We start from the raw sequence: 54999 nt of genomic DNA, 5'->3' as shown, positions 1-54999 counted from the left end.
TTTTCATGTGGTCTATGAGCGCCCCGAGGAGGGTTTCACCTATCTGGCGCTGGGGGATGCCCAGCTGATGATCGACCAGATCGGCGCGACCCGGACATTCGTGACGGACAATGCCGCGCTCGAATTTCCGCTCGGCCGCGGCATGAACCTGCAACTTGCCGTCCCCTCCCTGCAACCCATTCTCTCCCGGCTGGAGCGATCCTCCATCGACCTCGTCATGCCGCTGGAGGAAAAATGGTACAGACGCGGCACGGTCGAAGTGGGCAACCGGCAATTCATCGTCGCCGATCCGGACGGTTATCTGATCCGCCCGTTCGAGAGCCTCGGCGAACGCCCCTTCCGGTTCGGTTAAGCCATGCTGCCTTTTCTTCCGCAGGCCGTGGTTTTCGACATGGACGGATTGCTGATCGAGAGCGAGAGGCTCTATCGCGATTCATTTCTGGCTGCCTCGGATGAAGGCGGCCATGGCATGAAGGTCGAGACCTATCAGAAGGTCTGCGGCAGCCCGTGGGACGTCATCACCGGCACCATCTTTGCCGACTATGGTGCGGATTTTCCCATCGACAGCTTCCGCGACGCCTGGCTCCGGCATCTTGGCATGATGATGGCGGAGGGCGTGGCGCTGAAGCCGGGCGTCATCGACATTCTCGATCTGCTCGACCGGCTCGATATCCGCCGCGCCATCGCCACCTCGTCGCGGCACGATTCGGTGACGCGCCATCTCGGGCCGCACGATCTTCTCAAACGTTTCGACACCATCGTCGCACGCGGCGACTATACCGAACCGAAACCCGCACCCATGCCCTATCTCACCGCAGCCCGACGGCTTTCGCTCGATCCGGGCCGCTGCCTTGCGCTGGAAGACTCGTACTCAGGCGTGCGCTCGGCGACATCGGCGGGCATGATGACGATCATGGTGCCGGACGTGGCGCCGCCGACCGAGGAAATGCGGGAGAAGTGCATTGCCGTTGCAAACGACCTGCATGCGGTGGCGGCCATGTTGGAAAAGCTGGAGTCTTCAGGGTTTTGACGGCGTAAAGCGCCACTTACGCTCGATCGCACCTTCAATATCGAGACCGTTATAATGGGCCAGCAACAGCACATGGCCGAGCAGATCGGCGGCTTCATCGGCCAGATCCCGCTTCATCTCCTCTTTGCTCCTGCCCTTAATGCGCCCCCGTCCTGTCAGCCGATTCCAGGCCTGTGTGACCTCGCCAACCTCTTCCTGAAGCTTCAGCATGTACCAGTCCGGGTCGCGGAATATTCCGTTTTCAGCGGCATATTTTTGCGAGGCCTCTTCAAACCGAGGCATCATGTCAGCAAACATTTGTTCATCCTTTGTTCATGCGCTACAACTCTAATCATGATTCTCTGACGGCGTCGACCCGTCAGGGCGTCACGCCGCCATGAACTGAAATTTCCGCGACATGTACATGCAAGCGGGATAGAGAAAAGCTATTCGAACAATGGTGCCATCGCCCATGTCCAACCTCGATTTTTTCTCGTCCCTCATCACCGCACATAGTCCGACGCTGCTCGCCATGTTTGCGGGCGCCGCCTTTCTCGCCGGCCTTGCCCGCGGCTTTTCCGGTTTCGGTGCGGCGCTCATCTTCATCCCGCTCGCAAGCGCCATCGTCGGGCCGCGTGTCGCCTCGGCAGTGCTGCTGGTGGTGGACGCCGTGCTGACGCTCGGCATGATACCGCCCGCATGGCGCATGGCGGACCGGCGCGAAGTCTTCATCATGGCGGCCGGCGCCTTTGTCGGCGTGCCGCTTGGAACCATGCTGCTTTCCAACGGCGATCCGCTGACGCTGCGCTGGATCATCTCCGCCGTCGTCGTGATGCTGCTGTTGTTTCTGCTTTCCGGCTGGCGTTACAGCGGCCGGCCGAAGACGCCGCTGACCCTCTTCACCGGGTTTCTGGCCGGGCTGTTTTCGGGTGCTGCGCAACTGGGCGGTCCACCGGTCGTCGCCTATTGGCTCGGCGGCGCGCTCAAAGGCGCCTTCGTGCGCGCCAATGTCATTTTATATTTCGCGATCTCGACCGTGATCTCCACCGGCAGCTATTTCGTCAGCGGCCTGTTCACCGCCGATGTCTTCGTCTTTTTCCTGCTCGCCCTGCCCTTTTACGGGGCCGGGCTTTATGCCGGCGCGCGACTGCACGGGCTTGCCGACGAGGCGGCGTTCCGGCGCATCTGCTATGGGCTGATCGCCATCTCCGCCGTCATCGGCCTGCCGCTGTTCGATTCGCTGCTGAAATAGGCAGGCCGAAAATGGCCTGCCCGACCGCCCTTAGGGATACATGCGGACCTTGGACCATGCACCGTCAGGCGTCTCGCGGCGGAATTCGATGCGGTCATGCAGGCGGAACTTGCGGTCGTGCCAGAATTCGATGCTGAGCGGCCGGATGCGGAAGCCGGACCAGTAGGACGGGCGCGGAATATCGCCGATGGCATATCTGGCGGTATATTCCGCCACGGCCTTTTCCAGTGCGAAACGGCCTTCGAGAGGACGTGACTGCTTGGAAGCCCAGGCGCCGATGCGGCTGCCGCGCGGGCGCGAGGCGTAATAGGCATCCGCCTCTTCGTCGCTCACGATCTCCACCTCGCCGCGCAGGCGCACCTGTCGCCGCAGGCTTTTCCAGTGGAAACACATGGCCGCTTTTTTCTGGCCGAGGATCTCCTGGCCCTTCTGGCTTTCGAAATTCGTGTAGAAAACAAAGCCGCGGTCGTCGACGCCTTTCAGCAGCACCATGCGCACATTCGGCAGGCCATTTTCGTCCACGGTGGCAAGCGCTACCGCATTCGGATCGTTGATTTCGGAAGCCGTCGCATCCTTCAGCCATTCGGCAAAAAGCGTGAACGGTTCATTTTCTTCCGTGAAGTCACTGGATGTTAACCCCGTTTCCGACATATTGACTAAAATGCTCCCGAGCTGATTTGGACCCCAGAGATGATCTCTGGTGAAAGATGGTGACCGTCATAGCAAAGTCGAACAGTCGAACAAAGAGCCTCCTTTCGTCGGTAGCGGAAGTTTCCGCCGTCGTGTCAATGCTTGTGGTGCTGAGCGGCTGCGTCAGCCTCGACCTGTTCGGCGGCGACAAGGTCGACCGCTCGCTTTCCACGGCCTCCATTCCCAACCAGCCGAACAATGCGCCGCAGACGGACGATGCGACGATCCGCAATGCGGTAACGTCGGCCGATCTCGCCAAGCTCGCCGACCAGCCGCTGCCCTGGGCCAATGCCGCCACCGGCAGCGCCGGCGTCGTCACCGCCATTCACGAAGACAAATCCAGCGGCTTCGTCTGCCGCGATTTCAGGACGACGCGACACTCCTTCGAGGGCGTTGCGAGCTATGCGGGACAGGCCTGCCTCTCGGAAACCGGCGAATGGCTGCTGACCCGCTTCGAGCAGAAATAATCTGTTTACCCTTAAATATGGAATAGAGCCGGCCCGGGTGCGGCGCGCTTCCTCCGTAAAGGAGTGATTAGCAACTTATTGCAACAGTCGACGTTGATTAAACCGAGGGCGTGCAGGCGAATGATCGCAGGCATCCCTTTTCGGAGGGGTTAGTTTCAGGATTGCGCCATGAAGGGCGGCAGCGCCTGAGCCAACGTAACTGGTGTTTCGCATGCGCGATCCATATTCGATCCTCGGCGTAAAACGTGACGCCCGCCACGAGGAAATCAAGGCCGCCTGGCGCACGAAGGCGAAAACCGTCCATCCGGACGCCAATCGCGACGATCCCGACGCCTCGGCGCGATTCGCCGAGATCGGGCAGGCCTATGATCTTCTCAAAGACCCGAAAAAGCGCGATCTCTACGATCAGGCCCGCAGGGCAGCCGAAAAGAAGCAGCGCGGCGAAACCATCATGCAGCAGCGGGAAGCCGCGCGCGAGGCTGCCGAGCGCGCCAAGGCCGCCGAAAAGCTGATGGAGGAACTGGCCCGCGCCGACGCCCGCAACCGGGCGCAGACCGGCCAGAAAACCGACGCCAAGGCGGAAACCGCCGAAGATATCGTCGAACGGATTTTTGGCGCGGAAGCACAAAACGATCCCAAGGTGCAGCAGGCGGCGGAAGCGGCAAAGGCTGCCGCGGGCCCCGCAAAAAGCGATATGCCGGGTGCCGGCGAGACCGCGCAGCCCGGCGCCGGCGATGACAGGACAGCGCCCGCATCGCTCGCCGCCAATCTTTTCAGCGCTCTGGTGCGCCGTTTCCGCACGCCGCAGCCGGCTGCCGAAAAAGCGCCGGACATCACTGCGGAGGCCACCGTCACGGTCGCCGATCTGCTGGAACACAAGTGGATTACCGTGTCGCTTGCCGACGAACGCGAGGTTCGTTTCCAGCTCGAAGCCGGCATGAGCGACGGACACGTGGTCCGGCTGAAGGGACAGGGGCTGAAGCTACCCAACATGGCGCGCGGCGACCTTGCCGTGACATTGCTGACCGCCCGTGACGACGCGTTTTCCCTTCGTGGCTTCGATATTCACACGACGCTGCCGATCTCGCTCAGCGATGCGGTTCTGGGGTGTGAAACGAAAGTCAGGACTCCGCTCGGTGAGGAAAACATCACCATTCCGGCCTGGTCCGGCTCCGACCGTGTGCTGAGGCTTACCGGCAAGGGGCTCGCCGACGGCAAGGGCGGACAGGGCGATCTCGTCATCGAATTGCGCATCGTTCTCTTGGAAAAGCCGGACGAAAAGGTGACCGACCTGATGCGGCACATGCGCGAAGGCCTTTATTTGTGAAAGTTTTGCGAATAGCCGGGACAACGCACCCTTTGTTACGCTCCCTAACAGTTGATGATCTTTGGCAATCTTGAACAGGATTGCAGCCTATGCCATAGGCAGGACCGATCAAAAGTACTAGGGAGCATAAAATGGCTCAGGCATCCGGCCTCATGGCTGGCAAACGCGGCCTCATCATGGGTGTCGCCAATAATCGTTCCATCGCTTGGGGCATCGCCAAGGCCTGTGCCGACGCGGGCGCGGAAGTTGCGCTGACCTGGCAGGGCGACGCGCTGAAGAAGCGTGTCGAGCCGCTGGCGCAGGAACTGGGCGCCTTCATGGCCGGTCACTGCGATGTGACCGATCTCGAGACGATCGATGCGGTTTTTGCCGGGCTGGAAAAGCACTGGGGCAAGATCGACTTCGTCGTGCACGCCATCGCCTTTTCCGACAAGGATGAGCTGACCGGCCGTTACCTCGATACCAGCCGCGACAATTTCAACCGCACCATGGACATTTCCGTCTTCTCGCTGGCCGCCGTTGCCAAGCGCGCCGAGCCGGTCATGAATGACGGCGGCTCGATCATCACGCTGACCTATTACGGCGCGGAAAAGGTCATGCCGAACTACAACGTCATGGGCGTGGCCAAGGCTGCTCTCGAGGCCAGCGTGCGTTATCTCGCCGTCGACCTCGGCAATCGCGGCATCCGCGTCAACGCCGTTTCCGCCGGCCCGATCAAGACGCTTGCAGCTTCCGGCATCGGCGACTTCCGCTATATTCTGAAGTGGAACGAATATAATGCGCCGCTGAAGCGCACCGTTTCCATCGAGGAAGTCGGCAAGTCGGCGCTTTACCTGCTGTCCGACCTTTCGACCGGCGTGACCGGCGAAATCCACCATGTCGATTCCGGTTACCACACCATCGGCATGAAGGCGGTGGATGCGCCTGACATTTCGGTGGTGAAGGACTAAGCCTGAAAAGTGTGAAGAACGGGGTATCGCCTTGCTCGTCTATGTGATCCGGCACGGACAAACGGACTGGAATGCGATACGCCGGCTTCAGGGCCAGAAAGACATTCCGCTCAACGATTTCGGCCGCCAGCAGGCGGTCGGTAACGGCAAACTGCTTGCGCAGCTGCTGGGAGAACAGGCCACGGATTTCGACTATGTGGCGAGCCCGCTCGGGCGCACGCGCGAGACCATGGAACTGATGCGCGGCGCGATGGGCCTCGATCCCAAGGCCTATCGTACCGACGATCGCCTGATCGAAGTTTCCTTCGGCGACTGGGAAGGGCAAACCCTGCCGGAGCTGAAAAAAGAGTTCCCGGACCGGGTGAAGGCGCGCAAGGCCAACAAATGGGATTTCATTCCCCCCGGCCAGGATGCCGAAAGCTATGAAATCCTCTCCTGGCGCATCGGCGCATGGCTTTCCTCCGTCGAGGTTCCGACGATATGCGTCTGCCATGGCGGCGTCATCCGCTCGATCTTCCGGCTGGTCTCCGGCATGGACAAGGACGAGGCGTCAAGGACGCAAATTCCGCAGGACCGGATTTTGAAGGTCGAGATCGACAGGAATAGTGCGGAGTGGATTTGGTGAGAGATCACGGGGCATAACCCTCTGCATCGTCCTACTCGAGCAGCCCGTATATTTGGCGCAAAGGCCGCCGCGTATTTCTTCTCCCCGTCGGGGAGAAGGTGGCCCGAAGGGTCGGATGAGGGGGCAACTATAGCTATAGACCGCACCCTTGCCCCCTCATCCCGCTGCCGCGGACTTCTCCCCGACGGGGAAGAAACAAGAGGCATCCGCTCGTTTCACAACGGAGGTTTTGGCGTGAGGGGCTGGTGCTTACTGCACGACCTGAAGATCGTCGACCACGCGTTTCCCATCCACTTCCGTGTAGAAAACCACGACCTTCACGCCCGCTTTCAGACCTTCGAAATTGAACTCTTCCGGCACGCGATAGGTCTTGCCGTCGTTGAGCGTAATGCTCAGCCCATTGGCATCGATCTTGCTGATCGTGCCTTCCACGTCGACGCTCTGGGCGTAGCCGTTGATGGGCATCAGGAGGTTGGCGGTGGCCAGAAGGGCGGCAATCATCATACGCATCGATCTAGCTTTCGTGGATTTGCGTGAAAACCTTACATGCATGAAGAATTGCCTTTCGAATGTGGCGGAAATTGCCCGCAACCATGACATTTTCGGCCCAATTGATGAACGGATTTGGGATCGTGTTCAAGCCGTTAGTGATTTTTACACCGCATTTCCCGGCAATATTGGAAAACTCCGGATTAACGTGGAAAACGACGGCGCTTTTACATTTTCGTCATTTCGAAAAACGTCTTCGGCCGGCGCGAATCGCCCCGTTGCCCTCTTCCCCGTGCCACGCCAGAAATGAGGGCGCGGACATGCGGGTCTCCAGTCAGGGCGCCGTGCCCTGCACTTATCCCGCCGCAGCGAAAGAAAGGCTTTTGCCTTGCCCGGATTTTCCACTAAGACAAATCCGCTTGTTTTAAACGGCGCTCCCCGCAGGCGCCCTGTTTTCCGGTTTTGAAAATATGTCGCATAACAGTTTCGGTCATCTTTTCCGCGTTACCACCTGGGGAGAAAGCCACGGGCCTGCACTCGGCTGCGTGGTGGATGGCTGCCCGCCCGGCATTCGCTTCACCCTTGCCGAGGTGCAGCACTGGATGGACAAACGCAAACCGGGCCAAAGCCGTTTCGTGACGCAGCGCCGCGAGGATGACATCGTCAAGGTTCTCTCCGGCGTGATGCTGGATGAGGACGGCGAGACGATGATAACCACCGGCACGCCGATTTCCATGCTGATCGAAAATACCGACCAGCGCTCCAAGGATTACGGCGAGATCGCCAAGCGCTTCCGCCCCGGCCATGCGGATTTCACCTATGACCTGAAATACGGCATTCGCGACTATCGCGGCGGCGGACGTTCTTCCGCGCGCGAGACGGCGGCGCGTGTCGCGGCCGGTGCGATTGCCCGCAAGGTGGTGCCGAGCCTCAATGTGCGCGGCGCGCTGGTGCAGATCGGCAAGCACAAAATCAACCGCGACAACTGGGATTGGGCTCAGGTCGACCAGAACCCGTTCTTCTGCCCGGATGCCGCCATGGTGCCAGTGTGGGAAGAGTATCTCGACGGCATCCGCAAGGCCGGCTCCTCCATCGGGGCCGTCGTCGAAGTGGTGGCGGAAGGGGTTCCGGCCGGCATCGGCGCGCCGATCTATGCCAAGCTCGATCAGGATATCGCCTCCAGCCTGATGTCGATCAACGCCGTCAAGGGCGTGGAGATCGGCGAAGGTTTCGCCTCGGCCGAGCTTTCCGGCGAGGAAAATGCCGATGAGATGCGCATGGGCAATGACGGCAAGCCGATCTTCCTCTCCAACCATGCCGGCGGCATTCTGGGCGGCATTGCGACCGGCGAGCCTGTCATCGCCCGCTTCGCCATCAAGCCCACCTCCTCCATTCTGACGGAGCGTCTTTCCATCGATACCGACGGCAACAATGTGGATGTGCGCACCAAGGGCCGCCACGACCCCTGCGTCGGCATCCGCGCCGTGCCTATCGGCGAAGCGATGATCGCCTGCACCGTTGCCGACCATTATCTGAGGGATCGCGGCCAGACCGGCCGTTTGAAGTGAGGGGATATCGCCATGGCCTATGACCAGAAACGCGTCGTGGACGCCATCCGCGCTTTCGAAGCCGGCGAAATCGTTGTCGTGACCGATGATGACGACCGTGAGAACGAAGGCGATCTGATCATTTCGGCGGTTCACTGCACGCCGGAGAAGATGGCGCTGATCGTGCGCCACACCTCCGGTATCGTCTGTGCGCCCATGCCGCGCGAGGAAGCCAAGCGGCTGAACCTCAACGCCATGGTGGCGGAAAATGACAGCGCGCATACCACGGCCTTCACCGTCAGCGTCGATTTCAAGCACGGCACCACGACAGGCATTTCCGCCGATGACCGCACGCTCACGGTGCGCAACCTTGCCAATCCCAATGTTGGTGCCTCCGATTTCACCCGGCCGGGCCACATCTTCCCGCTGATTTCCCGCGAGGGCGGCGTCTTGATGCGCTCCGGCCATACCGAAGCGGCGGTCGATCTCTGCCGGCTCGCCGGCCTGCCGCCCATCGGTGTCATCAGCGAGCTGGTGAATGACGACGGCACGGTGATGCGCGGCCCGCAGGTGCTGGATTTCGCCGAAAAACACGGCATGAAGCACGTTTCGGTCGCCGATCTCATCGCCTATCGCCAGCGCAAGGAAACGCTGGTGGAGATGGAGTCCTCCTTCACCATCGAGACGCCCTTCGGACCAGCCAAGGCGCAGACCTATTCCCTGCCCTGGGACCCGATGCAGCATATGGCGGTGATTTTCGGCGATATCCGCGACGGCATCGACATTCCCGTGCGCCTGCACCCCGAAAACGTGGCCGACGATGTGTTCGGCGACCGCCAGCCGGTGCGGCATTATATGCAGAAGATCGCCGAAGAAGGCCGCGGCGTCATCGTCTATCTGCGCGAAGGCTCCGTCGGCGTCGGCCAGGTGGCTGGACGTCGCAAGGCCCGTGATCCGGATGAGGCGCATGCGCAGGCCCGTTCGCGCGAAAACGAATGGCTGGAAATCGGCCTCGGCGCGCAAATCCTGAAAGACCTCGGCATCAGCTCCATCAAGCTGATGACCACGCGGGAGCGACATTATGTTGGCCTGGAAGGCTTCGGCATCAAGATTTCGGCGACGGATATCGGGTGATTTTGAGCGCTGTCTAGCTTTACCGCGCAATTGTGAGGCGAGCGGGTTCCGCTCGTTTCTTCTCCCCGACGGGGAGAAGTCCGCGGCAGCGGGATGAGGGGGCAAGCTCTCCGCATATCTCTGCCGTTGCCCCCTCATCCGACCCTTCGGGCCACCTTCTCCCCGGCGGGGAGAAGAAACAAGCGGCAATGCCGTGCTTCCTCAAGGACGATAACAACGGGGTGTGGGATGCGCCTTTCTCATGACACCCAGAGCCACGGACCTCATTTTTCCTCCCGCCAGCCCTCCAGATAATTCACGCTCTCCACCCCGGTAAACTTCGCCAGCCTCACCAGTTCCGCGTCGAGCTTCTCCAGCCGACCGGCCGAAGCACGCACACCGGGCTCCAGCCACAGGCGGCGCACATCCAGCGTGCCGCGCTTGCGATCCGCCTTCATATCGATGCGGCCGATCAGCCGGTCACCCTCCAGAAGCGGGAAGACATAATAGCCATATTGCCGTTTCGACTCGGGCACGAAGACCTCGATGCGGTAATAGAAGCCGAACAGCCGCTCCGTGCGGTTTCGGTCGCGCAGCAGCGGGTCGAAGGGGCTGAGAACACGGACGCGGGCGGAAGGTTCCGGCACGTCGGTCAGGTCGGCGGTGAAATCGGCAAAGGCAAAAGACGGGCGGGCATTGTCTCCATCGCTGGAAAGAAGCGAGACCTCGCAGAGTTCATCGCGATGGTTCTTGACCCAGTCCCTCGCCTCCTGCGGGGTGACGAGATCGAAAAAGGCGGCGATTTCGCCATGGGTGGCGAAACCCAGCCGCTTCAGCGCCTGACGGCAGGCCCAGTCAACGAATTCGGCGTGTTCTACTTCGGTTTCGTGATGCTCGCCGGGAATGACCCGTTCGGCGAGATCATAGACCTTCTGGAAATTGACGCGGCCGGCAATCGCGAGCTTGCCGGTGTGCCAGAGATATTCAAGTGCGGTCTTGGAAGGATGCCAGTTCCACCAGCCGCCGGACTGGTGCCCCTCCTCCTTCAGCTCCCGTGCCAGAACCGGGCCGGTGGCGGCGATGCGCTCCAGCGTTTCGCCGAAAGCCGCATCGAAACCCTCGCCGTGCCATTTGCGCCAGCGCTCCTGAATGATCGGCTCGCGGCGACGGAAACGGTGTTTCCAATAGGGATAAAATTCCGTCGGCAGGATGGAGGCGTCATGCGTCCAGTGCTCGAAAAGCGCCCGGTCCTTTTCCAAAAGCGTGGTCAGATGGCCGCGCCTGTAGGTCTGGTTGCGGGAGAAAATAATCTGGTGGTGGGCGCGCTCCACCGTGCCGATGCTGTCCACCTGCACAAAACCGATATCGGTGATGAGCTGCAGCAGGCCATCCTTGGAAAGCGCCTTGCCGGGCGGAGAGGAAAGCCCCTGCCGCGCCAGAAAAATCCGCCTTGCCGCTTCGTTTGAAACCTTGATCACCATGGAGGAGAAGGTATGACGGCTTTTTCGCGATTGCAATGTTCTTTTTTTGTTCCTTGTTTCACTTCTGTTGATGACGGGGTATAGAACCGGAAAAAGTACGCGAGGATGTAAGCTTGGAAATCCGTTTTACCGCCGCCGGCGTCGCTTTCGAGGGCCGGCAGGCCCTGCAGCCGCTGTCTGTGACATTGACGGAACGGCGCATCGGCGTGATCGGCCTCAATGGTTCCGGCAAGACCACCTTTGCGCGGCTGATCAACGGGCTGAACAAACCGAGCGAGGGCAAGGTTTCGGTGAACGGCCTCGACACCGTGAGCGACGCCAAGGCGGTCTTGCAGGCGGTCGGCTTCATCTTCCAGAATCCGCAGAACCAGATCATCCTGCCAATCGTGCGTGACGATGTCGCCTTCGGGCTGAAGCGGCTCGGCCTCGGCAAGGCCGAAACCGAAGCCCGGGTGAAAGCCGTTCTCGCCCGGCTCGACATACCTCACCTCGAAGAACGGCGCGCGCATGAGCTTTCCGGCGGCGAATTGCAGCTTGCAGCGCTGGCGGCGCTTCTGGTCACCGAACCGCAGCTCCTCATTCTCGATGAGCCGACAAACCAGCTCGATCTCAAAAACCGAGCCACCGTGGAAAAGACCATGGCGGCGCTGTCGCAGGCGCTGATCGTCATCACCCACGATCTGCCGCTGGTTGCGGGTTTCGACCGGGTGCTGGTTTTCCATGAAGGCGCGCTGGTCGCCGACGCCGCACCCGAGGAAGCGGTGGCGCGCTATCTGGAGGTGGCATCGCGATGAAATCGCTGCATGTGGAAGGCACCGGCTGGCTCTACCGCGTCTCGCCGCGCCTCAAACTGCTGACGCTCATGGGTTTCAGCATCGCATTGTTCCTCACCCGCGATCTGCTGGTTCTCGCAGGCGCGACGGTTCTGGCCGCCCTTATTCTGGGCGCTACGCGGCTGCCTTTCAACGATATCGGCCTGCGGCTGCGGCCGGTGATGCTGACCATCTTCCTCGTCGCCGCCTTCAGCTACCTCCTGCTTCCGGCCCATGATGCCAGTGTCAATCTTTTGCGGCTGACGGCGCTGGCGCTGCTTGCCACCGCCGTCACCATCACTGTCAGCATCTCGCAATTCATGGACGAGATCGCGCTTGCCGCCGCCCCTCTCGAGAAGTTGGGGCTGGTGAAGGCCGCCGATATCGGGCTCTCTGTCGGGCTCGTCGTGCGCTTCGTGCCTGAAATCGTCAACCGTTACCATGCGGTGCGCGATGCGCACCGGGCGCGCGGCGTGCCCGTGCGGATGGCCACCATCATCGTGCCGCTCGTCATTATGACGTTGAAGGATGCCGATGCCATTGCCGACGCCATTGACGCGCGCGGTTTCAGAGGCCAAAGCTGACGGCCAGATAACCATCCGGAGTTTCCGAGCCATGACGACCCGCGACCTTGTGCTGATTTCGCTGTTTTCCGCCATCATCATCGCACTCGGGCTTCTGCCGCCGATCACGCTCGGTTTCATTCCCGTGCCGATCACCGCGCAGTCGCTCGGCGTCATGCTGGCCGGTGTTGTGCTGGGCGCGAAGCGCGGTACGCTGGCTGTTCTCCTGACGATCCTGATTGCCGCCATCGGCCTGCCGGTGCTTTCGGGCGGACGCGGCGGCCTTTCCATCTTCACGACGCCGACCACGGGCTTCCTGATCGGCTGGATCGCGGCGGTTTTCGTCACCGGCACGCTCTCGGAAAAACTCGTCAATCGCGGCCAGTCCGCTCTCACACAGGGCATCGGCTTTTTCGTCGCCAGCCTGATTGGCGGCGTGGTCGTGCTTTATGCTTTCGGCATCACCTATCTGGCGCTGGTCGTCGGGCTTGGTTTCGAAAAGGCCTTCATGGGTTCGCTCGCCTTTATCCCGGGCGATGCGCTGAAGGCCGTGCTTGCCGCACTTGCCGGCCGCGCCGTGATGGTCGGTTATCCGCTTCTGCCGCAGCGCGCCTGAACGGACTTTCTTCGGGAGGAAAAGAATGGCGACGCGTTTATACGAACATCCGATCTTCCTGGAGCATATCACGCCTCCCGGCCACCCCGAGCGGCCGGACCGCCTGCGGTCGCTGAACATCGCACTCGAACACCCGAATTTCGAGCGGCTGGAACGCAAAGAAGCGCCGCAGGCGAATGAGGATGCGGTGCTGCTGGCGCATCCGGAGGAGCATCTGCTTGCCATTATGCGGCAGATTCCCGAAGAGGATGGCGAGATCAACCGCGTCGAGGCCGACACCTACGTCTCGCACAAAAGTCTGCAGGCGGCGCTGACCGGCATCGGTGCGGCCATGGCGGCAGTGGATGACGTGTTTACCGGCGCTGCCGACAATGTCTTCGTCGCGGCCCGCCCGCCCGGCCACCATGCGGAAACCGCAAAGGCCATGGGCTTCTGTCTTTTCAACAATGTGGCGATTGCCGCCCGCCATGCGCAGAATGCGCACGGCGCGGAGCGCGTCGCCATCATCGACTGGGACGTGCATCACGGCAACGGCACGCAGGATATCTTCTGGAACGACACCTCCGTGCTGTTCTGTTCCACCCACCAGATGCCGCTTTACCCGTGGAGCGGCGACAAAAACGAAACCGGCGTGAAGAACAACATCGTCAACGCGCCGCTTTCGCCCAACACCGGCAGCGAATATTTCCGCGAGGCCTTCAAATCCCGCGTATTGCCGGCGATTGCCGATTTTTCGCCCGATCTCATCCTCATCTCCGCCGGTTTCGACGCGCATCACCGCGATCCGCTGGCGCAGATCAACCTGGTGGGCGAGGATTTCGACTGGGCAACGGGCCGGCTTCTGGAAATGGCCGATAAATACACATCGAACCGGGTCGTCAGCCTGCTGGAAGGCGGTTATGATCTGGAAGGGCTGGCGGAATCGGCAGCCATGCATATTTTGAGAATGATGAAGGGTTGAACATGACGGAAAATGCCAACACAGCCGATGTCAGCGGTTATTCCTTTGAAAAAGCCGTCGCCGAGCTGGAAAGCATTGTCGCACGTCTGGAACGCGGAGACGTGGCGCTGGACGAATCCATCGCCATCTATGAGCGCGGCGAAGCCCTGAAGAAGCATTGCGAAACACTGTTGAACGCTGCCGAAAAGCGAATCGAGAAGATTCGCCTCGACCGGGCCGGCAAGCCGCAGGGTGTGGAGCCGCTGGACGGGGAGTGATTGTCCGGCAGGCGGAACGTTTCGTTGCTTCGACAAACGACCCCACCCTCCCTCATTCCTGTGCTTGTCACAGGAATCCAGTCGACGCGCGTCTGCGCGGCGGGGAAAGTCTTTTCAGCCCAAGGACTTGGGCTGGCTGGATTCCTGTGACAAGCACAGGAATGAGGGAGTTTGTAGGTTAAGCAGAGTTAAATTCGCTCCCCCCATCTGCTAACGACGCACAAACACAGCGTTCGATATCCCGATGCTCCCCCGCACCATCAGTTGTGATAAACTCCCGTTCGAAGATACGAGGAGCAAAATATGTCCTTCTTTCCCGGTAACGATCCCGTCGCGGGTGATGCCTTTGCCTGCGACGCCATCGAAAACCTCATCATTCCGCGCACCAGCGACATTGGGGGCTTTGCCGTGCGTCGTGCGCTGCCGACCCGGCAGCGGCGTCTCGTCGGCCCCTTCATCTTTTTCGATCGCATGGGCCCGGCGATCCTGAAGGCCGGAGAGGCACTCGACGTCAAACCGCATCCGCATATCGGGCTTTCCACCGTCACCTATCTGTTCGACGGCGAAATCAAGCATCGCGACAGTCTCGGCACCGAACTCGTCATCCGCCCCGGCGACATCAACCTGATGACGGCCGGGCGCGGCATCGTGCATTCGGAACGCACGCCGGAAAACCTGCGCGGCCATCCGCTTTCCATGTCCGGACTGCAGACATGGCTTGCCCTGCCAGACCACATGGAAGAAATCGACCCCGCCTTTGCCCATACGGCCAGGGAAGACATGCCGCTGATCGATATCAAGGGCGCTACCGGCCGCGTGGTGATCGGCGAATTCGAAGGCCTCACCTCCCCGGTTTCGGCCTTTACCGATACGCTTTATGTCGACCTGACGCTGGAGCCGGGTGTGAAATTTCCCTTCTCAGCCGATCATGAGGAGCGGGCGATCTATATTCTGTCCGGTTCTCTCGATGTGGCGGGCGATATCTTCGCCGCCGATCAGCTCCTCGTCTTCCGGCCGGGTGACGACATCACGCTTCAGGCCGGCAGCAATGGCTGTCACATCATGATCTTCGGCGGGGCGGCGCTCAATCAGCGCCGCTACATCTGGTGGAACTTCGTTTCGTCATCAAAAGAACGCATAGAGCAGGCCAAACAGGAGTGGAGAACCGGACGCTTCGATATCGTTCCCGGCGACGAAGAAGAGTTTGTCCCTTTGCCGGAAGGTTGAAATTCTATAGAAGTGTACGACATGCAGGAATGGACCGTCGGCTTTCACCATGAAAGACGCTCCGGTGCCCCCTGCTGACCACGAGAAAAGGCCGAACGATTGACCGGAATGCCCCAGACCCCACTGCTCGACCGGGTGAATTTTCCCTCCGATCTCAAGGAGATCGACGATCGCGACCTGCCGGAACTGGCACGGGAACTGCGCGACGAGATGATTGACGCGGTGTCGAAGACCGGTGGCCATCTGGGAGCCGGGCTTGGCGTGGTGGAATTGACGATTGCCATTCACAAGGTCTTCAACACGCCCGAAGACCGGCTGATCTTCGATGTCGGCCACCAATGTTATCCGCACAAGATCCTCACCGGCCGTCGCGACCGCATTCGCACGCTGCGACAGGAAGGCGGGCTTTCCGGCTTCACCCGGCGGGCCGAAAGCGACTATGACGATTTCGGCGCCGGCCACTCCTCCACCTCCATTTCCGCCGGTCTCGGCATGGCGGTGGCGGCGGGGCTGGATCAGAGCGACCGTAAGGTGATCGCCGTCATCGGTGACGGCTCGATGTCGGCGGGCATGGCGTTCGAAGCGCTGAACAATGCCGGCGCGCTCGATGCGCGGCTGATCGTCATCCTCAACGATAACGACATGTCGATTGCACCGCCGACGGGCGCGATGAGCGCCTATCTGGCGCGCCTCGCCTCCGGCCGCACCTATATGGGCTTCCGCGATTTCGGCAAGAAACTCACCGCCTATCTCGGCAAGACCATCGACCGCGCCATCACCCGCGCCGTGACCCATGCGCGCGGTTATGTGACCGGCGGCACGCTGTTCGAGGAGCTTGGCTTCTATCACATCGGCCCGATCGACGGTCATTCCTTCGATCATCTGCTGCCGGTGCTGCGCAATGTGCGCGACAACCAGAAAGGTCCTGTTCTCATCCATGTGGTGACGCAGAAGGGCAAGGGTTACGCGCCGGCGGAAGCCGCAGCCGATAAGTATCACGGTGTCAACAAGTTCGATGTCATCACCGGCGCGCAGGCGAAAGCCAAGCCGAATGCGCCGAGCTATACCAGCGTCTTCGCCGAAGCCCTGATCCAGGAAGCCACCCTCGACGACAAGATCATCGGCGTCACCGCCGCCATGCCGAACGGCACCGGCCTCGACAAGATGGCCGAGCTTTTCCCGGCCCGCACCTTCGATGTCGGCATTGCCGAACAGCACGCCGTCACCTTTGCGGCGGGGCTTGCGGCGGACGGTTACAAGCCTTTCTGTGCGCTTTATTCCACCTTCCTGCAACGCGGTTACGACCAGCTGGTGCATGATGTGGCCATCCAGAGCCTGCCCGTGCGTTTCCCCATCGACCGCGCCGGTTTTGTCGGTGCTGACGGGCCGACCCATGCCGGTTCGTTCGACACGACTTTCCTCGCCACCCTGCCCGGCATGGTGGTGATGGCGGCGGCCGACGAGGCCGAGCTGAAACATATGGTCCGCACGGCAGCGGCTTACGATGAAGGCCCGATTTCCTTCCGTTACCCGCGCGGCGAAGGTGTGGGCGTCGAGATGCCCGCGCGCGGTGAGATTTTGCAGATCGGCAAGGGCCGCATCATCAAGGAGGGCACCAAGGTTGCGCTGCTCTCCTTCGGCACGCGGCTGGCGGAATGCCTTGCGGCTGCCGAAGATCTCGATGCGGCCGGCCTTTCCACCACGGTTGCCGATGCGCGCTTCGCCAAGCCGCTCGATCTCGATCTCATCCGCCAGCTTGTGGCCCATCACGAAGTGCTGGTGACCATCGAGGAAGGCTCCGTTGGCGGTTTCGGCGCGCATGTGCTGCATTTCATGGCGAGCGCCGGCCTGCTCGACCATGGCCCGAAGGTCCGGACGCTGACCCTGCCCGACCAGTGGGTGGAGCAGGCCAAACCCGAAACCATGTATGCCAATGCCGGGCTCGATCGGGCCGGCATCGTTTCCACGGTGTTCAATGCGCTCGGCCAGCGTCAGGCCGGTGTGGGGTTTGCGGGCTGACACGATTGCCGGGACAGGAGGCGGGACGATCCCGCCTCTGCCTCAGGATGTAGCGCCGTCGAGAAAACCGACAACATTTTCGATCCGCCCCTCGCCATTCAGGCTGACGACATCGGTACCACCCGCAACATCATCCCCATCAGGCGAAATGAGACGCCATGAGAAACGGGTGAAGTTGCCGTGACCATCCGGGGTGCCGGCAAGAACGAAACGATATCCCGGAAATTTCTGCCGCGCCGCCTCGATCATCGCGGCGATCCCCTGCTGTCCCTCGCCCTGCATCAGCGGATCGACATAGCGCGTATTTTCTGCCCATGCCTGACCGACGAGATGCCTGCGGCGTTCATTGTCCTCCTCGTTCCATGCTGCGAGATAGGTTTCGGCGATTGCGAGATGCTGCGTCATGATTGCGCTCCTTCTGGTTGGCGGCCCAAACATGCCGGGGGTCGGGAAGCGGAACAATTACCTCAGAGGTAATCGCATTGCCGCTCTCTTCTGTTAGGCTGCGGGGCATGACACATCATCGAGAACATGTCGGCCAGGTGCTGAAGGAATGGCGTGCGCGCCGCAGGTTGAGCCAGCTCGATCTGGCGATGGAGGCGGACATATCCGCGCGCCATCTGAGTTTCGTGGAAAGCGGGCGATCATCCCCCAGCCGCGAGATGCTCGCGAAACTGGCGGAGCAGCTTTCCATGCCCGCCCGCGCCGCCAACCGGCTGATGCTGGCGGCGGGTTATGCGCCTGTTCATTCCGAACGGCCGATGGACGCGCCCGACATGGCGGCGGCCCGGCAGGCGGTCGAAACTGTGGTGCACGGGCATATGCCCTTCCCCGCCCTTGCCGTTGACCGGCACTGGAACGTCGTTCTCGCCAATGGCGCGATCACGTCGCTTCTGGCCGGCGTTTCAGAAGAGCTGCTTCTCCCGCCGCTCAACGCCTTGAGGCTGAGCCTGCATCCGCAGGGCCTGAGTTCGCGCATCGTCAATCTTGCCGAATGGCGTCATCACCTGCTGGAACGCCTGCGCCGTCAGGTCGAAGAGACGGGAGACGAGGTGCTTTCCCAGCTGCATGCGGAGCTTGCGGCCTATCCCGCACCAAAGGTCTCGCCGCATGCAGCCGGGACCGACCCCCTGGCCATACCGCTCCAGCTTCGCGATCCGTCTTCGGGCGGCATATTGAGCTTCATTTCAACCACCACGGTTTTCGGCACGGCCACAGACGTCACGCTGTCCGAACTGGTGCTGGAGTGCTTTTATCCCGCCGACGCGGCAACCCGCGAAGCACTGATGCAAGGCACAAAGGAGTAAGACCCGTGCACACCACCTATCTCATCGGCTTTCAGGTCCGCCCCGGCCAGCGCGAGCGCTTTCTCGAATTGCTGAATGCACTGCTCGACGCCATGCGGCACGAAAAGACCTTCGTGAACGCAACTCTGCACCGGGACGGTGAAAACGTGAACCGCTTCCTGCTGCATGAGACCTGGAGCGACCATCAGGACGTCATCGACGTTCAGATTCACCGGCCCTATCGGCAGGCATGGCATGACGCCCTGCCCGAGCTTCTGGACGCCCCGCGCGATATTTCCGTCTGGCACCCCATGCGGGCGGATTACGCCGCATAGCGGCATGGATCATAAGAAATCCCACGCGCGCACCCTTTGCGCGCGCTAGGATTTTCGCGACAATATCCGCGGTTCGCCGATTTTGAACCAGGCCTTGGCGATCCTGCCGTTCTCAACTTCATAGATACAGGCAACGTCGACCTCTCCCTTTCCTTCCGGAAAGTTGCGGGTAACCGTTTCGTGGTCGATGACGACATTGTCAACGACAATACGCGTCAGCAGTTTCCCATAGAGATCCGGTTCCTTGAAGCGCTCGATGTGACGTTCCCGAATCTCTGCCGCGCTTCCCGCCAGAAGCGTCGCCGGGAAAGCGTAATACTGACAATCATCCGTCCACCAGAGCATGAAGGCATCGATGTCACGGTCATTGTAGGCCTCAAGCTGCTTTTGCACCGGCAGTTCGATTTCACTATTCAAAAACGCACCTCTTCAAAAACGTCGTAGCGAAATGGATTCCTAGACGAGGGAATGTCCTGCATTTGCCAGCAGGTCGAGCGCTTTCTCCAGATCGTTCGACTTCACCAGCAGGTGGTCGCCATCGAAAGTCGAAACCACGAATATTCCTATCCCATTGGTGGACAACGGCGCGATGACCGACAAAACGATACCGGTCTCATCAAAGGCAAACGGGCCTTGAAACTTGAAACACGACCAACCCGCATCGACCCGCACATCATGCGGTATGCGCTCTGCCCGGCAGACGATGGAAAGCTCGTCATCGGTCCGGGTGATACTGACAAATCCACCGCCATCGGCCCATGCCGGAATGGCATCGGACGCTTGAAGCCGGGCTATCCCATATGAACCGTCCAGAATGTGTAGCTTAACGCGAGGCGCCATCTGGAAATTACCTTTCTGGAAAACCGCGAAGGGCTCCGGTTAAAGCCTTATGGCCGTTTCCTCTTTCGCCGTCTTGATGACGACCATGGTGACAAAGCGCGCAACATTGTGCTGGTCGCGGAAGAGCCGGTCGCACAGGGCGTCGAATTCTTCCATATCCCGCAGGCGCAGCATCAGCACGACATCGGTTGCGCCGGTGACGGCATAGGCCTGCGACACGGCCTCTTCGGCGCTCACAATATCCAGAAAGCGGCGCATATGCTGCTCGCCGTGCAATTTCAGCTCCACCGTCACCAGAGCCTTGATCACCCGTCCCGCCTTTGCGGGGTTGAGGATCGCCACGATGCGGTCGATCACGCCAGACTTGCGCAGCCGCTGCAGGCGGCGCAGGCAACTGGATGGAGACAGCCCGACTTCATCGGCCATATCCACATTGGTGCGCGACGCATCCTTCTGCAAAAGGTTCAGAAGTTTCCGGTCGATCCGATCCATGCCGGCAGCATATCGCTCGCCACTCGATTTGCAATAAAATTGCATGAAACTGCAATCTTTGACCGCAAATGCGAACGCGCCGGGATTAGTGAATGGGAACAACCTTCAGGGAGCCTCACATGTCACTTTTCCTGCCCGTCTGGCAAAAAACGCGGGAAACGCTTGCAATCTACTGGGTGCTTGTGCGGATCACGGTTCCCATCGCCATTCTGACCGAGCTGTTGTCGAGGATGGGCGCAATCGAGGCGGTGGCGCCTGCCTTTACGCCGGTCATGAACCTCATCGGGCTGCCGCCGGAGCTTGGTCTTGCCTGGCTGACAGCAATGCTGGTCGGCATATGGGGTGCGGTGCCGCTCATCTTCACGCTTGTGCCCGCATCGTCGCTCACCGTTGCGGATATCACCGTTTTTTCGGCACTCATCCTGTTCGCCCATGGCCTGCCCATCGAACAGAAGATCATTGAAAAGGCGGGACCGGGCATGATCGTCACCACGGCGCTGCGCGTCGGCGGCGGATTGCTCTATGCCTTCATGCTGCATCACGTTCTGGAGGCGATGGGATGGCTGTCGGGCCCGGTAAACCCCGCCTGGATTGCGATGAGCGCCACGCCTGAATGGACCGCCTATTTCCTCGGCCTCGGGGAAACCATGGTCTGGATGCTCGTCATCCTGCTTGCACTTTCCCTTTGCCTTGAAATCCTAAGGCTGACCGGCCTTCTGGCGCTGATGATGAAAGCGCTCTCGCCCCTGCTGCGTCTTGCGGGCATTCGCGGCGAGGCTGAGCATCTCACCGCCATCGGCTTGTTTCTCGGCATTTCCTACGGCGCCGGCTTCCTGATCCGCGAGGCGCAATCGGGGACGATCTCGCCGCGTCAGGTGTTTCTGTCCTGCGTGTTCATGGGTTTTGCCCATAGCGTGATCGAGGACACGCTCGTGGTGATGTCGCTTGGCGCGGATGTCTATGGCGTCCTGGCCGGGCGGCTTGTTTTCGCCATTGCCGCGACCGCCGGTATTGCCGCCCTGCTTCACCGCCTGTCGGACGAGCTGTTCTTTGCGCGGATGTTCCGGCTACAGGGCACATAGAGCATTTCAGGAAAAGTGGACCCCGGCTTTCCGTCCGGAAATGTGCCAAAACAAAGAGTTAGAGTGTTTTTGCGATTCGAAGAAAAGCGAAAAAACTCCAAGCGGCGTTTCCCGTTTGAAATGACCGATGCAAAAAGGGGGCCTTTCGGCCCCCAATCCATAGGTTCAATCTGAAAGCCCGCTCAGAACTCCGTCCAGTCCTGATCCTTGGCAGCCGGCGCTTCGGCAGCACCGCCGAAGGCGCGGGCGAGGCTCTGGCCAAGGGCACGGGCCGGCGAGGCGACAGGCCTTGCGGTTGCGGAGGCGGATTTTACCGGCGCCTTGCGGGCCGGTGCGGGCTGGAAGGCGGGCCTGGCGGAAGACTGGCGCGGCGCGGAATAGCCGCCGGCACTGGCAACGGCAGCGCGTGCGCCATCCATTCTGAACTGGCCGAGCAGGCTGTTCAGCGCTTCCGCTTCGCGGGCCAGCGAATGGCTGGCGGCGGTCTGCTGCTCCACCATGGCGGCATTCTGCTGCGTGCCCTGATCCATGGTGTTTACGGCTGTATTGATCTCCTGCAGGCCGGTCGCCTGTTCGCGGGCAGCGACAACGATGGCGCTGACATGGGCATTGATCTCTTCGACTTCCGCCACGATGAGTTCCAGAGCCTTGCCGGTCTCGTCGACCAGATTGACGCCGTTTTCCACCTGCTGGCTGGAAGCGCCGATCAGCGTCTTGATTTCCTTGGCGGCATTGGCGGAACGCTGGGCGAGTTCGCGGACTTCCTGCGCAACCACCGCAAAGCCCTTGCCTGCATCACCGGCGCGGGCGGCTTCGACGCCAGCGTTCAAGGCCAGCAGGTTGGTCTGGAAGGCAATATCGTCGATGACACCGATGATGTTGCCGATTTCGCCCGAAGACTTCTCGATTTCACGCATGGCGGCAACAGCCTTGCGGACCACGACGCCGGACTTTTCCGCACCGGCGCGAGCGCGCTGGACCAGATTGCCGGCATCTTCCGCGCCGCGGGCGCTATCGCGCACCGTGGTGGTGACTTCTTCCAGCGCTGCGGCGGTTTCCTCGATGGAGGCCGCCTGCTGTTCGGTGCGGCGCGACAGGTCGTCGGCGGCGGAGAGCATTTCCGAAGCACCGGCATTGATCGCGGCTGCGTTCTCACCGACGGTGCGCAGCGCCTGCTGGAGTTTTTCGACGGCGCTGTTGAAATTCACGCGAACCGGATCGATGGCAGGCGCAAAAGGCGTCTCGATGCGATAGGAAAGATCGCCATCCGCGAGAGCGGCAAGGCCCTTGCCAAGCTCGGCGCTGGCAAAAGCGCTGGCGGCCTCGTCCTTGGCCTTTTCTTCCTCGTTGCGGCGGCGTTCAGCCTCCGTTGCGGAGCGCATGCGATCGGTCTCGCCGGCAAGGCGGGATTTTTCCAGCCCTGCTTCCTTGAAGACCAGAACGGCCTTCGCCATCTTGCCGACTTCGTCGCCACGATCCGTGGCCGGAACTTCCGTCGTCAGATCACCATCGGCAAGCCTGCTCATCGCCGCCGTCATGCCAACGATGGGCGTGACGATGGAGCGCGACAGCGCCCAGATGAGGGCAACGGCCAGAAGACCGGCAACGGCACCGCCACCCAGAAGCGCATATTTCAGGTTCATTGCGGCGGCCTGCTGTTCTGCCGCGTAAGCGGTGGACAGGCCGTTCAACTGTTCCTTGATCTTGGCGGCGGAGGCGCGGAAGCCATCGAGCTGGCCCTTGGCCTGATTGCGGCCGATCTCGATAATTTCGGAAATCGGCGCTTCGGTCGTCTTGCGTGCGGCGATCTGCGGTTCCGCCAGTTCCTTGAAGAACACGGTGGCGGATTTCTGCATGTCGTCGATGGATGTCAGGATGTCCGGCCGGCCGACAGCCAGCGCGCGGGCTTCGTCCAGCTTCTTCAGCATCAGATCGCGCTGGGCGAATACATCGTTATAGGTGCTGTCGCTGCGAAACAGCAGGAAGCCGCGCTGATTGACGGCCTGCTCCAGCATGGCGGCCGTCGCGCCATCCACGGCCTGGATGATATCCTTCGTGCGGTTGTTTTCGATGGTGACACGCTCGCTCCCCAGCGTCTGCCAGAATACGACCGCGGACGCGAGCAGGCACACACTCATCAAGGCACAGAAGGTGGCTATGAGCTTCAGATTGATGGGGAGGTTTTTAAGCGACATCGCAAACTCTCTCGGCGACCCGATGCCTCGAAGCAAGCGTCTGCGCTGCAACGGCCGCAATTTTGTGAATGGGAGGAGATGCCGTCATGGCAGGTTCCGGTGGCCGCACGGGCCTTGTGCACAAAGTGCAATACAAGCCTTTATATTGGATTAATCGAACATTCTGACTTTGCGGTGCAACATCAATGGGCGACAGCGGGCATCGCCGGCCTCTTTCAGCGATAAATCGCTTGCATCGGCGGGGTTTGGCGGTCATTGACACGGGACCATGTCCAAAACATCTGAAAATGAACGGCTTGACCAGCTTCTCGTGTCGCTCGGCCACTTTGCCAGCCGCTCGCGTGCGCGCGACGCGGTTGCGCGCGGCACCGTGAGCGTCAACGGCAAAATCGTCACCAAACCGAGCCAGACCGTCGCTGGCGATGCCGAAATCGCCATCAGCGATCCGGCGCAGGCCTATGTTTCGCGCGCAGCGCTGAAGCTCGTAGCCGCGCTCGATCATTTCCGGCTCGATCCGAAGGGCCATGACTGTCTCGATGTCGGCGCTTCGACCGGCGGTTTCACCGAGGTGTTGCTGGAGCGCGGCGCCAAACACGTCACCGCCATCGATGTCGGCCACGGGCAGATGCATGCCAGAATCGAGAACGATCCGCGCGTGACCAATCTGGAAGGGCTGAATGCGCGCTTCCTGACGGCGGAAGATATCGATGACCGGCCCATCGGCTTCATCGTCTCCGACGTGTCCTTTATTTCGCTGAAGCTTGCGCTTGCGCCGGCACTCGAGCTTGCGGAAACCGGCGCTCTCGCGGTTCTGCTGGTGAAGCCGCAATTCGAGGCGGGGCGTGACGCCATCAGCAAGGCCGGACTGTTGAAAGAACCGGAAACGGCGCCTGCCGTGGCCGCCGAACTGGAACGCTGGCTGACCGAGGACATGGGCTGGAAAAGCCTCGGCCTCATTCCCTCGCCGATTTCCGGCGGCGACGGCAACATCGAATTTCTTCTCGGAGGCGAAAAGCCATGAGCACACAGACCGTCACCATCAAGAGCCTCGGCGCGCAGGGCGACGGCATCGCGCACTGTCCCGACGGCCCGGTCTATGTGCCCTTCGCGCTGCCCGGCGAAACGGTCGCGATTGCGAAGGTGAAAGATCACGGCACCGTCATGTCGATAACGGAAGCCTCGGCGGAGCGCCGTGAACCGGCCTGCCGCCATTTCGGCCCCGATGGCAAGAACGGCATCTGCGGCGGCTGTTCGCTGCAGCATCTTTCCGATCAACCTTACCATGCCTACAAGCGGGAGCTGGTGGTTTCGGCACTGAAATCAAAGGGCCTGACGCCGCCGGTGGACGATCTCGTCATCTGTCGCCCCGGCGAGCGCCGCCGCGCGGTGTTTGCCGCCCGCAAGACGGAAAAGGGTCTGCTGCTCGGTTTCAGCCAGGCGAACAGCCATCACATCGTCGCTATCGAGGAATGTCCCGTCACCTCGCCCGGCATCGTCTCGCGGCTGGATGCCATTCGCGCCATCGGGCTTTCCATGGTGGCGAATGCCGAACCATTCCGCATGACCGTTCTCGAAACGCTCTCGGGTCTCGATATTTCGGTCGAAGGCATCAAGTCGGTCAGCGACAAGCAGCGGCGCACCCTCACGGAAACGGTGCTCGCCATGCGCGGCATTGCCCGTGTTTCGCTCTCAGGTGAAATCCTGATCGAACCGCAAAAGCCGATCATCGAATTCGGCGGCGTTGCGGTTTCACCCCCGGCCGGCAGTTTCACGCAGGCGACGAAGCAGGCGGAAGACGCCATGGCCGAGCTGGTGCTTGCCCATATCGGCAAATCGAAGCGCATTGCCGATCTCTTCTGCGGTTCCGGCACCTTCGCGCTGAGGCTCGCACGCATCGGCAAGGTGCATGCGGTGGAAGCAGAAGACAAGCCGCTGAAGGCGCTGGATTTTGCCGCCCGCAACACGCAGGGCCTCAAACCGGTGAGCGTCGAGAAACGCGATCTCTTCCGCCGACCGCTGATGACAAGCGAACTGAAGAATTACGATGCAGTCGTGTTCGATCCGCCGCGCGCCGGTGCGGAATTCCAGTGCAAGGAAATGGCCCGCAGCACGGTGAAGAAGATCGTTGCGGTGAGCTGCAATCCGCTGACGCTTGCGCGCGATCTCACCATCCTTATGGAAGGCGGCTATCGCATCACCCGCGTCACGCCGGTCGACCAGTTCCTGTGGTCGCCGCATGTGGAAGCGGTGGCGACGCTGGAGAAATAATCACCAGGCCGTATCGACCGTGCCGTTACCGACCACGCCCGAGCAGCGGCAGGCGCCGCCCACGCGGCCCCGCTCGATGGGGCAGACATAGGGCCGGCGGCGATTGGCGCTCTCCGGCGGGGTGATGACGCAGACGAAACGGGCGCGGCGCTGGCGGTCGCGATTGCGGCCGGAATAATAATCCGAGCCATCATCTTCGGTAATGACGGATTGCGCCAGAATGATATTGCCGGCGGAAGCCGCCGGAGGGCGCGTTATCGCCGCCGCTTCGGTGACAGTGGCGGCGCAGAGGAAGACGGACAGGGCGAACACGACGTGACGCATGCGGGTGGCTTTCGGGCGATGACGTTGCATTATTTAACCCAACCCATATTGCCCGGTTGCTTAACCGCAAGGAATTCCTGCCGGAACGCTTAACGGCGCATGAATGCCTCGAAGGCGGCGCGCGCTTCGGCGCTTTGCAGCTGCGCGATGAAATGACGGCCTTCCTCTTCGATGCGGGCGAGAAGATCGTCCGGGTTGCCGCGAACCAGATCGCGGGCGATCTTCAGCGCCTGCTGCGGTTTGGCCGCGAGCCGGGTGGCAAGCGCCAGCGTTTCGCTCTCCACATGTTCAGGGGCGACGACTTTCCAGATCATCCCGGCCTGCAACGCCTGTTCAGCAGTAAAACCTTCGCCCATGGCAAGCAGCGCAAAGGCGCGCTGGTGTCCCATGAGCTTCGGCACGAGCAGGCTGGAGGCGGCTTCCGGCACCAGAGCGAGATCCACGAATGGGGTCTTGAACAGGCTGCGGCTGGAGGCGACCGTCAGGTCGCAATGCAGGTTCAGCGTCGTGCCGATGCCGATGGCGAGCCCGTCGACGCCGGATACCATTGGCTTGTCGAAAGCGACGAGCGCTTTCAGAAGCTCGAGCGCGGCAAGCTTGCCCTTTCCGCCCGACATGGCGAAGGCCAGAAAATCGGCCATGTCGTTACCGGCGGAGAAGCAGCCTTCCGTGCCGAGAAAGGCGACGACGCGGATTTCCGGGTCCGCATTGGCGGCATGCAGGGCGTCTGCCATGCGCAGATACATGGCATCGGTGATGGCGTTTTTCTTGTCCGGCCGGTTGAAGCGGATGGTCAAGACTTCCGGCGCATGGCCGACGCGCTCGACGAGAATGTGTTCGTCCGACATCTGAGCCTCCTCAAGCCAATACGGTGCGGGCGGCGGCAAGGCTTGCCGCGCCGGCGATAACGCGATCCTTCAGCGCTGCCGTTTCCCCCAGCAGATTTTCCGCTGCGAAACGGCAAAGGGCTGCGCGATGCCCGCTCCTGCCATCATCGACGGCGGCCAATGCGCCCTTGGCGAGATAGGCGCCGGTGAGCGCCAGGCCGAAGAGGCGCTGATAGGGCGTCGCGCCGGCGAGCGCAGTTTCGGTTTCGCCTGCCTTGATGCGGTCCAGCAGCCAGTCAGTCGCCGTTTCCAGATCGGCAAGGCTTGCTTCGAGATAACGGCCGGTCTCGCCGAGATCGTCGCGGTTCGACGCGGCTGTGCGGGCGGCGATCTCGCGCAGTTCGGCGATGAAACCGCGCACCTGCGCGCCTTCGGAGAGCGGCAGCTTGCGCAGCACCAGATCGATGGCCTGAATGCCATTGGTGCCTTCATAAATCGGCGCGATACGGGCATCGCGCAGATAACGCGCAGCACCGGTCTCCTCGATGAAGCCCATGCCGCCATGCACCTGAATGCCCATGGAGGCGACATCGACGCCGGCATCGGTGGAGAAGGATTTGGCGATGGGTGTCAAAAGGGCAGCGCGCTCCTGCCAGTGAGCGCGCTGCGGGGCGTCTTCGCTCGCATGCGCCATGTCAATGGCGTGCGCGCAGCTGAAGGAAATTGCTCGCGATCCTTGCGTCAGCGCCTTCATGGTCAGAAGCGTTCTGGCGATATCCGGGTGTTCGATGATCGGGCTCATGCCGGAACCCTGCCAGCCGGGCGCCTTGCCCTGCGTGCGCTCCCTGGCATATTCGATGGCCTTCTGGGTCGCCGCTTCGCAGATCGCCACGCCCTGCATGCCGACGGCAAGGCGGGCGTTGTTCATCATGGTGAACATGCAGGCGAGACCCTTGTTCTCTTCACCGACCAGCCAGCCAAGAGCGCCCTTCTCTTCGCCGAATTTGCCATCGCCGAAGATCATCGTGCAGGTGGGCGAGCCGTGAATGCCGAGCTTGTGTTCGAGCGAATGGCAGAACAGATCGTTGCGGCTGCCCGGCGCACCGTTTTCATCAGGCAGGAATTTCGGCACGAGGAAAAGCGAGATGCCGCGCGTGCCGGCCGGCGCATCCGGCAGGCGGGCGAGAACGAGGTGGATGATATTGTCCGCCGCATCGTGTTCGCCCCAGGTGATGAAAATCTTCTGGCCGAAGATGCGGTAGGTGCCATCACTATTGCGCTCCGCCCGGGTCTTCAGGACGCCGAGATCCGAACCCGCATGCGGCTCGGTGAGGTTCATCGTGCCTGTCCATTCGCCGGAGACGAGTTTCGGCAGATAGGTGCGCTTGAGGTGATCGCTGCCGTGGGCGACAAGGGCTTCCACCGCGCCCATGGTCAGCGTCGGGGCCAGCGCAAAGGCCATGGAGCCGGAATTCCACATTTCGAGTGCGGCGACATTCAGCATATGCGGCAGGTTCTGGCCGCCGAATTCTTCCGGCGCCGTCAGGCTGTTCCAGCCCGCTTCCGCCCAGCGGCGGTAAAGATCGGCCCAGCCATCCGGTGTCGTCACCTTGCCGTCGGCAAGCTTTGCGCCCTGGCGGTCGCCGATCTCGGCGAGCGGCGCGACCTCTGCGGTGGCGAAACGGCCGGCTTCGTGCAGAATGGCATCGACCAGATCTTCCCCAAGGTCTCCCAGCGCACCCGCAGACAGCGCGTCTTCAAGACCCGCTACATGTTTGAGTGTAAAGGCGATATCGTCCACCGGCGCGCTATACATGCTGCCTCCTCCCGAAGCTCTGGCATCTTGCTACTGCCTTCGGGCTAAATGATTTTTACGTAAACGTCAATTTGAAAATTCCCGTCATTTCGGCGGGATTGTTATAAAACTGTCATATGAATTTGCTCAGCATGCGCTGAAAGGCGCCTCGCCGCCGCCGCTCCCACACCGGAACGACGGACGCCTCCCTCCTCCCATCCAGCCGGTCAGGACTGCCACGATGGATCTCGTAACACCCGTTATTCCCGGCCTTGTCTGGGCCTATCAGTTTCATCCCGGCACAGCCCCCTGCCGGCGGCTCGCGCCCGATGCCGGCTTTCACGAAATGGCCGAGTGCGAAGGGTTCTTCTGGCTGCATCTCAACCTCGCCGATCAGCGTGTGGCGGGTTTTCTCGAGACCATCGACGGTCTCGATCCGGCGGCGCGGGCAAGCCTTACGACCCATGAGACGCATCCGTCCATCGTGGTCGATGAAAAATCGCTTTACGGCACGCTTGTCGATTTCCAGCGGGAATTCGACAAGGAGACACGCGATTTCGGCTGGCTGCATTTCGCGGTGAGCGACCGTTTCATCATCACCACCCGACTGCAGCCGCTGCATTCGGTAGACCGGCTGAAAGCGGCGGTCGACAAGAATTCCAACCGTTACCTCACGCCATCACATGTGTTCGAGGGGCTGGTGGCGGAATTCCAGCGCTCGCTCATCAATCTGGTGATGGAGACGACGGAAGAGCTGAACGCCATCGAGGATATGGTCTATGACAGCGAGAACCGTGACGAACGGCGGCGTCTTGCCCCGCTGCGCCGCACGGTGGTTCGCCTGCACCGGCATCTGCGCACCGTCCTGACCCTGATGCGTCGGGCTTCGGCCGCCGATGATGACGAGATGCCGAATGGTTTCGAGGATGTCGCCTCACGCCTGATGGCTCGTCTGGAGGCTGTCGACCACGACGTCTACGCCCTGCAGGAGCGGGCAAGGCTGCTGCATGAAGAAATTGATTCCAAACTCTCGTCCGAAACCAACCGGCACCTTTATATCCTGTCGCTGATGACGGCATTCCTGCTGCCGCCCTCGCTGGTCACCGGTTTCTTCGGCATGAATACGGATGAGCTGCCGTTTACCGTCGGCACGGGCGGCACATTGTCGGCCAGCATCTTCATCGTGATTTCGGTTGCGCTCGCCTGGTTCGTGCTGAAACGCGCGCGAATCCTGTAACGCAAAGAGCCGCCCGGCAATCACCGGACGGCTCTTTCAATTTCAGCCTGTATTCTATCAGCTGTAAGGCGAATAGCAGGGCTGGCGCGGACCATGATAAGGCTGGAACGTGTTGCTATAGGCATCGTAGGAACGATAACGGCCATAGCACCAATTCACATGCGCCTGGCTCAGCCCGCCGCGGCGGACCGGGCGATATTCGCGATAGACCGGGCGCGGACGATATTCCGGAACCGGGCGGTAGACTTCACGCGGCTGCGACAGCGCGCCGCCAATGATGGCACCCGTTGCAAAGGCTGCGAGCGGGAACCAGTAGCCGTCATGGTGACGATAGCCCGGACGGTAATCACGATAACCACGGTGACCGCGATACCAGCCGCGGCGATCGCCCCAGCCATCGCGATCACGCCAGTATTGGACGTTGACGATATTCTTACTGGCGTCGTTGCCGGTGGATTCAACGCTCTTCGGCGCGACGGGCAGCGGCATTGCGGCTTCGGCCGGAACGATCGCGCCTGCAACCACGATTGCAGAAAGACCGACAGCCAGGATATTCTTCACATAGCTTTTCATCTGACTTCCTCCATTCACGACGGTCGACAGGCCGTATAACGTGAATTTCTGTTGTTCTGATTTCCGCCTTTGTGTGGGCGGTGTCGTATACTTCTACAGCCTAGGGACGTGTGGCTGAACCCACGATTAACGGAGCGATCACGCTTCGTTTATCAAAACCCCGACAATTCCGGGCTCAGACAAAAGCCCGGTAAAGACCGGGCTTTTGCTTTTGCAATTAACGGCTGTATGGCGAGACGCAGATGCGACGCGGGCCGCTGTTGGGCTGATAGGTGTTGTCGTAGGCGCGATACGAACGCCAGCGGTTCTGACACCAGGAGACATGGCTGCCGCCATACGCCGGACGGGGCTGCTGCATTGCGCCGCCGATGATAGCGCCGGTGGCGAAAGCAGCGAGCGGGAACCAGTAACCGTTGTGATAACGGTAGCCCGGACGACGGTCACGGTAGCCGCGGTGACCATTGTAAAACCCGTCGCGATGCGGGGGCGGACGACGCATATGACGACCGTCCCAATGGCGGCGGCGATCCCACTCACGGTACTGTACGGGCACGACGTTTTCGGTCGCTACCGCCGGCTTGGAGATCGGCACCGGCACCTGAAACGCCTGCGATGGCGTGAAGCTGGTGAAGAACACGACAATCGCTGTAGCGACGCTCGTTGTCCGGAAATTCAGCATGATCTTCCTCCATTTGCTTTGACGCCTTTGTCAGCGCCTTTCACCGCTCTCTTGCCGGAGATCAGGGTCAGCCCCTTGCCCGAGAAGAATTCGATGACGTGCAAACGAGTTTCGGAAAATTTGGTTCCAGACAACTATCCGGCGAATAAAGATTGCGACAGGACGCCGTTGGACGTCACGCTTCCACCTTTACGTCGGTCAACGGGCGTGAGCAGCAGGCGAGAATATAGCCCTCCTCGATTTCCTCATCGAGAATGCCGCCATTGTGGTTCATCTCTACCTCACCGGAAAGCTTCAGCACCCGGCAGGTGCCGCAAATCCCCGATTCGCAGGCCGCCCCGATACGGACCCCGGCGGCGCGCGCCGTCATCAGAACCGTCTGGCCGGGCTGACAGGGCATTTCTTTGCCGGAAAGGGTGAAGCCCACCATCGACAGCGCTTCGCCATCCGCACCGGTGAGAACTGTTTCACCAACGGTGACCGGCGCGGCCGGCGCGAAGCTCTCCTGATGATAGCGGCTCATGTCGAAGCCGGAGGCATCGAGCATCGAGCGGACGGCGGCCATGAACGGCTCCGGCCCGCAACAGAAGACGGTGCGCTCCATGAAATCATGCGCGAGCAGCGCGATCTTGGCCTTGTCCACCATGCCCTTCAGGCCGGACCACAGATCGGTGCGGCCGCATTTCTCGACAATGAAGCCGAGAGACAGGTTCGGCATGAAGCGGGCGAGATATTCCAGCTCGTGACGGAAGACGATATCGCCGGGTGTGCGCGAACAATTGATGAAGGCAATATCGCTCTGCGGGGCGCGGTCGCTCATGTCGCGCACCATCGACATCATCGGCGTAACGCCGGAGCCTGCCGAGATGAACAGATATTTGTCGCCGGGATGTTTGACGTAGGAAAAGTCGCCGAGCGGCCCGAGCGCCCGGATTTTCATGCCGGGCTTCAGATTGTCGAACATCCAGCGCGTGCCGATGCTATTGGCCTGCGCCTTGACCGTCACCGACAGCGCATAGGGTCGCGACGGGCTGGAGGACAATGTGTAGGTGCGGTAAAGCGGCTCCTTGCCCACCGGCAATTCCAGCGTGACGAACTGCCCCGGCAGATAACGGAACCAGTTCTGATCTTCCGAGCGGAACAGGAACGTCATCACATCAGGCGTCTCGGGCGTCACCGAGATGCACTCCAGAAGCTGGAGCTTGTCGCTCCATGGCTTCATCTCGTCAATATGCTTATAGGTCACAACCATATTCATCTTCGCATCACGCTACAGCCGAAAGCCGGGCCTTATCGCCGGAGAGCCGGTCGACCATGAAATCGGAGTACCAGTTGACGAACTGCATCACGCCGCCCTCGTCCTCCATGGAATAGGGGCCCGGCTCATAGGCAGGGGAACGAATGCCGAAGGCATTTTCCTCGACGATGCGGCGGTCCTGATCGTTGGTCTCGTTCCAGACATGGGTGAGGTCCTCGAGATCGTAATCCACGCCTTCGACGGCATCCTTGTGCACCAGCCATTTGGTGGTGACCATGGTTTCCGTGGCGCTGAGCGGCAGCACCCGGAAGGAAATGGTGTGGTCGCCGAGGAAGTGGTTCCAGGTCGTCGGATAATGGAACAGGAGCAGCGCGCCGATATGGCTGATGCTGACATCGTCAGACAGCGGCCGGCGCACGGCGGGCTTGCCGGACATGGTGTAGCTTTCCGCCTCGCCGATCAGCGGCATGCGGGCGACACGGAACTGGCCCTTGGGGTCGATCTTGAAACGGCTCGGCAGGCCGGCGGCCTCGCAGCGCGCCCAGTGGCCGCCGATCTCGGGATCGCTCGCCCCGCCGTCCGTTCCCGTCACGCTCGGGTTTTCGGGATAGGTGCGGCAGAGTTCCGGATGGTTGGCGGCGCAATGGTAGCACTCGCGGTTATTTTCCCAGACGAGCTTCCAGTTGCCCTTTTCGATGATCGTGCTCTCATGCGCGACCTTCGCCTCCCAGATGCGGTGCGGCGTCATGTAGCTCTCGACTTCCTTGCGCATGGGCTCGAAATCGGCCGGCTGATCGGCAAGGCAGATGAAGACGTAACCGGCGACGGTTTCGCAGGCGACAGGCTTCAGGCCGAAATCGCCCTTGTCGAACTCTTCGCCCATGTGACGTGCAAACAGCAACTTGCCGTCGAGATCGTAGGTCCACTGGTGATAGGGACAGACGAGGCGGGCAGACTGGCCCTTCTGTGTGGTGCAGACGCGCGAGCCGCGATGGCGGCAGGAATTGTGGAAGGCGCGGATCTGCCCGTCACGGCCACGAACGATGACCACGGAATAGGCGCCGACCTGCACGGTGAAATAGCTGCCGGACTTCTGCACTTCGCAATCATGGCCGACAAACAGCCAGTCGCGATACCAGATCGTTTCCATATCCAGCTTGAAATAATCCGGGTCCGTGTAGAAGGGCTGTTCCAGGCTGAAGCCTTCGCGGCGGTTTTTCAGCTGGCGCAATACGGTATCACGCAATTCCATGGCCAAATCCTCGATCAAACCGCCCTGCCCGACACCATTTGCGGGGTTGCGGAAGCATGTGCTCATCTAAACACCGGCGCTCATTTGCGGCAGCACAAACAGCGACATTACCTTCCGCATTGGCGACAAATTGCGACATGCGCAATTCGCCCTCTCAGCCCATTCCGCTGGGAAATCCAACAGCTATTCAATGACGGAAATGACGTCGCAATATGACGCATGATGGCGCGCGTCCTGCTCCCCACCCGTTAGAAAACGGGGGATGCGGCGCAACGGAGTATTAACGCGCCCTAAATTATCTTGCCGGATCGACAGCAACGAGGGTGTTCCCGGTGGAGAAGGCGACACGCATACGCTATTTCGATGCGAGCAGGCATTCGGTCACACCGATACGCTCGAAGACCGCGCATTCCGATTTCCTGCGGACAGGGCGTATCAGCCGTTATGAAGAACGATGGCTGCCGAAAGAACGCGTCTATTACAGCCATGACGAAGTGGCTGCGCTGACCGGGCGAAAGCTGGAAGCTGCCGCCGATGCCACCCATAGCCGTCTGAACGGCTTTCACCAGTCCATCCGTTTTCCCAAGATGGTTTTTCACCATCTGCTCACTGACCGGCCGCATCTCGGCTATTGTCACGTCACGGCGGCGAAAACCAGCTTCGATGCCGAGCGCCATGTGCTCTGGTCCTTCTATTTCGCGAATTTCTTCGCTGAGCTGAGCGGGGCCGAAAACTTCTTCGAAAATATCGATGCGCGCTATTCCCGGATGTATTTCGCCGTCGCCATCAACGCGCTTCCCGATCAGGAACTCGCCGTCGATACCTCCGTGCATCGCGGCGGCCTGCTGTTCCAGACCCACGATCCGCGGGTGGCGCTGAAAAACGTGCTCATGCTCGGCGCGCGGTCCGAGGAGATGCGCAGGATCATCAAGGCGATATAAAACTTTCCATAGGCCTCTGAAATACGCTATTGACCGCCCTGAAAGGCAGCATCATGGCGCGTCATATCGATATAGAGAAAGAGCGGGAAACGGCCCTGCAGGCATCCGTGGCGGAGCTTGCCGCCGGCCAGCCCATCGCCCTGCCGACGGAAACCGTCTACGGCCTTGCCGCCGACGCCACCAATCCGGCGGCGATTACCCGCATTTACGAGACAAAAGGCCGGCCGCAGTTCAACCCCCTGATCTGCCACATGGCCGATATCGCCATGGCCGAACGTTACGCCGTCTTCGACCCCATATCGCAGAAGCTCGCCGATGCCTTCTGGCCCGGCCCGCTGACGCTGGTGCTGCCGCTGAAACCGGCAAGCGACATTCATTCGCTGGCGACAGCCGGTCTCGACACGGTCGGCATTCGTGTGCCGCAGGGTTTTGCCGGCGATCTGATCCGCCGTTTCGACAGGCCGCTCGCCGCCCCCAGCGCCAATAGTTCCGGCAAGATCAGCCCGACAAGTGCGGCCCATGTGGAGGCGGATCTCGGCCAGAAGATCAATCTCATTCTCGATGGCGGCGCGGCCGCTGTCGGCGTGGAATCCACCATCGTCAAGGTGGAAGAGGATGGCCGGGTGCGGCTGCTTCGTCCCGGCGGCATCGTTACCGCGGACATAGAGCGCATTGCCGGCAAACGGCTTGAACGGCCGAAAAAAGCAGCCGCCGCCATTGAAGCGCCGGGAATGCTGGCCTCGCATTACGCGCCGGGTGCGGCCGTACGCCTTCACGCCACATCCGTTCTGCCGGGCGAAGCGCTGATCCGCTTCGGCGGCATCACCGTTGCCGGCGAAGAGACGGCGCGCACCGTGCTCGATCTCAGCCCTTCCGGCGATCTTTCCGAGGCCGCCGCCAATCTCTTCGATTATCTGAAAGCCGCCGATGCAAGCGGCGCAGACATGATCGCCATCACCGCCATTCCCACCCATGGTCTTGGAGAGGCGATCAACGACCGCCTTTCCCGCGCCGCCGCGCCGCGAGACTGACGGCACTCACCCATTTCGCCCATGTTTCAAAAGACAGCGAGACGCCGCCCATGACGACCACCGCCATCCCCTCCTCCGACATCCTCGACCGCTTTGCCGCCATTGTCGGCGAAAAAAACGCGGTCCGCGACCCGGCGGAAATGGCGCCGCGTCTGGTGGAAAATCGCGGGCTTTATCGCGGCGCCTCGCCGCTGCTCATCAAGCCCGGTTCGGTCGAAGAAGTTGCTGCCATCCTGAAGCTCGCCAGCGAAACCGGCACCGCCATCGTGCCGCAGACCGGCAATACCGGCCTCGTCGGCGGCCAGACACCGCGCGCCGAAGGAACGGATATCATTCTGTCGCTGGAGCGCATGAACCGCGTTCGCGATATCGATCCCGTTGCCAACATCATCGTCGCCGATGCCGGCTGCATTCTCGATGACATCCACAAGGCTGCTGATTCCGTGGAGCGGATGTTCCCGCTGTCGCTCGGCTCTCAAGGGTCCTGCCGCATCGGCGGCAATCTCGCCACCAATGCCGGCGGCACGGCGGTGCTCGCCTATGGCAATATGCGCCAGCTTTGCCTTGGGCTGGAAGTGGTGCTGCCGACCGGCGAAATCTGGAACGGGCTGCGCCGGCTGAAAAAGGACAATACGGGTTACGATCTGCGCGATCTCTTCATCGGTTCCGAAGGAACGCTTGGCATCATCACCGGAGCTGTGCTGAAGCTCTTCCCGAAACCGCTTGGCCATCAGGTGGCCTTCGCTGGTCTCAGCTCCACCGAGGACGCGCTGAAGCTGTTCGAGATGGCCTCTAACCTCTGCGGCACGGCGCTGACCGGTTTCGAACTCATGCCGCGAATCGGCGTCGAATTCACCGCCCGGCATATTCCCGGCGTGCGCGATCCCCTGGAACAGCCGCATGACTGGTACGCGCTCATCGATATTTCCACCTCCGACTCGGCCGAAACGGCGGACAGCATGATGCAATCGCTGCTGGAGCGCGGTTTTGAGGCCGGGCTGGTTCAGGATGCGGTGATCGCCGCGTCCGAAGCGCAGCGGCAGGCGCTCTGGCACATGCGCGAAAGCATGTCGGAGGCCCAGAAACCCGAAGGCGGCTCGATCAAGCACGATGTTTCCGTTCCGGTGTCGAAAATACCGGAATTCATGGCGACGGCGGAAAAAGCGGTTCTTGCCGCCATACCCGGCGCCCGCGTCTGCGCCTTCGGACATCTGGGCGACGGCAATATTCACTACAATATCTCCCAGCCGGTGGGTGCCGACAAGGCCGAATTCATCGGCCGCTGGCGGGACATGAACGAGATCGTGCACGGCATCGTGCTGTCGCTCGGCGGTTCCATTTCGGCCGAACACGGCATCGGGCAATTGAAGCGCGACGAACTGGCCGCCATCCGCCCCGGCATCGAAATGGAACTGATGCGGCGCATCAAGCACGCTTTCGACCCCGCCGGCATCATGAACCCCGGCAAGGTTCTGGCCGGGTAAAGCAGGCCCCGAGGTTAGGCCGAGGCCCGCAGCGCCCAGGCGGGCACCATTTCCGCATTCAGCCGGCGCGGTTTCTGCGCGCCGACAAATTGCGTCAGGCTCATGCCCGATTTCGCAATCGACACCGCATGCTTCTTCGGCAGAAGATACCCGTGTTCCAATGGCGGAATACGCCGCAGCATACGGCTGAAGACATTGCGCCGGTGATAGCGCGAGGGCGAGAAACGCGCAGGCTGCGCGCAGATCGCCACATATTCGAGAATCTCGTCGATCCAGCCCGCCTGCGGGCGCGCGCCCGGCTCAATCAAAAGCAGCCAGCCGCCGCGTGCGGACTTCACGACGTCTTCGATGTCCCACTGCCCATAAAAACGGCAGCCGGCGGCATCGGCGACGCGCGACGATCCATCGCGCGAGCCGTGATCGAGGATCACAACATCGCTTACAAGCCCTTCCACGGCCCCGGTTACAAGCGCAGACAAGGTGTGCGCCAGTTCCGGCTCGTGATCCCGGCATTCCATTATGACTGTCAACATCTGCATAGCTCTAACGCATCGCACAATAAATTGCCACTATGCTCATCGCTGTAAAATCCAAGGCTGTCCTTACCACCTACCGCAAAGTCTGCGGACGTGGCCGTGCCTGTCGCGGCCACGCATCCATCTCTGGAGAACGAGCCGAATTCGCAATTTTGTTCTTGTATTGTTCTCATTCCTGATGTAGGAATTTAATCATTCGGAAGGCGGTTGAAAGCCTGTCCGGATGGAAACGGTTTAGGGCGTTGAGCGTGCCTTGAGAGGCGTGCGGCGTCCTGGGAGCATCCAGATGAGAAACCATACGCTTTCGGGGCAGGCTGCCTTCCAGCCGAGCCATATGCCGGATATTGCCAATGCGCTGGCCGATGCATCCGGCCTGCGCATCGAGATCGACCGTCGTCGCGGCCGTGGCGCCGGGCTGAACCCGGATGGACGCTTCGAGACCCTGCAGCACGAGGTTTTCGACGATGGCTGGCAGACTCTCGAGGACATGCCGGAATTCCGCACCGAGGTGCAGGTGGAAAAGCCGCGCAGCATCATCACACGCAATGAATCGCCCGACATCCCCTTCGACCGCTCCATCAATCCCTATCGCGGCTGCGAACATGGCTGCATCTATTGCTTTGCGCGCCCAACGCACAGCTATATGGGGCTTTCGGCCGGGCTGGATTTCGAGGCCAAGCTTTTCGCCAAGCCGGATGCGGCAAAGCTGCTGGAACGGGAACTGGCGAAGCCGGGCTACAAGCCGCGGGTGATCGCCATCGGCACCAATACCGATCCCTATCAGCCAATCGAGCGCGAATGGCGTATCATGCGGCAGATACTGGAAGTGCTGGCCAAGGCCGATCATCCCGTCGCCATCGTCACCAAATCGGCGTTGATCAAGCGGGATATCGATATTCTGGCGCCCATGGCGAAAAAGGGACTCGCCAAGGTCGGTATTTCCGTCACCACGCTGGACCGGAAGCTCGCGCGCAACATGGAACCGCGCGCCGCCACGCCCGAGAAGCGGCTGGAAGCCGTCAAGGCGCTGACCGATGCCGGCATTCCCGTGGCCGTTATGATGGCGCCTGTCATCCCGGCGCTCAACGATCATGAGATCGAGCGTATTCTGGAGGCCGGGAAGGCCGCCGGCGCCACCGAAGCGTCTTATGTGCTTTTGCGCCTGCCGCTGGAGGTGAGCCCGCTGTTCCGCGACTGGCTGCTGCGCAACTATCCGGACCGCTACCGTCATGTCATGTCGCTGGTGCGCTCCATGCGCGACGGCAAGGATTACGACGCGGAATTCGGAAAACGCATGAAGGGCGCCGGCCCCTATGCCTGGCAGATCGGCAGGCGTTTCGAGATGGCGACAAAAAGGCTCGGCCTTATCCGCCGCGGCATCCATCTGCGCGACGATCTCTTCGTGCCGCCGGGCGGTGCAGGCGTGCAATTGTCGCTGCTTTGAAAGACCGAGGCTGAAAACAACTCCGCCTGATCGAAGCACCATACGGAACGTGCGGCGATATCAGGCAGAACATGACAGGAAGCGGCGGCCTCTTTTTTAGACTGGCCACGCTCCCACGACATGCCCGGCAGGTTTTCCCTGGCCCGCCGGACATCGCTCCCGGAACCGCCGCCTCGCGTGCGATCGTTTTTCCTCCGCCGCCCCGTTGGAGGATCAAAGGTCATGATGACCTTCGGGGCACGGCGAGCCACGCCCCTTGACCCCGGCTCACCGCGCCTGTCATCGCCCGCTTCCGGGGGCTTGCAGGAGATCGGGTGTGTGTGCCAGTTTCGCCGCATGAAACGCACGGCCACACCCGATTCTCCTGCTCTTTTTGATATTGCCGATACCGGTCCGGATTTTTCCTTCGAACTGGAAGCGAAAAAGAAGGGCCTCTGGCCCGTGGCCGGCACGGATGAGGCAGGACGGGGACCTCTGGCCGGACCGGTGGTTGCGGCAGCCGTCATTCTCGATCCGGACAATATTCCCAAGGGGATGGACGATTCCAAGAAGCTGACGAAGCAGAAGCGGGAAAGCCTGTTCGTACAGATCATGGAAACCTCGATCGTATCCGTCGCCTCTTCCGGCCCCGGCCTGATCGACAATATGAATATCCTGCGCGCCAGCCTCGACGCCATGCGCCGCGCCGTGCTCGGTCTCGAAATCGCCCCTGCCCTCGTGCTGGCCGACGGCCGCGACCGCCCGCCCGGCATCGCCTGCGAGGCCAAAGCCGTCATCAAGGGCGATTCCCGCTCCCTCTCCATCGCCGCCGCCTCGATCATCGCCAAGGTGACCCGCGACCGCATGATGGAACGCGCGGGTGTGGTGCACACATCCTACGGCTTTGAAGGCCATGCTGGTTACGGCACTCCAGCCCACCTGCGCGCCATCGAAAGCCACGGGCCTTGCCCGCTGCACCGGATGAGCTTCAGGCCGCTGAAGCGGGATTGACCGAGATAAAGCGTTTACTGGAAGATCTGAGCCTATCCCTTCTGAATTGGCCACACGCCATAAGTCTCATAAGCGCTCTGCATTCTTTCCGTCTCACTGCGTTCGGGGAATAGCCTGTAGCTCGGTGCCCATATGCGGGAAACGCTTTCGATCTTGACCGCGATCACATTTCGGATCGGAAAATCATCGCCAGCCATGCGACGCAGATCGGCACTGAAAGCATCAAAATCAGTGTCGCCGGGCGCCAAGATCGCGGCGTGGCCGGCGAGCTTGAACCCCCTCTGACGGAACACATCCACGAAGCTGACGCAGACCTTCGGCCGCGCAATCGCGTTGCTTACGCTGTGGGATGAAGCAATGTCCGCGATAACAAGATGGTCTTCGCCGTAGCCGGTGAATATTTCCTTCGGCGTCACACTGGGCGTGCCATCGTCATCGACGGTCGCCAGCCAGCAGAGCACCGAGTTCTCTATATCAATTCTGATCGCATCATTGATCATTAAATTCCTCCCTTGGTATTCCGAGCGAGAGTTGCGGGCAGTAGTGCGCTGATACCGGTTGCTTCGCCACCTAAATAGCCAGACGCAACGGCACTACACTCCAAACCGTTTTCCTGTGCCGAAGGGTCGTTCAGGAAAATCACTGGTACGCAAAGAGCATGGGCGAAGGCCGCTTCCATCAACGTATTTGGTCCGACGTACCCCTCAATGCCTCGCTTCGGGAAATTAGCGATCAAGACGACATCGCAGTGCCTGATTATCTCAAGATGCCGGTCGATGTAATATTTCTTATTTGCAATTACGTCGGTATTCTTCAAATCCGACCAGTTGACATCTCGCTCTTCCCGGGCCGGGGCCGTTGGCCGGTATCCCATCGCTTCCAGCGCACTCGCAATTGCCTCCATTTCATCCACAAAGGCCATCGAGCCACAGATAGCGATACGAACAGTCATACTTAACTCCAAAATTTTATCAGTATATTATCTCGCGATTAAGAAAATAGACCATAAAAATCGGCAAGAACTCAGCAAAATTCCACATTCCGTCGCGAGACTTGCTGCGGAATTGGGCGCAATCTTGCTCCTTAGACTGTCCGGAACTTGAGTAAACAAACAAAAAAACCCTCGCGGCTTGCGCCGGAGGGGTTTTGAACAATACCGAGATAAATCTCAGTTCAGCTTCGACTTCACTTCGCCGATCGTGGCGGTGAAAAGCTTGGCCTTTGCGGCGGCGGTGGTCTTTTCGGCAATGAGCTTCTCGGAAGCGGCAATGGCGATATCCACGGCGGCGGCGCGGACGGCGCCGATGGCGTCGTCTTCGGCCTGCTTGATCTTCTGTTCCGAAAGGGCCGTGCGGCGGGCGACGAATTCTTCCGTCTTCTGCTTGGCTTCTTCCGTCAGGGCTGCGGCTTCGCGCTCGGCGGCGGCAACGATACCTGCGGCTTCGGCTTCTGCTTCCTTACGCTTGCGCTGATATTCGGCCAGCAGGTGCTGGGCCTCTTCGCGCAGGCGCTTGGCTTCGGCCAACTCGTCCTGAATGTTCTGGGCACGCTCGTCCAGAGACTTGGCGAGCATGCCGGGAACCTTGAGATAGGCGACCAGAACGAAGAAGAGGACGAGACCGACGAGAGCGAAAAATGATGCATCAAATGCCATATCAGGCTCCCTTCACGTTCGAAGCGGCGGCAATCGCTGCCTTCACGTCCGTGTCCTTGACCTTGGCGCCGACCAGCTGGTCGACGATGGCGGTCGCGGTTTCTTCGGCGATTGCGCCGACATCGGCAAATGCCTGTTCCTTGATGCCCGCAATGCGCTTTTCGGCGGCGGCGAGCTTTTCGGCAAGACCGGCTTCGATAGCGGCGCGGTCGGCATCGGCCTTCGCCTTTGCGGCGTCACGGGCCGCAGCGCCGATGGAGCCTGCCTTGGCGCGGGCTGCCGCGAGTTCTTTTTCATAGGTTTCGACGGCAGCGTCGGCTTCGCTTTTCAGCCGTGCCGCTTCATCGAGATCCTGTGCGATGCGTCCGTGACGGTTTTCGAGAATGCCGCCGACGCGCGGAACGATGACCTTCTGCATGAGCAGGTAGAAAAGGCCGAACGTGATCGCCAGCCAGAGAACCTGCGATGCATAAGTAGACTGGTCGAACGGCGGGAATACGCCGGCAGCGCCGTGTTCGGCGCCGTGCGCCACACCGGTTTCCGTGTGCGTGGCTTCCGGTTGCGGCTGGCCGACAGCCGGAGTTTCCGTATGCGTTTCACCTACGGTCGGTGCTGACTGGGCATAAGCCTCGGTCACGAACATGCTCACCTCCAGGGGTACTGCAAATGCGAAGGATCACGGCACGCCATTTGCGGGCCGTGATCCAGACCTGATGCCGATATTAAACAGCGAACAGGAGAAGGAGAGCAACGAGCAGCGAGAAGATGCCCAGAGCTTCCGTAACGGCGAAGCCGAATACCAGACGGCCGAACTGGCTGTCGGCAGCAGAGGGGTTGCGCAGTGCGCCGGACAGGTAATCACCGAAGATACGGCCGAGTGCGAGGGACGTACCAGCCATGCCGAGGCATGCGAGACCTGCGCCGATGTACTTTGCTGCTTCCGCTTCCATGTGAGACTCCTTGAGATATTGGTTGTTGCGGCTGTTTTTGACGCCCGTTGCCGGGGCCAGCGACTTTACTTCTCAGTGACCACCATGCACGGCGTCGTTCAGGTACATGCAAGTCAGTACCGCGAAGACATAAGCCTGCAGGAAGGCAACGAGAAATTCGAGAGCGGTCATGGCGACCGTCATGATGAGAGGCAGGACAGCACCGCCGACACCGAGCGCGCCGAGCGCGCTCATGGAGGCGACGAAGCCTGCGAAAACCTTGAGCGTGATGTGGCCGGCCAGCATGTTCGCAAAAAGACGAACCGAAAGGCTGATCGGGCGCGACAGGAACGAGATCATTTCAATCGACGCCACAAGCGGCAAAAGCGCCTTGGGCACGCCCGAGGGGGCGAAGATGCCGAAGAAATGCAGGCCATGCTTCCAGAAACCGTAAACCAGGACCGTACCGATGACGAGGCAGGCGAGTGCAAAGGTGACGATGATCTGGCTGGTGACCGTGAAGAAATACGGGAACATGCCGAGAAGGTTAGCCGTCAGCACGAACATGAACAGCGAGAAGACGAAGGGGAAGAACACCATGCCCTTCTTGCCGGCGCCTTCGCGCAGCATGGAGGCGATGAATTCATAGGACATTTCAGCAACGGACTGCATGCGGGTCGGGATCAGACCGCGGTTCGACGTTGCGAAATAAAGGAAACCGGAAGCCGCAGCCACGGTCGCGACCATGAAGAGCGACGCATTGGTGAAGGAAAAATCGACGCCGCCAATTTCGATCGGAATGATCGGCTGCACCAAGAACTGATGGGTCGGATCGTTTGCCACCGGCTGCCCTCTTTACCTGTCGCCGCCTGTCGCGGCATCTCAACTGCAAGAAAAAACAGCTTAAACGCCGCCTTTTCCACCCTCGTCTCGCCTGTCCGCCTTCTCCAGCAGCGGCGGCTTGGCCACCGCGCCCGTCGAGCGCAACACATTCAATACGCCTGCGCAGAAACCGAGAAGAAGAAGAACGATCATCCCCCACGGCGTCGTGCCGGCAAAATAGTCCAGAAGATAACCCAGCATAGCGCCGACCACGATGGCCGAAATGAACTCCGATGAGAGCTCAACCGCCATCGCAAAGCCCTTCCGGCTTTCCGCAGCGTTGGTCTCCGCCCTCACTTCCGCCTCATCCTCCGCCTTCACCTTGGCCAACTCGTCAGCAAGGCGCTTGCGGCGCTCGTCCAGACTATCGTCACGGTTGCCAGTCATCTTAAAATCCCACCCATTTTCTCCGTTCCAGCCATGCCAGAACCCTTTGGAGTTGTAAACGGTGACGGATTAAGCCTGTTCCAGCCCGCTCTGAAGTCGCGCGCAACATAGTTTTAGGGGCTTCTCTAGTCAAGGCACTGGCGACGGTTGTTACAGCACAAATTAATCATGCAAAAACAAAAGCTTGACCTCAAATCGCCGTTTGACCGCGATGTTTCGCAAAGGAATCGGCATTTTTGACACGCAAAATGCGACAAATCGGCGGTGGTATCAGCTCCAGCCGCCACCATAGGTACGGTAAAAGACATGCAATCCGATTCTGCCGACCTTCTTCATCGTGCGGCCCCAGGCGGGACGCACATAAACGGCGTGATAATGGGTTGCCGAACCCACTTCCTTCATCCAGATTTTGCCGGCGGTGGTGGCCATGGCCACTTCGCGCGCCATTTTCCAGTGGCGTTCGGAGTTCACGCGGTCCTTGATATTGTCGCAGGCGAAGGAAAACTGGCAGCGGTTACGCCAGTCCTTGTTCTGATAGACGACGCCGCAGATGGTTTTCGGATAGGCGGGATTGCGCACGCGGTTAAGAATGACCTGTGCCACCGCCGCCTGCCCCTTCACCGATTCTCCGCGCGCCTCGAAATAGATGCCGGAGGCAAGGCATTGCTGTTCGGCTGCGGAAAACACGGTGGCGGGCAGCGGGGTGGCTGCCCAGGCGTGGTCGTCCTCGGCGATCTGCGGCACGAAACGGCCAGCCTCGGGCTTTTTGAGAATGGCGTCGAAGGGCGACTCGCGGGCAAAATCCGGTTCGGCCGGCGCATAGGCCGTGGCGAGAATATCCGGCGTGCGATTGGTGATGAGCTCCGCCAGCATTGGCGAGACGCTTCTGTCCGCCTTTTTTTCCTCGCGGCGGAAATAGAAGGAGGCGAGTTCCACGTCCTTGCCGCGCTTCGGCTTGACGAAAGCGGTGCGGTCCTTGCGCTTCAGCGGCTCGATATCCAGCATGCTGGTGCGCTGCAGGACGGAACCGGCGGTGAAGGCCTTGGGCGGCTGCATGATTTCTGTGGCGACGATGCGGCCCTTCTTGGCGGCGCGGTTGACGCGCTCGCTGTCGGGCGTCGTTGCCTCGCCCTTCTTGTTGGTGACGAAGGCGACCTTGCTGCCATTGGGCAGGGTCATGCCGCCGCCGTGCAGCGCCGCCTCCCCTGCCGCATCGTTAAAGGTGAGCGAGGCATTGTGCACCGAGCCCGCCGGAGAGGCCGTCAGCACCATGCGCCATTGCTCGCCGCCCTTGTCCAGACCAGCCAGAAGCGAGGCCAGATCCGCGCGCGCAGCGAGGGAGGGAAAAACCAGCCAGGCGGCAAGGCCGAAGACGACGGGCGAGGTCCATTTTGACGCCCACCCCTGAAGGGACACGGGGGACCGACGACGCATTACTCTTTTCGAACGCAAAACAAGCACTCCGAACACCGACAACCATATTTGCTACAGGTGTTCGAGAATCTCTTATTAACCTTGATGCTTGGTTAACGCCGCGCGTGGACGCGGCTTCACGTTAATGTGTAACCATCTTCTAATGCGCGTGGCGTGGCGTCGAGTTCGCTTGTGCCGATCATAACTGTCCCGCAGGGCATCTCCACATCCGTCATTCCGGCCTCGAGCCGGAATCCAGCCGACGCGCGTCCGCGCGGCGTAAAGACTCCTTTCAGCCCAAGGACTTGCGCTGGCTGGATACCGGCTCAAGGCCGGTATGGCGGAAAGAAGGAGACCGCCCAGCTACATTGAGGGCATGCCCACTTCATCAGACGACGACGTGCGAGCCCAGTTCCACCACGCGGTTGGCTGGCAGACGGAAATAATCGGACGGATCGGCGGCGGTTTCGGCGAGCGCGATGAACAGGCGGTTCTGCCAGCCCGGCATCCCCGATTTCGGGTCCGGCACCAGCTTGCGGCGGCCGAGATAAAACGAGGTCGACATGATGTCGAATTTGTAGCCGGTGCGCCGAAGATACCCCAGCGCCTGGGTGACATTCTGGGTTTCCATGAAGCCGAAATGCAGTTCGACCACGGCGAAACGGTCGCTCAGTTTTGTCAGCGTATATCGTTCGGCAGGATGAACGCGGGGCTGGTCTTCGGTGCGGATCGTCAGGATGACGTTCTTGTCGTGCAGCACGTGGTTATGCTTGAGATTGTGCAACAGTGCGGCCGGCGCCGTCTCGGGATCGCCGGTGAGGAAGATGGCGGTGCCGGGCACGCGCACCGGCGCATGCGGGCTTTCCTTTTCCACAGAGGCGACGAAGGCCTTCAACGGCACATCGGTGCGGCGGGTCTTGGCGAAAAGGATTCTCGAACCGCGCTGCCAGGTGGTCATGATGACGGTGAAGGCGATTGCCAGCAGCACCGGCACATAACCGCCGTCGTGAATCTTCAGGAGGTTCGCGCCGAGGAAGATCAGTTCCAGCGCCAGGAGCGGAGCCAGCACGGCAATGGCCAGCCAGACCGACCATTGCCAGCGCTTGCGCACGAATTCGAAGAACATCAGGCTGGTGACGACCATCGCGCCGGTGACGGAAATACCATAAGCGGTGGCCAGCGCATCCGAACTCTTGAAGGTGAGCACCAGCGCCACGACGCCGAACAGCAGGATGGTGTTGACGGCCGGCAGGTAAATCTGCCCGGTATTGGTTTCCGAGGTGAAGAGGATTTCCATGCGCGGCAGGTAGCCGAGATGGATCGCCTGACGCACGAGCGAAAACGCACCTGTTATGACCGCCTGGCTGGCGATGATGGTGGCGGCAGTCGCCAGAATGACGGCCGGCAGGATCGCCCATTGCGGGAACATCAGGTAGAAGGGATTGGACATCGCCGCCGGGTCTTTCAGCACCAGCGCGCCCTGCCCGAGATAGTTCAGCGTCAATGCCGGGAAAACCAGACAGAACCACGCCCACTGGATGGGACGGCGGCCGAAATGGCCGAGATCGGCGTAAAGCGCTTCCGCCCCGGTGATCGTCAGGAAAACCGCGCCAAGCACAACGATGCCGTAGAAGCCTTCACTGGCCAGAAACTCCACCGCATGCCACGGGTTGAAGGCGAAGAGGATGCTGAAATCATCGGCGATATGAAGGAGACCGGCCAGACCCATGACGATGAACCAGACGGCAGTGATCGGTCCGAAGAATTTCGCCACCGTGCCCGTGCCGTGGGACTGGATGGCGAAAAGGCCGATGAGAATGCCGACAGAGATCGGGATGATGAAGGCGTCCATTTCCGGCGTGACGAGCTTCAGGCCCTCCACCGCCGAAAGCACCGATAGCGCCGGCGTAATCATGGCATCGCCCAGAAACAGCGCCGCGCCGATGAGGCCGAGCACGATGAGGACGCCGCGATGGGTGCCCGCCGTTTTCATCAGCAGCGCCAGCAGCGACAGCGTGCCACCCTCTCCGTCATTGTCGGCGCGCAGCAGCAGGGTAATGTACTTGAAGGTGACGATGATGGTCAAAGACCAGATCATCAGCGATGTGAGGCCGATGACTTCTTCCTGCGTCACGCCGTCATAGGCGATGGGCCGCAGCGCCTCGCGGAAGGCGTAGAGCGGGCTGGTGCCGATATCGCCATAGACGACGCCGATGGAACCAAGGATCGCGGCATAAAGCCCCTTGTTCTTGTGCTCGTCATCCGCATCCGGTTTCTCGGCAACATCCTTGTCAGCGATCTGGGACATGATGATCCTGGCTCCTCAGAGCCAGCCCTTCCAACGAAAAAAGAGAAACGGGATGATGGCGGACATCAGCATGACGATGAGCGCGAGTGGGTAACCGAATGTCCAGTTCAACTCCGGCATGAGCTGAAAGTTCATTCCATAAACAGAGGCCACCAGCGTCGGCGGCAGGAACACCACCGAAGCGATGGAGAAAATCTTGATGATGCTGTTCTGCTCGATGTTGATGATACCAAGCGAGGCATCCAGCAGGAAGGTCAGATTGCCGGAAACGAAGGAGGCATGTTCGTTCAGCGACTGAATATCGCGGCCGATCGACTTGCCCTGCTCCCGCGCGCCCTTGTCTTCGCGCACCTGATCGCTGGTGGACAGAAAGGTCTGCAGGCGCGCCAGAGATGCAAGGCTCACGCGGACCTTCGATATCAGCCGGTGATAGGCGGCGATGTTGCCGAGGCGGTCTTCGAGATAGCGCGGCGCCTTGCGTTTGGAACGAGCCTGGCTGCCGAGAATGTCGGCAGCGAGATTGTCGATGCCGGCGACAGAGTTTTCGAGAATTTCCGCCGTGCGGTCGACGATGGTTTCGAGCAGCTTCAAAAGCAGCGCCGTGCCGCTGCGCATCTCGTGCGGCGCGCGGGTAATGGCGGCAATGAAAAGGTGGAACGATTTCGGCTCGGCATAACGGATTGTCACCAGACGCTTGCCAACCAGAACGAAGGCGACGTCGGTGAGACGGGGATCATCCGAATCCGCCTTCCATACCAGAGAGGCGGTCATGAAGACATTGGCGTCTTCCATATAGAGACGACTGGAAGGCTCGATATCCTTCAGGTCTTCGCGCGTCGGCAGTTCCACGCCCAGCAGCTTTTCCACATGCTGCTCTTCCGCCCTGTCCGGATTGACGAGATCGATCCAGACGATGTCGTCGGGAATCTGTCCGGAGCCGTCGTCTGACGACAGGCTGATCGCCTCGCAATTGGCGCGATAGGCTTTTATCAATCCGTTTCTCCGCTCCACATTGCAGGCTTCAGCCGCAATGCTGCTTAACATATCCTGTTTGCGCTCGGCAAACCCTTGGACGACACTTCAGGGAACGCCGGAACGAGCGGGATTTTCACAATCTCGCCAGCCCGATGGACCAAGAGCCAAACGGCGCAGGCGTATGCGCCCAAAGCGAGATGCAATCAAGCAATATTTTTTCTCGACAGCATTGCAGGCGAAGCATTTCTGCAGCTCAAATCCGGAAAGCCTGCCCGATACTGGCGATTAGTCTTCTGTTTTCAAAGGATTATTCAAAGCGGGCAGACACCTGCCCGATTTTGTGTCCATGATTGCCGCGCTATTCGAAAACGATCTTCGGCGCCGCTTTTCTCTCGCCCGCACCGATGCGCGCCCAGACTTTTTCGGCAATATCGCGATAGATCGCGGCCTGCGGGCCATTGGGCTCGGCGGCGACGACCGGCGTTCCGGCGTCCGACATTTCGCGGATGGAGATGGTGAGCGGAACTTCGCCGAGGAAGGGCACGCCGATCCTTTCAGCCTCCGCCTTCGCGCCGCCATGGCCGAAAATATCGTAGCGCGCGCCGGTATCGGGCGCGATGAAATAGCTCATATTCTCGATGACGCCGAGGAGCGGAACCTCCACCTTGCGGAACATGGTGATGCCCTTGCGTGCGTCGATCAGCGCCAGATCCTGCGGCGTGGAAACGATAACGGCGCCGGCGAGCGGCACCTGCTGGGCGATGGTCAACTGCGCGTCGCCAGTGCCGGGCGGCATGTCCAGCACCAGCACATCCAGTTCGCCCCAGGCCACTTCGCGCAGCATCTGCATCAGGGCGGACTGCACCATCGGCCCGCGCCAGATCATCGCGGCTTCCTCATCCACCAGAAAGCCCATGGACATGACCTTCAGCCCATAATTTTCCATGGGAAGGATGATGCGGTCTTCCTGCTGCTGCGGGCGGCCGGAAATTTTCAGCAGTCGCGGCAGCGAAGGGCCGTAAATATCGGCATCGAGCATACCGACCTTGAGGCCGAGGGCCTGAAGACCGAGCGCCAGATTGACCGCGGTGGTCGACTTGCCCACCCCGCCCTTGCCCGAAGCGACGGCGATGATGGCCCGCACACCCGGGACGCCCACCTTCGACGAGCCGGGCTGTTGGGCCGGCCGGCCGGTTGCGGCGGCGGGGCGCGCGGGTGCGGGTTGCTGCTGGCCGGGCTTGCGGTCGGCCGTCAGCGCCACGACCGCGCCGACGATACCTTCCACGCTTTTGGCCGCCTGTTCGGCGGCAAGCCGCAACGGCTCCATCTCCGCAGCCTTGTCGGCCGGGACAGTGATCGAGAAATAGGCCTTCGCATCGGCGATGAAGATTTCCGAGACCATGCCGAGTGCGACGATGCTCTTGCCGCTGCCGGGGTAAATTACCGCTTCCAGCGCCTTTTCCACCTGGCTCTTGCTGACCTCTGCCATATTCCTGCTCCGCTTCATCATCCGACCGGTATTGCGTGCCATCCATAGAGAAGCCGGAGCGCTTCGCCAATGCCAAAGCGCGACAGTCCGGCATTCGCGACGATTTAACGCTGCGGTTTCAGATTTCGTCGTCCATCTCGAGCGTTTCCGGATCGAAAACATGGCCGTCGAAAAAACAGTCGGGGCCGAGCACCAGACCCGTTCGCGATGCGCCGACGTGAACAGGCTCGCGCAGCGTGCCCTCGAGCTTCAGATTGGCACCCGGCACCGGCACGAAAAGCGGCTTCATCGCCTTGCGGAAAATATCCGGCCGGTAGGCGTTGCGGGCCGCCTCCACCACGGCGGGATCGAACCGGTAATCGGCGGAAACCTCGCCCCAGCGCAACATCTGGCTGAAGAACCACAGGGCCTGGCTCTGCCATGGAAAATTGGCGGCCTTGGCGCTGGTCACGAAAAACTCCTGAAAACGCTGCATGTCCCGCTGCGAGGTGGAAATATAGCCGGTCAGCGCCGGCAGCAGGAATTCGCCGTTCTCATCCATATATTGAGGGGCGGCGAGGATGCCGGCCAGTTCCTCGATATTGGCGGCATTGGCGCACCATTCGCCGGCACGGTAAAGGGCACGCAGCAGCCCTTCCAGAAGGGCGGGATTGTCCTCCACCCAGCGCTTCTTCGCGGCCAGTATCTTTTCCGGCGCATTATGCCAGATCAACGCCCCGGTGGTGACGATCCGGCCCGCGCCGCCGAGCACCACGGCGCTGCCCGCGGGTTCGGCGGTACAGAGCGCATCGACCTTGCCGCTTTCCAGGAGCGCCGGCATCGCCTTCGGCAGGGCCTCGACGATTTCCATATCCCGGCCGAGCAGCACGCCGCAGCTTCCGAGCAGGTAACGCAGCGCATAAAACGGCGTGGAGACGATATCCTCGACCGCAAAGACCGGCAGATTTTTCCCCGCCGCCCGGCGCGCGGCGCAGACACGGGCCATGGCGCGTCCAAAAGTCGCCGGGTCCGGCAGCTTCAGCCCTTCGCGGTAGAGTTCGTCATAAAATCCGTGGGAAACAGTCGTTGCGGATCCACCGAGGGAAAGCGTGAAAACGCCGACAATATCGGCCGGCAGGTCATCGAGGCCGACAGCGGAGCCGACGGGAACCGGAGCGGGCAGATGCGCGACGTGAACGCCATCCTCACCAAGCGTCGCAAGCACGACGCGGGCGGACTGTTTTCGGAAAAGTTCGAGTTCTATGCCTTCATCGGCAGCAAAGCCTTTTTCGGCAGCGGCTATCAGCACGGCGCAATCGATAGTCGGAGAAAATCCTGCTTTTACCTTATGCCGTTCCGGCAAACGATTTCTCCTTTCCGGTGATTCGAAAAGAGGATCGCCCAGGAAGCGGTTTATCACAATGATAAAATTAAGATTTCGCTATTTTATCAGGCCGACCCGCAGCGCTTTTGCGACGGCCTGGGTGCGGTTGACCGTGTCGAGTTTTTTCGTCGCGCGGTTCAGGTAATGATTGATGGTATGTTCCGACAGCATCATGATTTCAGCGATTTCGGCGCTGGTCTTGCCGGCGGCGGTCCAGTTCAGGCAGTCAATCTCCCGCTCGCTCAAGGTTTCGGGAACCCTGAGATCGAGGCGACGGATTTCAGACAGCCGGGCAAAGACATGGCTGGAAATGTAAAAAAGCTCCGCAAGCCGGCTGGCGGGCACAGACGTCTTGTTGCCGGAAAAGGATACCGCGCCGCGCCGCATGGTGATGTCATGAACGGGGAACCAGACCGAATTGATCATCTCGAACCGTTCGAAAAGGTTGATTACGGTTTTCCTGGCGATTTCTCCGTCGCCTCTGACCAGAAAATCCATGGAGACGGAAAAGGGCACGGTCGATTTTTTTAACTGCGCCATCACCCGGCTGGTCTGGAGCATGCCCTCTTCATCGTAACGCTGCAGAAGCTCGGCCGGCCAGCTGGTGATGATCGTATATTGCGACAGTTCGCTCGCCACTTCCGAAGACAGGTCGAGCACCATGAAAGCCTTGAATTCCCAGGCCTCCGTCAGCCGTTTCAGAAACCGGAATATATCGAATTGCGTGTTGAGATCGGCGATCTCGCGAACGCAATCAACACCAATCGACTGAACGGCGGTCGTCTCTGTTTTCTGCATCAAAGCTGTTCTTCGAGAATGAGAAAATGCCGCCGCAAAGGCCCGCCCTTGCCCGGAAATTGTTGCGGATGTTACTCAGCAAAACGATTCATGCAAACAAAAGTTGAAAACTTAATTCATAATAGTCGAAAATAATGTCGAACGCATAAGAATGGGTGCATGGCCGGCGGTTCCGGACGGGCAAATCCAGGGACTGCGCGCTCTGTTTTCTTCAACCATCCGCAACCGGGGATAATCTGCAGGCTAGATCGTCGGAAATCCTGTCGGCTGTCTCGCGCACCAGGGGGGCCCATTTGCGAAGTTGTTCCACATCCACGCGATAGGCCGGGCCGGTGACGGAAATCGCCGCGCGAAAATTGCGGCCGGGCGCCCGGACGGGTGCTGCGACGCAGTGAATTCCGATCTCGTGCTCCTGAAGGTCGAACCCGTAGCCGTTGTCGCGAATGGTCGCCACCTCCGCCATCAGCGCTTCCGGCGTCGTGACCGTGCTTTCCGTGAAGCGATGAAAATCCAGCGCCGCGGCCAGCTGCGCCAGATCGTCGGCGGAGAGTAGCGACAGCGCCGCCTTGCCCACCCCGGTGCAATAGGCTGGCGAGGTTTTGCCGACCTGCGAATGCATGCGCAATGTATGCTGCCCCTCCATCTTGTCGAGATAGGTGACCTGCCTGCCGTTCAGCACGGCGAGATGCACCGACTCCTGAGTCACCTCCTGCAACGCCGCCAGATGGGGGGCCGCGACGCTGCGCAGGTCGTTGCCGCTCCAGGCTTTCGCGGCCAGTTGCAGCAACCTCAGCCCCACGGCATAGGTCTGATCGGCAGCGTGATCGACAAGGCCTTCGGCAACGAGATGGGCGAGCTGGCGGTGAACCGTGCCGCGCGGCTGGCCGCAGGCTTCGACCACATCGGTAAAGCGCATCGGTTTTTCAGCAAAGGCGATCAGCTCCAGCAACGAGACGGCCTTGCCGAGCGTGCCTGTCTCAACTCCGGCTTTCCGTTGCATCACCGTAACCGCATCAGGCTTCTGCCGATTGGGCTTTTTATTATCGGGCATGGCAACATCCACCATCATCTGCCTTGACATAAGCGTGACGCCAAGAGAATAATTCCATTTAGTAAAATCTAGTTCCAAATAATGGAACAATCAAGCCTTTCATGGACGAGATGATGCCGATGACGCAAGCCCAATTTCCGGACCTCAAGGATGCGGGCGTGCTCGTCACCGGCGGCGGTTCCGGCATCGGGGCATCGCTGGTAGAAGCCTTTGCGATGCAGGGCGCGAAGGTTTCGTTCATCGATATTGCCGAAGAGCCGAGCCTGGCGCTCGTCAAGCGGCTTGCGACAACGGCGCCGCATCCGGTCCACTTCTTCAAGACCGACCTTCGCGATATTGCGGCGATCGGAAAGACGGTGGAGGCGGCGGCTTCCGCCACCGGCGGCATCAAGGTGCTTGTCAACAACGCCGCCTGGGACGACCGCCACGACATAGACACAGTGACGGAAGCCTATTGGGACGCCAATCAGGCGGTCAATCTCAAGCAGATGTTCTTCACGGTTCAGGCAGCCCTGCCCTATCTGCGGCAGGCGAAGGACGCCTCCATCGTCAACTTCTCGTCCATCTCGTTTCTGCTCAACATGGGCGAGTTGCCCTCCTATGCGGCGGCCAAGGCCGGCATTATCGGGCTGACGAAAAGCCTCGCCGGCCGGCTGGGCCCGGAAAACATCCGCGTCAACACGCTGCTGCCCGGCATGATCGTGACGGAGCGGCAGAAGGAACTATGGCTGACGGATGAGGGCATTGCCGCCACCACCGCGCGGCAATGTCTGAAACGCACGCTCGTCGCCGCCGATCTGGCGGGTCCGTGCCTGTTTCTCGCATCATCGGCATCGAGCGCCATCACGGCACAATCCATAATCGTAGACGGAGGCCTCCTATAATGTCCAAACCCGCTTTCATCGCCGTCGACTGGGGTACGACCAGTTTCCGGCTCTGGCTCATGAGCCGATCGGGCGCGGTGCTGGCGGAGCGCAGAAGCACGGAAGGCATGACCACCGCCATGCGGACCGGTTTTGCCGATGTGCTGCAATCGCATCTCGACGCCATCGGCGCGCCGGAAGGTTTGCCGGTTCTCGTCTGCGGCATGGCAGGCGCGCGGCAGGGCTGGGTCGAGGCGGGTTATATCGACGTGCCGGCATCGCTTTCGGCGGTTCTCGATGGGGCGGTTCGCGTGCCGGGCCAGGCGCGGGATGTGCGCATTCTGCCGGGACTGGCACAGCGGGATCAAAACGCGCCCGATGTCATGCGCGGCGAGGAAACGCAATTGCTTGGCGCTCTCGCTTCCTCGGATGCCGGTGAAAAGCTCGTCTGCATGCCCGGCACCCATTCCAAATGGGTGACCGTGAAGGATGGCGGCGTGACGGGTTTCGCCACGTTCATGACCGGCGAACTTTTCGAAGTCGTCTCGAAACAGACGATCCTTTCCCATGCGGTGGCCGAGGCCGAAGCCTTTACCGGCGAGCATGCGGCTTT

Annotated in this window: 61 protein-coding genes (2 of these 61 only partly in view); 30 read left to right on the top strand and 31 right to left on the bottom strand. The window is 60.7% G+C overall.

Features of this window, described 5'->3' with window-relative positions; translation table 11 throughout:
• On the top strand, positions 1-352 hold the 3' portion of the coding sequence (locus PH605_RS03075) for a bleomycin resistance protein (protein ID WP_003521098.1). Its footprint begins 86 nt before the window's first position; 352 of the gene's 438 nt are visible here — the last part of the coding sequence; its start codon lies off the left edge, out of view; it ends in the stop codon at positions 350-352.
• A 3-nt stretch (positions 353-355) separates the two neighbouring features.
• Complete coding sequence (locus PH605_RS03070; protein ID WP_065654312.1) at positions 356-1030, top strand: HAD family hydrolase; 675 nt, start codon at positions 356-358, stop codon at positions 1028-1030.
• On the opposite strand, the gene PH605_RS03065 is transcribed toward PH605_RS03070, so the two are convergent.
• Complete coding sequence (locus PH605_RS03065; protein ID WP_065654313.1) at positions 1019-1327, bottom strand: MazG nucleotide pyrophosphohydrolase domain-containing protein; 309 nt, start codon at positions 1325-1327, stop codon at positions 1019-1021. The genes PH605_RS03070 and PH605_RS03065 overlap by 12 nt on opposite strands.
• 154 nt (positions 1328-1481) lie before the next feature.
• On the opposite strand from PH605_RS03065, the gene PH605_RS03060 reads away from it, so the two are divergent.
• A complete protein-coding gene (locus PH605_RS03060; RefSeq protein ID WP_161987661.1) occupies positions 1482-2261 on the top strand; it encodes a sulfite exporter TauE/SafE family protein in 780 nt (259 codons plus the stop codon).
• Between the two features lie 30 nt (positions 2262-2291).
• On the opposite strand, the gene pdxH is transcribed toward PH605_RS03060, so the two are convergent.
• Entirely contained in the window at positions 2292-2912 is a 621-nt protein-coding gene (gene pdxH, locus PH605_RS03055; protein ID WP_080852561.1) for a pyridoxamine 5'-phosphate oxidase, read from the bottom strand.
• Between the two features lie 56 nt (positions 2913-2968).
• Between pdxH and PH605_RS03050 the strand changes: the two genes are divergently transcribed.
• The 4 genes from PH605_RS03050 to PH605_RS03035 all read left to right on the top strand — a co-directional run bounded on the left by PH605_RS03050 (position 2969) and on the right by PH605_RS03035 (position 6320).
• Complete coding sequence (locus PH605_RS03050; protein ID WP_065654315.1) at positions 2969-3418, top strand: RT0821/Lpp0805 family surface protein; 450 nt, start codon at positions 2969-2971, stop codon at positions 3416-3418.
• A gap of 211 nt (positions 3419-3629) precedes the next feature.
• Entirely contained in the window at positions 3630-4745 is a 1116-nt protein-coding gene (locus PH605_RS03045; protein WP_142843957.1) for a DnaJ C-terminal domain-containing protein, read from the top strand.
• 131 nt (positions 4746-4876) lie between these two features.
• A complete protein-coding gene (gene fabI, locus PH605_RS03040; RefSeq protein WP_003521090.1) occupies positions 4877-5695 on the top strand; it encodes an enoyl-ACP reductase FabI in 819 nt (272 codons plus the stop codon).
• A gap of 31 nt (positions 5696-5726) precedes the next feature.
• Positions 5727-6320: a histidine phosphatase family protein gene (locus PH605_RS03035; RefSeq protein WP_065654316.1), complete on the top strand. Its 594-nt coding sequence runs from the start codon at positions 5727-5729 to the stop codon at positions 6318-6320.
• 249 nt (positions 6321-6569) lie between these two features.
• Here PH605_RS03035 and PH605_RS03030 read toward each other — a convergent pair whose 3' ends face one another.
• Positions 6570-6830 carry a DUF1344 domain-containing protein gene (locus tag PH605_RS03030; RefSeq protein ID WP_003521088.1) on the bottom strand — a complete coding sequence of 87 codons (261 nt, stop codon included), beginning with the start codon at positions 6828-6830 and terminating at the stop codon, positions 6570-6572.
• 40 nt (positions 6831-6870) lie between these two features.
• Here PH605_RS03030 and PH605_RS03025 point away from each other — a divergent pair, with 40 nt between their 5' ends.
• The 3 genes from PH605_RS03025 (at position 6871) to ribB (ending at position 9490) form a co-directional block, all read left to right on the top strand.
• Positions 6871-7119, top strand: a complete 249-nt coding sequence (locus PH605_RS03025) for a hypothetical protein (protein WP_162540015.1) — start codon at positions 6871-6873, stop codon at positions 7117-7119.
• A gap of 160 nt (positions 7120-7279) precedes the next feature.
• The gene (gene aroC, locus PH605_RS03020) at positions 7280-8377 is read left to right on the top strand and encodes a chorismate synthase (RefSeq protein ID WP_080856033.1); all 1098 of its coding nucleotides are present in this window, start codon (positions 7280-7282) and stop codon (positions 8375-8377) included.
• Positions 8378-8389: 12 nt separating this feature from the next.
• Positions 8390-9490 (top strand): 3,4-dihydroxy-2-butanone-4-phosphate synthase, encoded by a 1101-nt coding sequence (ribB, locus tag PH605_RS03015; protein WP_003521085.1) that lies wholly within the window; start codon positions 8390-8392, stop codon positions 9488-9490.
• 263 nt (positions 9491-9753) lie between these two features.
• Here ribB and PH605_RS03010 read toward each other — a convergent pair whose 3' ends face one another.
• A complete protein-coding gene (locus PH605_RS03010; protein WP_142844249.1) occupies positions 9754-10950 on the bottom strand; it encodes a winged helix-turn-helix domain-containing protein in 1197 nt (398 codons plus the stop codon).
• 113 nt (positions 10951-11063) lie between these two features.
• Here PH605_RS03010 and PH605_RS03005 point away from each other — a divergent pair, with 113 nt between their 5' ends.
• From PH605_RS03005 to dxs, 7 genes are all read left to right on the top strand, one after another.
• Positions 11064-11744 carry an energy-coupling factor ABC transporter ATP-binding protein gene (locus PH605_RS03005; RefSeq protein ID WP_078051166.1) on the top strand — a complete coding sequence of 227 codons (681 nt, stop codon included), beginning with the start codon at positions 11064-11066 and terminating at the stop codon, positions 11742-11744.
• Positions 11741-12346 (top strand): energy-coupling factor transporter transmembrane component T family protein, encoded by a 606-nt coding sequence (locus PH605_RS03000; RefSeq protein ID WP_142843958.1) that lies wholly within the window; start codon positions 11741-11743, stop codon positions 12344-12346. Before PH605_RS03005 ends, PH605_RS03000 begins: the two co-directional genes overlap by 4 nt.
• A gap of 31 nt (positions 12347-12377) precedes the next feature.
• On the top strand, positions 12378-12941 hold the full coding sequence (locus PH605_RS02995) for a biotin transporter BioY (protein ID WP_142843959.1): 564 nt from the start codon (positions 12378-12380) through the stop codon (positions 12939-12941).
• A 25-nt stretch (positions 12942-12966) separates the two neighbouring features.
• Positions 12967-13902, top strand: a complete 936-nt coding sequence (locus tag PH605_RS02990; RefSeq protein WP_142843960.1) for a histone deacetylase family protein — start codon at positions 12967-12969, stop codon at positions 13900-13902.
• A 2-nt stretch (positions 13903-13904) separates the two neighbouring features.
• Positions 13905-14159 (top strand): exodeoxyribonuclease VII small subunit, encoded by a 255-nt coding sequence (locus PH605_RS02985; RefSeq protein ID WP_003503059.1) that lies wholly within the window; start codon positions 13905-13907, stop codon positions 14157-14159.
• Between the two features lie 303 nt (positions 14160-14462).
• Complete coding sequence (locus PH605_RS02980; RefSeq protein WP_065654322.1) at positions 14463-15386, top strand: pirin family protein; 924 nt, start codon at positions 14463-14465, stop codon at positions 15384-15386.
• A 99-nt stretch (positions 15387-15485) separates the two neighbouring features.
• Positions 15486-17405, top strand: a complete 1920-nt coding sequence (gene dxs, locus PH605_RS02975; RefSeq protein ID WP_080856026.1) for a 1-deoxy-D-xylulose-5-phosphate synthase — start codon at positions 15486-15488, stop codon at positions 17403-17405.
• A gap of 42 nt (positions 17406-17447) precedes the next feature.
• Here dxs and PH605_RS02970 read toward each other — a convergent pair whose 3' ends face one another.
• Positions 17448-17810 (bottom strand): nuclear transport factor 2 family protein, encoded by a 363-nt coding sequence (locus tag PH605_RS02970; protein WP_065654324.1) that lies wholly within the window; start codon positions 17808-17810, stop codon positions 17448-17450.
• A 107-nt stretch (positions 17811-17917) separates the two neighbouring features.
• Between PH605_RS02970 and PH605_RS02965 the strand changes: the two genes are divergently transcribed.
• A complete protein-coding gene (locus PH605_RS02965; RefSeq protein ID WP_142843961.1) occupies positions 17918-18712 on the top strand; it encodes a helix-turn-helix domain-containing protein in 795 nt (264 codons plus the stop codon).
• A gap of 5 nt (positions 18713-18717) precedes the next feature.
• The gene (locus PH605_RS02960; RefSeq protein ID WP_078051173.1) at positions 18718-19026 is read left to right on the top strand and encodes a putative quinol monooxygenase; all 309 of its coding nucleotides are present in this window, start codon (positions 18718-18720) and stop codon (positions 19024-19026) included.
• Between the two features lie 45 nt (positions 19027-19071).
• Here the strand turns inward: PH605_RS02960 and PH605_RS02955 are convergent, their stop codons facing one another.
• From PH605_RS02955 to PH605_RS02945, 3 genes are read right to left on the bottom strand one after another with little or no spacing between them, the layout of a single operon-like run.
• Complete coding sequence (locus PH605_RS02955) at positions 19072-19443, bottom strand: nuclear transport factor 2 family protein (RefSeq protein WP_142843962.1); 372 nt, start codon at positions 19441-19443, stop codon at positions 19072-19074.
• 39 nt (positions 19444-19482) lie between these two features.
• Positions 19483-19866, bottom strand: a complete 384-nt coding sequence (locus PH605_RS02950; RefSeq protein WP_142843963.1) for an ACT domain-containing protein — start codon at positions 19864-19866, stop codon at positions 19483-19485.
• A 39-nt stretch (positions 19867-19905) separates the two neighbouring features.
• Complete coding sequence (locus PH605_RS02945) at positions 19906-20358, bottom strand: Lrp/AsnC family transcriptional regulator (protein ID WP_142844251.1); 453 nt, start codon at positions 20356-20358, stop codon at positions 19906-19908.
• A gap of 119 nt (positions 20359-20477) precedes the next feature.
• On the opposite strand from PH605_RS02945, the gene PH605_RS02940 reads away from it, so the two are divergent.
• A complete protein-coding gene (locus PH605_RS02940; RefSeq protein ID WP_142843964.1) occupies positions 20478-21440 on the top strand; it encodes a nucleoside recognition domain-containing protein in 963 nt (320 codons plus the stop codon).
• A gap of 182 nt (positions 21441-21622) precedes the next feature.
• On the opposite strand, the gene PH605_RS02935 is transcribed toward PH605_RS02940, so the two are convergent.
• A complete protein-coding gene (locus PH605_RS02935) occupies positions 21623-23635 on the bottom strand; it encodes a methyl-accepting chemotaxis protein (RefSeq protein WP_142843965.1) in 2013 nt (670 codons plus the stop codon).
• 268 nt (positions 23636-23903) lie between these two features.
• Between PH605_RS02935 and PH605_RS02930 the strand changes: the two genes are divergently transcribed.
• Both PH605_RS02930 and PH605_RS02925 read left to right on the top strand, forming a co-directional pair.
• On the top strand, positions 23904-24656 hold the full coding sequence (locus PH605_RS02930; protein WP_065654332.1) for a TlyA family RNA methyltransferase: 753 nt from the start codon (positions 23904-23906) through the stop codon (positions 24654-24656).
• The gene (locus PH605_RS02925; protein WP_142843966.1) at positions 24653-25903 is read left to right on the top strand and encodes a class I SAM-dependent RNA methyltransferase; all 1251 of its coding nucleotides are present in this window, start codon (positions 24653-24655) and stop codon (positions 25901-25903) included. Before PH605_RS02930 ends, PH605_RS02925 begins: the two co-directional genes overlap by 4 nt.
• On the opposite strand, the gene PH605_RS02920 is transcribed toward PH605_RS02925, so the two are convergent.
• From PH605_RS02920 to PH605_RS02910, 3 genes are all read right to left on the bottom strand, one after another.
• Positions 25904-26227, bottom strand: a complete 324-nt coding sequence (locus PH605_RS02920) for a hypothetical protein (protein WP_065654334.1) — start codon at positions 26225-26227, stop codon at positions 25904-25906.
• 89 nt (positions 26228-26316) lie between these two features.
• Positions 26317-27075, bottom strand: a complete 759-nt coding sequence (locus tag PH605_RS02915) for a crotonase/enoyl-CoA hydratase family protein (RefSeq protein WP_142843967.1) — start codon at positions 27073-27075, stop codon at positions 26317-26319.
• 10 nt (positions 27076-27085) lie between these two features.
• Positions 27086-28870 carry an acyl-CoA dehydrogenase gene (locus tag PH605_RS02910; RefSeq protein WP_142843968.1) on the bottom strand — a complete coding sequence of 595 codons (1785 nt, stop codon included), beginning with the start codon at positions 28868-28870 and terminating at the stop codon, positions 27086-27088.
• Between the two features lie 220 nt (positions 28871-29090).
• Here PH605_RS02910 and PH605_RS02905 point away from each other — a divergent pair, with 220 nt between their 5' ends.
• Positions 29091-30086, top strand: a complete 996-nt coding sequence (locus tag PH605_RS02905; RefSeq protein WP_142843969.1) for a transporter — start codon at positions 29091-29093, stop codon at positions 30084-30086.
• A 57-nt stretch (positions 30087-30143) separates the two neighbouring features.
• Here PH605_RS02905 and PH605_RS02900 read toward each other — a convergent pair whose 3' ends face one another.
• The 4 genes from PH605_RS02900 to PH605_RS02885 all read right to left on the bottom strand — a co-directional run bounded on the left by PH605_RS02900 (position 30144) and on the right by PH605_RS02885 (position 33848).
• On the bottom strand, positions 30144-30659 hold the full coding sequence (locus PH605_RS02900) for a BA14K family protein (RefSeq protein WP_142843970.1): 516 nt from the start codon (positions 30657-30659) through the stop codon (positions 30144-30146).
• A 217-nt stretch (positions 30660-30876) separates the two neighbouring features.
• The gene (locus PH605_RS02895; RefSeq protein WP_065654339.1) at positions 30877-31338 is read right to left on the bottom strand and encodes a BA14K family protein; all 462 of its coding nucleotides are present in this window, start codon (positions 31336-31338) and stop codon (positions 30877-30879) included.
• A 175-nt stretch (positions 31339-31513) separates the two neighbouring features.
• Positions 31514-32596, bottom strand: coding sequence for a hybrid-cluster NAD(P)-dependent oxidoreductase (locus PH605_RS02890; protein WP_035237666.1), 1083 nt, complete (start codon positions 32594-32596; stop codon positions 31514-31516).
• 7 nt (positions 32597-32603) lie between these two features.
• Entirely contained in the window at positions 32604-33848 is a 1245-nt protein-coding gene (locus tag PH605_RS02885; protein WP_142844252.1) for an aromatic ring-hydroxylating oxygenase subunit alpha, read from the bottom strand.
• Between the two features lie 332 nt (positions 33849-34180).
• Here PH605_RS02885 and PH605_RS02880 point away from each other — a divergent pair, with 332 nt between their 5' ends.
• The 3 genes from PH605_RS02880 to PH605_RS02870 are packed head-to-tail and all read left to right on the top strand — an operon-like array spanning position 34181 to position 37304.
• A complete protein-coding gene (locus PH605_RS02880; RefSeq protein WP_142843971.1) occupies positions 34181-34789 on the top strand; it encodes a DUF6656 family protein in 609 nt (202 codons plus the stop codon).
• A gap of 53 nt (positions 34790-34842) precedes the next feature.
• Positions 34843-35820: an L-threonylcarbamoyladenylate synthase gene (locus PH605_RS02875; RefSeq protein ID WP_142844254.1), complete on the top strand. Its 978-nt coding sequence runs from the start codon at positions 34843-34845 to the stop codon at positions 35818-35820.
• Between the two features lie 50 nt (positions 35821-35870).
• Positions 35871-37304: an FAD-binding oxidoreductase gene (locus PH605_RS02870; RefSeq protein ID WP_078051184.1), complete on the top strand. Its 1434-nt coding sequence runs from the start codon at positions 35871-35873 to the stop codon at positions 37302-37304.
• Positions 37305-37318: 14 nt separating this feature from the next.
• On the opposite strand, the gene PH605_RS02865 is transcribed toward PH605_RS02870, so the two are convergent.
• Positions 37319-37837, bottom strand: coding sequence for a hypothetical protein (locus PH605_RS02865; protein ID WP_003521054.1), 519 nt, complete (start codon positions 37835-37837; stop codon positions 37319-37321).
• 289 nt (positions 37838-38126) lie between these two features.
• On the opposite strand from PH605_RS02865, the gene PH605_RS02860 reads away from it, so the two are divergent.
• Together PH605_RS02860 and PH605_RS02855 are read left to right on the top strand one after the other, a co-directional pair.
• Positions 38127-39284 (top strand): PA0069 family radical SAM protein, encoded by a 1158-nt coding sequence (locus PH605_RS02860; protein ID WP_161987664.1) that lies wholly within the window; start codon positions 38127-38129, stop codon positions 39282-39284.
• A gap of 336 nt (positions 39285-39620) precedes the next feature.
• On the top strand, positions 39621-40274 hold the full coding sequence (locus PH605_RS02855; RefSeq protein WP_142844256.1) for a ribonuclease HII: 654 nt from the start codon (positions 39621-39623) through the stop codon (positions 40272-40274).
• A gap of 32 nt (positions 40275-40306) precedes the next feature.
• Here the strand turns inward: PH605_RS02855 and PH605_RS02850 are convergent, their stop codons facing one another.
• From PH605_RS02850 to PH605_RS02785, 14 genes are all read right to left on the bottom strand, one after another.
• A complete protein-coding gene (locus PH605_RS02850) occupies positions 40307-40774 on the bottom strand; it encodes a pyridoxamine 5'-phosphate oxidase family protein (RefSeq protein WP_142843972.1) in 468 nt (155 codons plus the stop codon).
• On the bottom strand, positions 40774-41226 hold the full coding sequence (locus PH605_RS02845) for a hypothetical protein (protein ID WP_237680904.1): 453 nt from the start codon (positions 41224-41226) through the stop codon (positions 40774-40776). Before PH605_RS02845 ends, PH605_RS02850 begins: the two co-directional genes overlap by 1 nt.
• Before the next feature lie 216 nt (positions 41227-41442).
• Positions 41443-41928 carry a F0F1 ATP synthase subunit B gene (locus PH605_RS02840; protein ID WP_020810758.1) on the bottom strand — a complete coding sequence of 162 codons (486 nt, stop codon included), beginning with the start codon at positions 41926-41928 and terminating at the stop codon, positions 41443-41445.
• A 1-nt stretch (position 41929) separates the two neighbouring features.
• A complete protein-coding gene (locus PH605_RS02835; protein WP_142843973.1) occupies positions 41930-42571 on the bottom strand; it encodes a F0F1 ATP synthase subunit B in 642 nt (213 codons plus the stop codon).
• 79 nt (positions 42572-42650) lie between these two features.
• Complete coding sequence (locus PH605_RS02830; RefSeq protein WP_003494147.1) at positions 42651-42878, bottom strand: F0F1 ATP synthase subunit C; 228 nt, start codon at positions 42876-42878, stop codon at positions 42651-42653.
• A gap of 72 nt (positions 42879-42950) precedes the next feature.
• On the bottom strand, positions 42951-43700 hold the full coding sequence (locus tag PH605_RS02825) for a F0F1 ATP synthase subunit A (protein ID WP_003521045.1): 750 nt from the start codon (positions 43698-43700) through the stop codon (positions 42951-42953).
• A 60-nt stretch (positions 43701-43760) separates the two neighbouring features.
• Positions 43761-44126 carry an AtpZ/AtpI family protein gene (locus tag PH605_RS02820; protein ID WP_271040139.1) on the bottom strand — a complete coding sequence of 122 codons (366 nt, stop codon included), beginning with the start codon at positions 44124-44126 and terminating at the stop codon, positions 43761-43763.
• Between the two features lie 270 nt (positions 44127-44396).
• The gene (locus PH605_RS02815; protein ID WP_065654347.1) at positions 44397-45560 is read right to left on the bottom strand and encodes a cell wall hydrolase; all 1164 of its coding nucleotides are present in this window, start codon (positions 45558-45560) and stop codon (positions 44397-44399) included.
• A gap of 367 nt (positions 45561-45927) precedes the next feature.
• Positions 45928-47847, bottom strand: a complete 1920-nt coding sequence (locus PH605_RS02810) for a potassium transporter Kup (protein WP_065654348.1) — start codon at positions 47845-47847, stop codon at positions 45928-45930.
• A gap of 15 nt (positions 47848-47862) precedes the next feature.
• Positions 47863-48840, bottom strand: a complete 978-nt coding sequence (locus tag PH605_RS02805; RefSeq protein ID WP_065654349.1) for a magnesium transporter CorA family protein — start codon at positions 48838-48840, stop codon at positions 47863-47865.
• 340 nt (positions 48841-49180) lie between these two features.
• A complete protein-coding gene (locus PH605_RS02800) occupies positions 49181-50311 on the bottom strand; it encodes an Mrp/NBP35 family ATP-binding protein (RefSeq protein WP_078051189.1) in 1131 nt (376 codons plus the stop codon).
• A 118-nt stretch (positions 50312-50429) separates the two neighbouring features.
• Positions 50430-51653, bottom strand: a complete 1224-nt coding sequence (locus tag PH605_RS02795) for a CmpA/NrtA family ABC transporter substrate-binding protein (protein ID WP_142843974.1) — start codon at positions 51651-51653, stop codon at positions 50430-50432.
• 78 nt (positions 51654-51731) lie between these two features.
• A complete protein-coding gene (locus PH605_RS02790; protein ID WP_142843975.1) occupies positions 51732-52472 on the bottom strand; it encodes a helix-turn-helix transcriptional regulator in 741 nt (246 codons plus the stop codon).
• A gap of 211 nt (positions 52473-52683) precedes the next feature.
• The gene (locus PH605_RS02785; protein WP_161987665.1) at positions 52684-53553 is read right to left on the bottom strand and encodes an IclR family transcriptional regulator; all 870 of its coding nucleotides are present in this window, start codon (positions 53551-53553) and stop codon (positions 52684-52686) included.
• A gap of 71 nt (positions 53554-53624) precedes the next feature.
• Here PH605_RS02785 and PH605_RS02780 point away from each other — a divergent pair, with 71 nt between their 5' ends.
• Positions 53625-54407 (top strand): SDR family NAD(P)-dependent oxidoreductase, encoded by a 783-nt coding sequence (locus PH605_RS02780; protein ID WP_161987667.1) that lies wholly within the window; start codon positions 53625-53627, stop codon positions 54405-54407.
• Positions 54407-54999 carry the 5' portion of a 2-dehydro-3-deoxygalactonokinase gene (locus PH605_RS02775; RefSeq protein WP_142843977.1) on the top strand. The gene runs 322 nt beyond the window's last position, so only the first 593 of its 915 coding nucleotides appear in the window; the start codon lies at positions 54407-54409; its stop codon lies beyond the right edge, outside the window. Before PH605_RS02780 ends, PH605_RS02775 begins: the two co-directional genes overlap by 1 nt.

It is taken from the genome of Agrobacterium sp. CFBP 3001 (genome assembly GCF_027871605.1).
In the GTDB taxonomy this organism is placed as follows: Bacteria; Pseudomonadota; Alphaproteobacteria; order Rhizobiales; family Rhizobiaceae; genus Agrobacterium; species Agrobacterium leguminum.
This window is presented reverse-complemented; position numbering and strand designations above follow the sequence as displayed.

Coding starts and splice junctions, on each gene's coding strand:
- PH605_RS03070 (WP_065654312.1), top strand. CDS start 356: ATGCTGCCTTTTCTTCCGCAGGCCGTGGTTTTCGACATGGACGGATTG.
- PH605_RS03065 (WP_065654313.1), bottom strand. CDS start 1,327: ATGTTTGCTGACATGATGCCTCGGTTTGAAGAGGCCTCGCAAAAATAT.
- PH605_RS03060 (WP_161987661.1), top strand. CDS start 1,482: ATGTCCAACCTCGATTTTTTCTCGTCCCTCATCACCGCACATAGTCCG.
- pdxH (WP_080852561.1), bottom strand. CDS start 2,912: ATGTCGGAAACGGGGTTAACATCCAGTGACTTCACGGAAGAAAATGAA.
- PH605_RS03050 (WP_065654315.1), top strand. CDS start 2,969: ATGGTGACCGTCATAGCAAAGTCGAACAGTCGAACAAAGAGCCTCCTT.
- PH605_RS03045 (WP_142843957.1), top strand. CDS start 3,630: ATGCGCGATCCATATTCGATCCTCGGCGTAAAACGTGACGCCCGCCAC.
- fabI (WP_003521090.1), top strand. CDS start 4,877: ATGGCTCAGGCATCCGGCCTCATGGCTGGCAAACGCGGCCTCATCATG.
- PH605_RS03030 (WP_003521088.1), bottom strand. CDS start 6,830: ATGCGTATGATGATTGCCGCCCTTCTGGCCACCGCCAACCTCCTGATG.
- PH605_RS03025 (WP_162540015.1), top strand. CDS start 6,871: ATGAAGAATTGCCTTTCGAATGTGGCGGAAATTGCCCGCAACCATGAC.
- aroC (WP_080856033.1), top strand. CDS start 7,280: ATGTCGCATAACAGTTTCGGTCATCTTTTCCGCGTTACCACCTGGGGA.
- ribB (WP_003521085.1), top strand. CDS start 8,390: ATGGCCTATGACCAGAAACGCGTCGTGGACGCCATCCGCGCTTTCGAA.
- PH605_RS03010 (WP_142844249.1), bottom strand. CDS start 10,950: ATGGTGATCAAGGTTTCAAACGAAGCGGCAAGGCGGATTTTTCTGGCG.
- PH605_RS03000 (WP_142843958.1), top strand. CDS start 11,741: ATGAAATCGCTGCATGTGGAAGGCACCGGCTGGCTCTACCGCGTCTCG.
- PH605_RS02995 (WP_142843959.1), top strand. CDS start 12,378: ATGACGACCCGCGACCTTGTGCTGATTTCGCTGTTTTCCGCCATCATC.
- PH605_RS02990 (WP_142843960.1), top strand. CDS start 12,967: ATGGCGACGCGTTTATACGAACATCCGATCTTCCTGGAGCATATCACG.
- PH605_RS02985 (WP_003503059.1), top strand. CDS start 13,905: ATGACGGAAAATGCCAACACAGCCGATGTCAGCGGTTATTCCTTTGAA.
- PH605_RS02980 (WP_065654322.1), top strand. CDS start 14,463: ATGTCCTTCTTTCCCGGTAACGATCCCGTCGCGGGTGATGCCTTTGCC.
- PH605_RS02970 (WP_065654324.1), bottom strand. CDS start 17,810: ATGACGCAGCATCTCGCAATCGCCGAAACCTATCTCGCAGCATGGAAC.
- PH605_RS02965 (WP_142843961.1), top strand. CDS start 17,918: ATGACACATCATCGAGAACATGTCGGCCAGGTGCTGAAGGAATGGCGT.
- PH605_RS02950 (WP_142843963.1), bottom strand. CDS start 19,866: ATGGCGCCTCGCGTTAAGCTACACATTCTGGACGGTTCATATGGGATA.
- PH605_RS02945 (WP_142844251.1), bottom strand. CDS start 20,358: ATGGATCGGATCGACCGGAAACTTCTGAACCTTTTGCAGAAGGATGCG.
- PH605_RS02940 (WP_142843964.1), top strand. CDS start 20,478: ATGTCACTTTTCCTGCCCGTCTGGCAAAAAACGCGGGAAACGCTTGCA.
- PH605_RS02935 (WP_142843965.1), bottom strand. CDS start 23,635: ATGTCGCTTAAAAACCTCCCCATCAATCTGAAGCTCATAGCCACCTTC.
- PH605_RS02930 (WP_065654332.1), top strand. CDS start 23,904: ATGTCCAAAACATCTGAAAATGAACGGCTTGACCAGCTTCTCGTGTCG.
- PH605_RS02925 (WP_142843966.1), top strand. CDS start 24,653: ATGAGCACACAGACCGTCACCATCAAGAGCCTCGGCGCGCAGGGCGAC.
- PH605_RS02920 (WP_065654334.1), bottom strand. CDS start 26,227: ATGCGTCACGTCGTGTTCGCCCTGTCCGTCTTCCTCTGCGCCGCCACT.
- PH605_RS02915 (WP_142843967.1), bottom strand. CDS start 27,075: ATGTCGGACGAACACATTCTCGTCGAGCGCGTCGGCCATGCGCCGGAA.
- PH605_RS02910 (WP_142843968.1), bottom strand. CDS start 28,870: ATGTATAGCGCGCCGGTGGACGATATCGCCTTTACACTCAAACATGTA.
- PH605_RS02905 (WP_142843969.1), top strand. CDS start 29,091: ATGGATCTCGTAACACCCGTTATTCCCGGCCTTGTCTGGGCCTATCAG.
- PH605_RS02900 (WP_142843970.1), bottom strand. CDS start 30,659: ATGAAAAGCTATGTGAAGAATATCCTGGCTGTCGGTCTTTCTGCAATC.
- PH605_RS02895 (WP_065654339.1), bottom strand. CDS start 31,338: ATGCTGAATTTCCGGACAACGAGCGTCGCTACAGCGATTGTCGTGTTC.
- PH605_RS02890 (WP_035237666.1), bottom strand. CDS start 32,596: ATGAATATGGTTGTGACCTATAAGCATATTGACGAGATGAAGCCATGG.
- PH605_RS02885 (WP_142844252.1), bottom strand. CDS start 33,848: ATGGAATTGCGTGATACCGTATTGCGCCAGCTGAAAAACCGCCGCGAA.
- PH605_RS02875 (WP_142844254.1), top strand. CDS start 34,843: ATGGCGCGTCATATCGATATAGAGAAAGAGCGGGAAACGGCCCTGCAG.
- PH605_RS02870 (WP_078051184.1), top strand. CDS start 35,871: ATGACGACCACCGCCATCCCCTCCTCCGACATCCTCGACCGCTTTGCC.
- PH605_RS02865 (WP_003521054.1), bottom strand. CDS start 37,837: ATGTTGACAGTCATAATGGAATGCCGGGATCACGAGCCGGAACTGGCG.
- PH605_RS02860 (WP_161987664.1), top strand. CDS start 38,127: ATGAGAAACCATACGCTTTCGGGGCAGGCTGCCTTCCAGCCGAGCCAT.
- PH605_RS02855 (WP_142844256.1), top strand. CDS start 39,621: ATGAAACGCACGGCCACACCCGATTCTCCTGCTCTTTTTGATATTGCC.
- PH605_RS02850 (WP_142843972.1), bottom strand. CDS start 40,774: ATGATCAATGATGCGATCAGAATTGATATAGAGAACTCGGTGCTCTGC.
- PH605_RS02845 (WP_237680904.1), bottom strand. CDS start 41,226: ATGACTGTTCGTATCGCTATCTGTGGCTCGATGGCCTTTGTGGATGAA.
- PH605_RS02840 (WP_020810758.1), bottom strand. CDS start 41,928: ATGGCATTTGATGCATCATTTTTCGCTCTCGTCGGTCTCGTCCTCTTC.
- PH605_RS02835 (WP_142843973.1), bottom strand. CDS start 42,571: ATGTTCGTGACCGAGGCTTATGCCCAGTCAGCACCGACCGTAGGTGAA.
- PH605_RS02830 (WP_003494147.1), bottom strand. CDS start 42,878: ATGGAAGCGGAAGCAGCAAAGTACATCGGCGCAGGTCTCGCATGCCTC.
- PH605_RS02820 (WP_271040139.1), bottom strand. CDS start 44,126: ATGACTGGCAACCGTGACGATAGTCTGGACGAGCGCCGCAAGCGCCTT.
- PH605_RS02815 (WP_065654347.1), bottom strand. CDS start 45,560: ATGCGTCGTCGGTCCCCCGTGTCCCTTCAGGGGTGGGCGTCAAAATGG.
- PH605_RS02810 (WP_065654348.1), bottom strand. CDS start 47,847: ATGTCCCAGATCGCTGACAAGGATGTTGCCGAGAAACCGGATGCGGAT.
- PH605_RS02800 (WP_078051189.1), bottom strand. CDS start 50,311: ATGGCAGAGGTCAGCAAGAGCCAGGTGGAAAAGGCGCTGGAAGCGGTA.
- PH605_RS02790 (WP_142843975.1), bottom strand. CDS start 52,472: ATGCAGAAAACAGAGACGACCGCCGTTCAGTCGATTGGTGTTGATTGC.
- PH605_RS02785 (WP_161987665.1), bottom strand. CDS start 53,553: ATGTCAAGGCAGATGATGGTGGATGTTGCCATGCCCGATAATAAAAAG.
- PH605_RS02780 (WP_161987667.1), top strand. CDS start 53,625: ATGGACGAGATGATGCCGATGACGCAAGCCCAATTTCCGGACCTCAAG.